Annotated in this window: 49 protein-coding genes and 1 riboswitch (2 of these 50 cut by a window edge); of the genes, 4 read left to right on the plus strand and 45 right to left on the minus strand. The window is 73.5% G+C overall.

Annotated elements, in window-relative coordinates:
• From ribA to KIN34_RS12915, 22 genes are all read right to left on the minus strand, one after another.
• A protein-coding gene (gene ribA, locus KIN34_RS12810; RefSeq protein WP_214351175.1) for a GTP cyclohydrolase II crosses the window boundary here: on the minus strand, positions 1-316 show its 5' portion. 1,049 nt of this gene lie to the left of the window's left edge; the window shows 316 of its 1,365 coding nt (coding positions 1-316); its start codon is at positions 314-316; the stop codon falls past the left edge of the window.
• Positions 313-912 (minus strand): riboflavin synthase, encoded by a 600-nt coding sequence (locus KIN34_RS12815; protein WP_214351177.1) that lies wholly within the window; start codon positions 910-912, stop codon positions 313-315. The genes ribA and KIN34_RS12815 overlap by 4 nt, the downstream gene beginning before the upstream one ends.
• Complete coding sequence (gene ribD, locus KIN34_RS12820; RefSeq protein ID WP_214352129.1) at positions 912-1,931, minus strand: bifunctional diaminohydroxyphosphoribosylaminopyrimidine deaminase/5-amino-6-(5-phosphoribosylamino)uracil reductase RibD; 1,020 nt, start codon at positions 1,929-1,931, stop codon at positions 912-914. Before ribD ends, KIN34_RS12815 begins: the two co-directional genes overlap by 1 nt.
• Before the next feature lie 112 nt (positions 1,932-2,043).
• A riboswitch (FMN riboswitch) is annotated at positions 2,044-2,187 on the minus strand.
• A gap of 83 nt (positions 2,188-2,270) precedes the next feature.
• Complete coding sequence (gene rpe / locus KIN34_RS12825) at positions 2,271-2,933, minus strand: ribulose-phosphate 3-epimerase (protein ID WP_214351180.1); 663 nt, start codon at positions 2,931-2,933, stop codon at positions 2,271-2,273.
• A 28-nt stretch (positions 2,934-2,961) separates the two neighbouring features.
• Positions 2,962-4,590, minus strand: a complete 1,629-nt coding sequence (locus KIN34_RS12830) for an RsmB/NOP family class I SAM-dependent RNA methyltransferase (RefSeq protein ID WP_372449541.1) — start codon at positions 4,588-4,590, stop codon at positions 2,962-2,964.
• Positions 4,587-5,537 carry a methionyl-tRNA formyltransferase gene (locus KIN34_RS12835; protein ID WP_214351183.1) on the minus strand — a complete coding sequence of 317 codons (951 nt, stop codon included), beginning with the start codon at positions 5,535-5,537 and terminating at the stop codon, positions 4,587-4,589. Before KIN34_RS12835 ends, KIN34_RS12830 begins: the two co-directional genes overlap by 4 nt.
• A gap of 173 nt (positions 5,538-5,710) precedes the next feature.
• Entirely contained in the window at positions 5,711-7,786 is a 2,076-nt protein-coding gene (locus KIN34_RS12840; protein WP_214351185.1) for a primosomal protein N' family DNA-binding protein, read from the minus strand.
• Between the two features lie 82 nt (positions 7,787-7,868).
• Entirely contained in the window at positions 7,869-9,068 is a 1,200-nt protein-coding gene (gene metK, locus KIN34_RS12845) for a methionine adenosyltransferase (RefSeq protein WP_214351188.1), read from the minus strand.
• A gap of 38 nt (positions 9,069-9,106) precedes the next feature.
• Positions 9,107-10,387 carry a bifunctional phosphopantothenoylcysteine decarboxylase/phosphopantothenate synthase gene (locus KIN34_RS12850; RefSeq protein WP_214351191.1) on the minus strand — a complete coding sequence of 427 codons (1,281 nt, stop codon included), beginning with the start codon at positions 10,385-10,387 and terminating at the stop codon, positions 9,107-9,109.
• 46 nt (positions 10,388-10,433) lie between these two features.
• Positions 10,434-10,697 (minus strand): DNA-directed RNA polymerase subunit omega, encoded by a 264-nt coding sequence (gene rpoZ, locus KIN34_RS12855; RefSeq protein WP_214351195.1) that lies wholly within the window; start codon positions 10,695-10,697, stop codon positions 10,434-10,436.
• Between the two features lie 73 nt (positions 10,698-10,770).
• The gene (gene gmk / locus KIN34_RS12860; RefSeq protein ID WP_214351198.1) at positions 10,771-11,337 is read right to left on the minus strand and encodes a guanylate kinase; all 567 of its coding nucleotides are present in this window, start codon (positions 11,335-11,337) and stop codon (positions 10,771-10,773) included.
• 109 nt (positions 11,338-11,446) lie between these two features.
• Complete coding sequence (gene mihF / locus KIN34_RS12865; RefSeq protein WP_214351201.1) at positions 11,447-11,758, minus strand: integration host factor, actinobacterial type; 312 nt, start codon at positions 11,756-11,758, stop codon at positions 11,447-11,449.
• A 197-nt stretch (positions 11,759-11,955) separates the two neighbouring features.
• On the minus strand, positions 11,956-12,849 hold the full coding sequence (gene pyrF, locus KIN34_RS12870) for an orotidine-5'-phosphate decarboxylase (RefSeq protein ID WP_214351204.1): 894 nt from the start codon (positions 12,847-12,849) through the stop codon (positions 11,956-11,958).
• On the minus strand, positions 12,846-16,172 hold the full coding sequence (gene carB, locus KIN34_RS12875) for a carbamoyl-phosphate synthase large subunit (protein ID WP_214351206.1): 3,327 nt from the start codon (positions 16,170-16,172) through the stop codon (positions 12,846-12,848). Before carB ends, pyrF begins: the two co-directional genes overlap by 4 nt.
• Positions 16,173-16,229: 57 nt before the next feature.
• Positions 16,230-17,408 (minus strand): glutamine-hydrolyzing carbamoyl-phosphate synthase small subunit, encoded by a 1,179-nt coding sequence (carA, locus tag KIN34_RS12880; protein ID WP_214351209.1) that lies wholly within the window; start codon positions 17,406-17,408, stop codon positions 16,230-16,232.
• Positions 17,405-17,956 carry a PH-like domain-containing protein gene (locus KIN34_RS12885; protein WP_214351212.1) on the minus strand — a complete coding sequence of 184 codons (552 nt, stop codon included), beginning with the start codon at positions 17,954-17,956 and terminating at the stop codon, positions 17,405-17,407. Before KIN34_RS12885 ends, carA begins: the two co-directional genes overlap by 4 nt.
• A gap of 20 nt (positions 17,957-17,976) precedes the next feature.
• A complete protein-coding gene (locus tag KIN34_RS12890; RefSeq protein WP_214351214.1) occupies positions 17,977-19,287 on the minus strand; it encodes a dihydroorotase in 1,311 nt (436 codons plus the stop codon).
• Entirely contained in the window at positions 19,284-20,267 is a 984-nt protein-coding gene (locus KIN34_RS12895) for an aspartate carbamoyltransferase catalytic subunit (protein WP_214351216.1), read from the minus strand. Before KIN34_RS12895 ends, KIN34_RS12890 begins: the two co-directional genes overlap by 4 nt.
• Complete coding sequence (pyrR, locus tag KIN34_RS12900) at positions 20,264-20,872, minus strand: bifunctional pyr operon transcriptional regulator/uracil phosphoribosyltransferase PyrR (protein WP_214351218.1); 609 nt, start codon at positions 20,870-20,872, stop codon at positions 20,264-20,266. The genes KIN34_RS12895 and pyrR overlap by 4 nt, the downstream gene beginning before the upstream one ends.
• 170 nt (positions 20,873-21,042) lie before the next feature.
• Positions 21,043-21,882: a putative protein N(5)-glutamine methyltransferase gene (locus KIN34_RS12905; protein ID WP_307858228.1), complete on the minus strand. Its 840-nt coding sequence runs from the start codon at positions 21,880-21,882 to the stop codon at positions 21,043-21,045.
• Positions 21,883-21,910: 28 nt separating this feature from the next.
• Positions 21,911-23,665: a S8 family serine peptidase gene (locus KIN34_RS12910; protein WP_214351220.1), complete on the minus strand. Its 1,755-nt coding sequence runs from the start codon at positions 23,663-23,665 to the stop codon at positions 21,911-21,913.
• A 188-nt stretch (positions 23,666-23,853) separates the two neighbouring features.
• Entirely contained in the window at positions 23,854-25,347 is a 1,494-nt protein-coding gene (locus tag KIN34_RS12915; protein ID WP_214351222.1) for a S8 family serine peptidase, read from the minus strand.
• A 206-nt stretch (positions 25,348-25,553) separates the two neighbouring features.
• On the opposite strand from KIN34_RS12915, the gene KIN34_RS12920 reads away from it, so the two are divergent.
• Complete coding sequence (locus tag KIN34_RS12920) at positions 25,554-27,809, plus strand: putative bifunctional diguanylate cyclase/phosphodiesterase (protein ID WP_307858229.1); 2,256 nt, start codon at positions 25,554-25,556, stop codon at positions 27,807-27,809.
• A 19-nt stretch (positions 27,810-27,828) separates the two neighbouring features.
• Here KIN34_RS12920 and KIN34_RS12925 read toward each other — a convergent pair whose 3' ends face one another.
• The 8 genes from KIN34_RS12925 to KIN34_RS12960 all read right to left on the minus strand — a co-directional run bounded on the left by KIN34_RS12925 (position 27,829) and on the right by KIN34_RS12960 (position 33,570).
• A complete protein-coding gene (locus tag KIN34_RS12925; protein WP_214351227.1) occupies positions 27,829-28,311 on the minus strand; it encodes a hypothetical protein in 483 nt (160 codons plus the stop codon).
• A gap of 167 nt (positions 28,312-28,478) precedes the next feature.
• Positions 28,479-28,895 carry a transcription antitermination factor NusB gene (gene nusB, locus KIN34_RS12930; protein ID WP_214351229.1) on the minus strand — a complete coding sequence of 139 codons (417 nt, stop codon included), beginning with the start codon at positions 28,893-28,895 and terminating at the stop codon, positions 28,479-28,481.
• 1 nt (position 28,896) lies between these two features.
• The gene (efp, locus tag KIN34_RS12935; protein WP_214351231.1) at positions 28,897-29,460 is read right to left on the minus strand and encodes an elongation factor P; all 564 of its coding nucleotides are present in this window, start codon (positions 29,458-29,460) and stop codon (positions 28,897-28,899) included.
• Between the two features lie 196 nt (positions 29,461-29,656).
• The gene (locus KIN34_RS12940) at positions 29,657-30,265 is read right to left on the minus strand and encodes a hypothetical protein (protein WP_214351233.1); all 609 of its coding nucleotides are present in this window, start codon (positions 30,263-30,265) and stop codon (positions 29,657-29,659) included.
• Between the two features lie 111 nt (positions 30,266-30,376).
• Positions 30,377-31,015 carry a hypothetical protein gene (locus KIN34_RS12945; RefSeq protein ID WP_214351235.1) on the minus strand — a complete coding sequence of 213 codons (639 nt, stop codon included), beginning with the start codon at positions 31,013-31,015 and terminating at the stop codon, positions 30,377-30,379.
• Between the two features lie 328 nt (positions 31,016-31,343).
• The gene (locus tag KIN34_RS12950; RefSeq protein WP_214351237.1) at positions 31,344-31,775 is read right to left on the minus strand and encodes a type II 3-dehydroquinate dehydratase; all 432 of its coding nucleotides are present in this window, start codon (positions 31,773-31,775) and stop codon (positions 31,344-31,346) included.
• A 77-nt stretch (positions 31,776-31,852) separates the two neighbouring features.
• Complete coding sequence (gene aroB / locus KIN34_RS12955; protein ID WP_214351240.1) at positions 31,853-32,998, minus strand: 3-dehydroquinate synthase; 1,146 nt, start codon at positions 32,996-32,998, stop codon at positions 31,853-31,855.
• A complete protein-coding gene (locus KIN34_RS12960; protein ID WP_214351244.1) occupies positions 32,995-33,570 on the minus strand; it encodes a shikimate kinase in 576 nt (191 codons plus the stop codon). The genes aroB and KIN34_RS12960 overlap by 4 nt, the downstream gene beginning before the upstream one ends.
• 120 nt (positions 33,571-33,690) lie before the next feature.
• Here KIN34_RS12960 and KIN34_RS12965 point away from each other — a divergent pair, with 120 nt between their 5' ends.
• The gene (locus tag KIN34_RS12965; protein ID WP_307858230.1) at positions 33,691-34,131 is read left to right on the plus strand and encodes a type II toxin-antitoxin system PemK/MazF family toxin; all 441 of its coding nucleotides are present in this window, start codon (positions 33,691-33,693) and stop codon (positions 34,129-34,131) included.
• A 161-nt stretch (positions 34,132-34,292) separates the two neighbouring features.
• Entirely contained in the window at positions 34,293-38,237 is a 3,945-nt protein-coding gene (locus KIN34_RS12970) for a fibronectin type III domain-containing protein (protein WP_214351247.1), read from the plus strand.
• 64 nt (positions 38,238-38,301) lie between these two features.
• Here KIN34_RS12970 and aroC read toward each other — a convergent pair whose 3' ends face one another.
• The 15 genes from aroC to KIN34_RS13045 form a co-directional block, all read right to left on the minus strand.
• Positions 38,302-39,489, minus strand: coding sequence for a chorismate synthase (gene aroC / locus KIN34_RS12975; RefSeq protein ID WP_214351250.1), 1,188 nt, complete (start codon positions 39,487-39,489; stop codon positions 38,302-38,304).
• A gap of 89 nt (positions 39,490-39,578) precedes the next feature.
• Positions 39,579-40,367 (minus strand): hypothetical protein, encoded by a 789-nt coding sequence (locus KIN34_RS12980; RefSeq protein ID WP_214351254.1) that lies wholly within the window; start codon positions 40,365-40,367, stop codon positions 39,579-39,581.
• Positions 40,368-40,369: 2 nt separating this feature from the next.
• Positions 40,370-41,131 (minus strand): PilN domain-containing protein, encoded by a 762-nt coding sequence (locus KIN34_RS12985; RefSeq protein WP_214351257.1) that lies wholly within the window; start codon positions 41,129-41,131, stop codon positions 40,370-40,372.
• Entirely contained in the window at positions 41,128-42,192 is a 1,065-nt protein-coding gene (gene pilM / locus KIN34_RS12990; protein ID WP_214351260.1) for a type IV pilus assembly protein PilM, read from the minus strand. The genes KIN34_RS12985 and pilM overlap by 4 nt, the downstream gene beginning before the upstream one ends.
• 129 nt (positions 42,193-42,321) lie before the next feature.
• Entirely contained in the window at positions 42,322-43,107 is a 786-nt protein-coding gene (locus KIN34_RS12995; RefSeq protein ID WP_214351263.1) for a prepilin peptidase, read from the minus strand.
• A 4-nt stretch (positions 43,108-43,111) separates the two neighbouring features.
• Positions 43,112-44,692 carry a hypothetical protein gene (locus KIN34_RS13000; protein WP_214351266.1) on the minus strand — a complete coding sequence of 527 codons (1,581 nt, stop codon included), beginning with the start codon at positions 44,690-44,692 and terminating at the stop codon, positions 43,112-43,114.
• A 14-nt stretch (positions 44,693-44,706) separates the two neighbouring features.
• Positions 44,707-45,384, minus strand: coding sequence for a PulJ/GspJ family protein (locus KIN34_RS13005; RefSeq protein WP_214351269.1), 678 nt, complete (start codon positions 45,382-45,384; stop codon positions 44,707-44,709).
• Positions 45,385-45,388: 4 nt separating this feature from the next.
• Positions 45,389-47,164 carry a prepilin-type N-terminal cleavage/methylation domain-containing protein gene (locus KIN34_RS13010; RefSeq protein ID WP_214351272.1) on the minus strand — a complete coding sequence of 592 codons (1,776 nt, stop codon included), beginning with the start codon at positions 47,162-47,164 and terminating at the stop codon, positions 45,389-45,391.
• A 165-nt stretch (positions 47,165-47,329) separates the two neighbouring features.
• Positions 47,330-49,219 (minus strand): hypothetical protein, encoded by a 1,890-nt coding sequence (locus tag KIN34_RS13015; RefSeq protein ID WP_214351275.1) that lies wholly within the window; start codon positions 49,217-49,219, stop codon positions 47,330-47,332.
• Positions 49,220-49,299: 80 nt separating this feature from the next.
• Positions 49,300-50,049 (minus strand): PilW family protein, encoded by a 750-nt coding sequence (locus KIN34_RS13020; protein WP_214351278.1) that lies wholly within the window; start codon positions 50,047-50,049, stop codon positions 49,300-49,302.
• On the minus strand, positions 50,046-51,143 hold the full coding sequence (locus tag KIN34_RS13025) for a type IV pilus modification PilV family protein (protein ID WP_214351281.1): 1,098 nt from the start codon (positions 51,141-51,143) through the stop codon (positions 50,046-50,048). Before KIN34_RS13025 ends, KIN34_RS13020 begins: the two co-directional genes overlap by 4 nt.
• A gap of 199 nt (positions 51,144-51,342) precedes the next feature.
• Positions 51,343-51,789, minus strand: a complete 447-nt coding sequence (locus tag KIN34_RS13030) for a type II secretion system protein (RefSeq protein WP_214351284.1) — start codon at positions 51,787-51,789, stop codon at positions 51,343-51,345.
• 236 nt (positions 51,790-52,025) lie between these two features.
• Entirely contained in the window at positions 52,026-53,249 is a 1,224-nt protein-coding gene (locus KIN34_RS13035; RefSeq protein ID WP_214351287.1) for a type II secretion system F family protein, read from the minus strand.
• Positions 53,249-55,006, minus strand: coding sequence for a PilT/PilU family type 4a pilus ATPase (locus KIN34_RS13040; RefSeq protein ID WP_307858231.1), 1,758 nt, complete (start codon positions 55,004-55,006; stop codon positions 53,249-53,251). The genes KIN34_RS13035 and KIN34_RS13040 overlap by 1 nt, the downstream gene beginning before the upstream one ends.
• Before the next feature lie 130 nt (positions 55,007-55,136).
• Positions 55,137-56,810 carry a GspE/PulE family protein gene (locus KIN34_RS13045; RefSeq protein WP_214351290.1) on the minus strand — a complete coding sequence of 558 codons (1,674 nt, stop codon included), beginning with the start codon at positions 56,808-56,810 and terminating at the stop codon, positions 55,137-55,139.
• 229 nt (positions 56,811-57,039) lie between these two features.
• Here KIN34_RS13045 and KIN34_RS13050 point away from each other — a divergent pair, with 229 nt between their 5' ends.
• Positions 57,040-57,671 carry the 5' portion of an alpha/beta fold hydrolase gene (locus KIN34_RS13050; protein WP_307858232.1) on the plus strand. It continues 52 nt past the right edge of the window, so only the first 632 of its 684 coding nucleotides appear in the window; the start codon lies at positions 57,040-57,042; its stop codon lies off the right edge, out of view.

Here is a 57,671-nt window from a genome sequence, read left to right on the forward strand (position 1 = left end):
CGGCGTCCACCGTCACCGTGTACGCCGTGCGCCGGGGGTCCTGGCTGTGCGGCACCATGAGCGGCAGGTCGAGCGCGTCGGCGCGCGCCGCGGGCATGGGCGCGCACAGGTAGCCCGAGGAGTGCCGGATCGTCCAGGCCACCCACTCGGGGGTCGCGGACTGCGCGGCCAGGATCACGTCCGCCTCGTTCTCGCGGTCCGGGGAGTCCGCCACCAGGACGGGCCGGCCCGCGCGCAGCGCGTCGAGCGCCTCCGGCACCGTGCCGAGCCGGACGAGCTCCCGCTCCGCGCCGCGCCCCGCGCCCGGGTCGCTCATCGCGGCACCGCCGTGAGCAGCCGTTCGGCGTACTTCGCGAGCACGTCCACCTCCAGGTTGACGGGCGAGCCGACGACGAGGGTGCCGAGCGTGGTGCCGGCGAGCGTCGTCGGGATCAGGGAGACGCCGAACGCCTCGTCGGACACGTGCGTGACGGTGAGCGAGACCCCGCTGACCGCGATCGAGCCCTTCTCCGCCACGTAGCGCGCGAGGGCGGGCGGGACGGCGACCTCGACCTCGTCCCACCGCTCGCCCGGACGCCGCGCCAGCACGGTGCCGACGCCGTCGACGTGGCCCTGGACGACGTGCCCGCCGTACCGTCCGCCGACGGCCAGCGCGCGCTCGAGGTTCACGGGTGCGCCGACGACGAGCGAGCCGAGGGCCGTGCGCCGCAGCGACTCCGGCATCACGTCGGCCGTGAACGTCCCGTCGCCGGGCAGGTCGCTGACCGTGAGGCAGACGCCGTCGACGGCGATGGAGTCGCCCAGGTGCGCGTCGGACGTGACGAGCGGTCCGCGCACCCGCAGCCGTGCGTCCTGGCCGCGGTCCTCGATCGCGACGACCGAGCCCAGCTCCTCGACGATCCCGGTGAACATCAGGCCTCCCGCAGGGGTGTGGCGACGACGAGCACGTCCGGCCCGAGCGGCAGCACGCTGACCGGCTCGAGCCGCACGGCGTCGGCGATCGTGGTGATGCCCAGGTCCGCGAGAGCGGCCGGGCCGGAGCCGAGCAGGACGGGCGCGACGTACGCGTGCACCTCGTCCACGAGCCCGGCGCGGAGGAACGCGGCGGCGAGCGTCGGTCCGCCCTCGACGAGCACGCGGCGCACGCCGCGCGCACGCAGGTCGTCCAGCACGCTCGCCGGGTCGTGCGTCGCCAGCGCGACCAGCTCGCCGCCGGGACCGCGCAGCCGCGCGCCCGCCGGGACCTCGCGCCGGCCGACGACGACGCGCAGCGGCTGGTGCTCGGCGAGCGAGCCGTCGGCCGTGCGGGCCGTCAGCGAGGGGTCGTCGCGCAGCGCGGTGCCCGTGCCGACGACGATCGCGTCGACCTCGGCCCGCAGCTCGTGCGCGTGCCGCCGCGCGACGTCGGAGGTGATCCACCGGCTCGAGCCGTCGGCCGCGGCGACGCGGCCGTCCAGCGAGGTGGCGGTCTTGAGCGTGACGAACGGGCGGTCGCGGCCGACGGTCGGGAGCCACGCACCGAGCACCGTGCGGCCCTCGTCGGCCAGCACGCCGGTCTCGACCACGACGCCCGCGGCCCGCAGCACGGCCGCTCCCCCGGCGGCCACCGGGTTCGGGTCCTCGACCGCGACGACGACGCGTCGCACGCCCGCCGCGAGCAGCGCCTGCGTGCACGCGCCCGTGCGGCCGGTGTGCGCGCACGGCTCGAGCGTCACCACGGCCGTCGCACCGCGCGTGTCCTGCCCGCGCTCCGCCGCGTCCGCCAGCGCCGCGACCTCGGCGTGCGGGGTGCCCGCTCCCCGGTGCCACCCCTCGCCGATCGTCGTCGCGGGGCCGTCGTCGTCCTCGTCGGGACGCAGCAGGACGCAGCCCACGCGCGGGTTCGGGTCGTGCTCGGGCCCGCGGCGCGCGAGCTCGAGGGCGCGGCGCATCGCCGCGCGCTCGTCGGCGCTGGTCACGTCCACCTCCCGGCCTCGGTCGGCTCCGGGGGTGCGCGCAGGAAGGTGCCACGCGTCAACGGCCCGCACCGCACGGTGCGCGCCGCCACGTACTTCCTCCCATCCGGACTTTCACCGTCGGTCCTGGAGTTCCACCAGGTCAACCGCGTGGCCGACGATCGCTCGTCGCCCGCACGGGTCGCGGACTGTCACCGCCGGCTCGGACTTTCACCGACCCCGGAGCACGTGTACTCGACCACGACGAACGCCGCGGTCGCTTCCGATGATGCCACAGCCGCGGCGCACCCCCGACGGGGTGCCCGCGCGTCGGGCTCAGGCCTGGATCGTCGACCCGAGGGTGCGCAGCGCGTCGATCTCGGCCGCGACGTCGTCGGCGCCGTACACCGCGGACCCCGCGACGAACACGTCCGCCCCGGCCTGCGCGACGCGCGCGATCGTCGACCGCGAGATCCCGCCGTCGACCTGCAGCCACGTGCCGGTCCCGGCCTGCGCGATGGCCTGCCGCGTCCGGCGGATCTTCGGCAGCATCCCCTCGATGAACGACTGGCCGCCGAACCCCGGCTCGACCGTCATGACGAGCACCATGTCGAGCTCCGGGAGCAGGTCGAGGAACGGCTCCACGGGCGACGCCGGGCGCAGGCCCACGCCGGCCCGCGCCCCGAGCGACCGCAGCTCGCGCGCCAGCCGCACCGGCGCCTGCGTCGCCTCGGCGTGGAACGTCACCGACGACGCCCCGGCGCGGGCGAACTCCGGCGCCCAGCGGTCGGCGTCCTCGATCATGAGGTGCACGTCCACCGGCACGGGCGAGACCTCGACGATGCGCTGCACGATCGGCAGCCCGAGCGTGAGGTTCGGCACGAAGTGGTTGTCCATCACGTCGACGTGCACCAGGTCGGCGTTCGCGATGCGCTGCAGGTCGCGCTCGAGGTTGACGAAGTCGGCGGACAGGATGCTGGGAGCGATCTTCACGGCCACCCGGTCAGCCTAGCCAGGGGCCGACGCCTCAGCCGAGGCGGCGCAGCAGCGTCAGGTGCATCGCGTCCGTGCCGTGCACGTGCGGCCAGAGCTGCAGGTCCACGCGGTCCCCGACGAGGTCGAGCGGCCCGGCCGCGACGCCGCGGGCGACCGTCCGCGCATCGACCTGCTCGACCGCGAGCCCCGCCTTCGCGGCGACCTTGATCGCGTCACCGACGACCAGCCGCGTCTCCGCCAGGTGCGGGGAGCACGTCACGTACGCGACGACGCCGCCGGGGCGCACCGCCCGCAGCGCCGAGCCCAGCAGCTCGCGCTGCAGCGCGGCGAGCCCGACGAGGTCGGCGGGCGTCCGGCGCCAGCGCGACTCCGGGCGGCGCCGCAGCGCGCCCAGCCCCGTGCACGGCGCGTCCACCATCACGCGGTCGTACGCCGCGGGCTCGTCGTCGCCCACCGTGCGTCCGTCGCCGGTGCGGACGTCCTCGACCGCGTCCGCCGGCACCGCGCGCAGCGCCTGCTCCACCAGGCGCGCGCGGTGCGGCTGCACCTCGTTCGCCACCAGCCGCGCGCCGCGCTGCGCGGCCAGCGCCGCGAGCAGGGCCGCCTTGCCGCCCGGGCCGGCGCACAGGTCGAGCCACCGCTCGTCGGGGCCCTCGAGCGGCGCGGCGGCGAGCGCGAGCGCCACCAGCTGGCTGCCCTCGTCCTGCACCCCCGCCCGGCCGGTGCGGACGGCCTCGAACGCCGCGGGGTCGCCGCCGCCCGGGACCACGGCGACGGGTGAGACCGCGCCCGGCCGCGCCTCGTCCCCCGCCGCGGCCAGCAGGTCGACGGGGTCGACGAGCCCGGGGCGCGCGACGAGCGCGACGAGCGGCGCGGCGTTGTCGGCGTCGAGGAGCGCCTCGACGTCGGCCGCCGCGCGACCGTCCCCGACCAGCGCCTCGCGCAGCGCGCGGACCACCCACTGCGGGTGGCTCTGCGTCGCCGCGAGCCGGACGACCGGGTCCTCGCCGGACGGGTCCGCGGCGTCGCCGACCCGCTCGAGCCACGTCGCGAGCTCGTCGCGGGCGACCGCCCGCAGGACCGCGTTCACGAACTGCGACGCGCCGGTGCCGACGCGCTCGCGGGCGAGCCCGACCGTCTGGGACACCGCCGCGTGCGCGGGCACCCGCATGCCGAGCAGCTGGTGGGTGCCCAGCCGCAGCAGGTCGAGCACCGGCGGGTCGATCTTCCCGACGTCGCGGCCCGCGGCCTGCTCGACGACGGCGTCGTAGCGGCCCCGCAGCCGCAGGGTGCCGTAGGCCAGCTCGGTGGCGAAGCCCGCGTCCCGGCCGCGGATCCCCCGCTCGCGCAGCAGCGGCGGCAGGACCAGGTTCGCGTACGAGTCGCCCTCGTCGACCGCCCGCAGCACGTCGAACGCGACGGCGCGGGCGGGGTCCGCCCCGCGGGCCCGCTGCGACGGCGCCTGCGCCGAGCGCTGCACGCGCCCCTGCGCGCGGGCCGCCCCGCGCTGCCGGCCCCGCTCGTCGCGGCGCTCGTCGGCGACGCGCGGGCGACCGCGGCGGTCCTCGCGGTACCCGCCCTCCTTGCGCACGCCGTCCTCGCGCGGGTCGTCCCTGCGCGCGTCGTCCCTGCGCGCGTCGTCCCGGTCCGCGCCGCTCACGCGTCCGCCCCGAGCACCAGGTCGTCCGCGAGGCGGGCGCCGCGCGCCCAGTCCGCCGCGGCCATGGGCCGCTTCCCGGGCGGGGTCACGTCCCCGAGGCGGACCGCGTGCCCGCCCGTCCCGACGAGCACGTCCCGCTTGCCGACCCGCACGCGCCCGGGCGCGAGGTCGTCGACGTCGGGTGCGGGGGTGACGGGTCCGAGGCCCAGCCGCGAGCCGTCGGGCAACGTGGTCCACGCGCCCGGTGCCGGCGTGCAGCCGCGGATGCGGCGGTCGACCACGTGCGCCGGGAAGGTCCACCGCACGCGGGCGTCCTCGACCTCGACCTTGGGCGCGTGGCTCACGCCGTCGCGGGGCTGCTCGGCGGGGCTCAGGATGCCGTCCTCGATCGCGTCGAGCGTGCGGACCAGCAGCGTCGCCCCGGCGACCGCGAGCCGGTCCAGCAGGTCGCCCGCGGTGTCGCGCGGACGGATCGTCTCGGTGAGCGTGCCGTACACGGGCCCCGTGTCGAGGCCCGCCTCGAGCCGGAACGTCGAGGCGCCCGTGACCTCGTCGCCCGCCATGATCGCGTGCTGCACCGGTGCGGCACCGCGCCAGGCCGGGAGCACCGAGAAGTGCAGGTTGACCCAGCCGTGGGTCGGCGCGGCCAGGAGCGCGGGAGGGACCAGCCCGCCGTACGCCACCACGGGCGCCGCCTCGACCTCGAGCTCGGCGACCAGCCCGGCGACCTGCGCCGCGCCGGCCTCGTCACGCAGGCTCGTCGGCGTCAGCACGGGGATGCCGGCCTCGAGCGCGCGGGCCTTCACCGGGCTCGGTGCGAGCGTGCGGCCGCGGCCCGAGCGCGCGTCGGGCCGGGTGAGGACCGCGACGACGTCGTGCCGGGAGTCGATCAGGGCGTCGAGGCTCGCCAGCGCGGGCGTGGGCGTACCGGCGAACAACAGGCGCATGGCGACGATCCTAGGCGCGCGCCGGGGCCCACCTCTTCGGGCGGCGTCCGTCGCGCGGCCCGCGCCCGACGTCGGGGTGCGCCTCGCCTGTGCCTCGCCCTGTGCCTCGCCCTGCGCCTCGACCTGTGCCTCGCCCTGTGCCTCGCGCCGTGCCTCGCCCGCGCGGTCGAACGTCAGGTCAGGTCGGTGGGGTCGAGCTGGGCGCGCACCGAGCCACCCTCGCGCCGCGCGCTGCGCACCGCCATCGAGGCCGCCACGGCGGAGGCCAGCGCGGCCGCCGCGGCGCGCGGGACGCGGACCACCGCGCGCACGTCGGGCTCGAAGGCCCCCGCGTCGTCCTGCCGGACCACCACGGGTCCCAGCACGTCCTGGCCCGGCACCTCGATGCGGGCGAGCACGGCGTCCACGGCGTCGCGCGGCCCGGTCACCGAGGCGACCCGGACCGCGGGCGGCAGCCCCAGCGCGGCCCGCTCGTCGAGCTCGCGCACCGCCAGGCCGACGGGGTCCCAGCGCACGAGCGCCTGCGACGCGCGCTGCTCCGCGTCGCCCACCAGGAGCACCACTCCCCCGTCCGGGCCCGAGCGGACGAGGGCGGCGGCCGTGAGCCAGCGGCGCAGCGCCTCCGGCAGCAGCCCGAGCGCCGAGCCCGCCGTCGCGACCGCCGCGTCGAGCAGCACCGCGGCGGCGTAGCCACCCGGTACCCACGGTTCCGCGCCGGGCGTCGCGACGACGACCGCGGGCCGGTCCCGCACCTCCGCGACCACCCCCGCCGCCGCCCGCGCCCCCGAGACCACCACGGGGACGCCGGGGAACGCGCGGCCGAGCTCCTCGGCCGTCCGCTCCGAGCCGACGCGGACCGAGCGCAGCGTCGCGCCGCCGCACTCCTCGCAGCGCCAGTCGGTCGCCATCCGGCCGCACCACCCGCACGTGGGCGTGCCGTCGCCGCGGTGGAGCCCCAGCGGCCCGTGGCAGGCCCGGCAGCGGGCAGACGCGCGGCACCGCCCGCACGCCACCGCGGGCACGTAGCCGGCGCGCGGGACCTGGACCAGCACGGGGCCGTCGGCCAGCCGGTCGCGGATCGCGCGCCACGCGGGCGTGGGCAGCCGTGCCGCCGCCGCCGGTCCCTCGCGCGCCAGCTCCACCGAGGTCAGCGCCTGCACGCGCGGGACCCGGGCGCGCAGCTGCGGCCGGTCCGCGCTCACGTCGTGCGCCCAGCCCGCCGCGACCAGCGCCTGCGCCTCCACCGTGCGGCCGTGCGCGCCGACCAGCAGCGCGGCACCCTGCAGCTCCGAGCGCAGCGCCAGCACCTCTCGCACGTGCGGGTACGGCGCGCGCGGCTCGGCGTGCAGCGAGTCCCCGTCGTCCCAGCACACCGCGAGGCCCAGGTCCCGCACCGGGGCGAGGGCGGCACCGCGGGTCCCCACGACGACGTCCGCGCGCCCGCGCGCCGCCGCGAGGAAGGCGCGGTACCGCGGGCTGGGGCCGTCCTCCGCGGTGAGCCGCACCGCACCGCCGCGCACGCCCGGCGTCCAGCGCGGGACCCCGGCGGCCTCGAGCGCGGCCAGCACGCGCTCGACGTCCCGGTGGTCCGGCACGACGACCAGCGCCCCGCGCCCGCCGAGCACGCACGCCGCCACCGCCTGCGCGACCGCATCGGTCCACCGCCGGCCCGCCGGTCCGGGCAGCGCCGTCCAGACCGCGCGCGGCGCCCCGCCGCCCGTGACGTGCTGCACGAAGGCCGGGCCACCGCGGTAGTCGGCCCACGCCGTCGCGTCGGTGCGCGGCGGTGGCACCTGCTCGTCGTCCGCCACCGGCTCGGCCTCGACCCGGGCGTGCCGTGGCGGCACCGCGAGGCGCAGCACGTCCGCCAGCGTCCCGGCCCACCGGTCGGCCACCGCGCGCGCGACGCGAGCGACCTCCGGCGTGAGCACCTGCTCCGCGGACACCACGCGCCGCAGGGGCGCCAGCGCGCCGTCGTGCTCCGCCTCGGCGACCCGCTCGAGCAGCCAGCCGTCGACGTCCTGGCCCCCGAAGCGGACCTTCACGCGTGTGCCGGGCAGCGCGTCCTCGGCGAGGGCCGCGGGCACCGCGTACTCGAAGGCGCGGTCCAGGTGCTGCGGCGGGAGGTCGATGCAGACCCGGGCGACGGGCAGCGACGCCGCGAGCTCGACGCCCGACGTCCGTGACCGGCGCCGGGCACGCGGCGCGGGCACGCCCTCGAGCGTCAGCTGCTCCGCGGTCACGTCCACGCGCTCATCTCACCACCGGGTGCCCACGTCCCGGGCCGTGTCCGGCCCCGCGACGACGCCGGGGCGCCCGTCCGGGTGACGGTCAGCGGACCGCCGCGCGCAGCGCGTCGACGCGGTCCGTGCGCTCCCACGTGAACTCCGGCAGCTCGCGGCCGAAGTGCCCGTACGCCGCCGTGCGGCGGTAGATCGGCCGCTGCAGGTCGAGCGTGCGGATGATCGCGGCGGGGCGCAGGTCGAAGACCGCGCGGATCGCGTCGGTGAGCTGCTCGTCGGACACCGTGCCGGTGCCGAACGTCTCGACGTACAGCCCGACCGGGTGGGCCTTCCCGATCGCGTAGGCGACCTGCACCTCGCACCGGCGCGCGAGCCCGGCCGCGACGACGTTCTTGGCGACCCACCGGGTCGCGTAGGCGGCCGAGCGGTCGACCTTCGACGGGTCCTTGCCCGAGAACGCACCGCCGCCGTGCCGGGCGTACCCGCCGTAGGTGTCGACGATGACCTTGCGGCCCGTGAGACCGGCGTCGCCCTGCGGGCCGCCGACGATGAACTGGCCCGTCGGGTTCACGTACAGGTCGTACGACGAGGTGTCGAGGTCGACCTCGGCGAGCACCGGCTCGATGACGTGCCGCAGGATCGCCGGGCGCAGCCCGGTCTCGAGCTGGACGTCCGGCTCGTGCTGCGTCGAGAGCACCAGCGCGTCGAGCGCGACCGGACGGTCGCCCTCGTAGCGCACCGTGACCTGGGTCTTGCCGTCGGGCCGCAGCCCCGGGACCTCGCCCGTCCGCCGCACCGCCGCCAGCCGCTCCGCGAGCCGGTGCGCCACCCAGATCGGCAGCGGCATCAGCGACGGCGTCTCGTCGGACGCGTAGCCGAACATCAGCCCCTGGTCGCCGGCACCCTGCGCGTCGAGCTCGTCGTGGTCCTCGGTGTCCTCGCGCAGCTCGAGGGACTTGTCGACCCCCATCGCGATGTCCGGCGACTGCTGGCCGATCGAGACCGACACGCCGCACGACTCGCCGTCGAAACCGATGTGGGAGGAGGTGTACCCGATCTCCCGGACCACCTGCCGCACGATCGCCGGGATCTCGACGTACGCCTCGGTCGACACCTCGCCCGCCACGTGCACGAGGCCCGTGGTGACCATGGTCTCGACCGCGACGCGCGCGCTCGGGTCCTGCTCGATGATCGCGTCGAGGATCGCGTCCGAGATCTGGTCGCAGATCTTGTCCGGGTGCCCCTCCGTCACCGACTCGGACGTGAACAGGCGCATGGCGGAGGTCATGCGCCCAGGGTAGTCGCGCGCGAGGACAGCCCCGTGCGTCAGACCAGCGGCCGGACGGCGTCCCACACGGCGTGCGCGACGTCCCGCTTGGACCCCCGGGCGGTCGCGACCGGGCGCCCCTCGGCGTCCAGGACGGTCACCTCGTTGTCCGGCGTGCCGAACCCGAGCCCCTCGCCCACCGCGTTCACGACGAGCAGGTCGGCGCCCTTGCGCAGCGCCTTCGCGCGTCCGTGCTCCAGCACCGTGCCGCGCTCGTCGCCGGTCTCCGCGGCGAAGCCGACCACGACCTGCCCGGCGCGGAGCCGGTCCCGGGCGAGCTCGGCCAGGACGTCGACGGTCTCGACGAGCTCGATGGTCGGCACCGCGCCGTCGGCGGTCTTCTTGATCTTGGCCCCGGACGGGTTCACGGGACGGAAGTCGGCGACCGCGGCGGCCATCACGACGACGTCGGCGTCCTTGGCCGCGGCGCGCACGGCGTCCCGCAGCTGCGCCGCGGTCTCGACCGGGACCAGGTCCGCGCCGGGCGGAGCGGGCACCGCGAGGTTCGCGCCGACGAGCGTCACGCGCGCGCCCCGCTCGAGCGCTGCCTCGGCGATCGCGACGCCCTGGCGGCCCGACGACCGGTTGCCCAGGAACCGCACGGGGTCGAGCGGCTCGCGCGTCCCGCCCGCGGACACCACCACGTGGCGGCCGACGAGGTCGCGCTCATCGCCCGCGTCGGAGCCCGTCGCGTCGGCGCCGGAGCCCGTCGCGTCGGCGCCGGAGCCCGTCGCGTCGGCGCCGGAGGCCGGCGCCGGCTCGACGAGAGCCAGCGCCGCGGCGGCGATCTCCTCGGGCTCGGGCAGCCGCCCCGGACCGGTGTCGGCGCCGGTGAGCCGGCCCGACGCGGGATCGAGCACGTGCACGCCCCGGGCGCGCAGGGTCGCCACGTTCGCGACGGTCGCGGGATGCTGCCACATCTCGGTGTGCATCGCCGGCGCGAGCAGCACCGGCGCCCGGGTGACCAGGAGCGTGGCGGTCAGCAGGTCGTCCGCCTGCCCGCCCGCGGCGCGCGCGAGCAGGTCCGCGGTCGCCGGTGCGACGACGACCAGGTCCGCCTGCTGGCCCACGGCCACGTGCGCGACCTGCTCGACGTCCTCGAAGACGTCGGAGGTCACGCGCTGCCCGGACAGGGCCTCCCAGGTGGGCCGCCCGACGAACTCGAGCGCGGCACGCGTCGGGACGACGCGCACCTCGTGGCCCGCCTCACGCAGCAGGCGCAGCAGCAGCACCGCCTTGTACGCGGCGATGCCGCCGGTGACCCCCAGGACGATGCGCATGCGCGTGCTCGCCGGAGCTCTCGGTCGACTGCCGGACGCCGAGGGCTCAGCCCTCGGTGGCCTCGGAGGTCAGCAGACCGCGGTCGATCTCCCGCATGGCGATCGACAGGGGCTTCTCCTGCGGACGGGTCTCGACGAGCGGGCCGACGTACTCGAGCAGGCCCTCGTTGAGCTGGGCGTAGTACGCATTGATCTGGCGCGCACGCTTGGCCGAGTACAGCACCAGGGCGTACTTCGAGTCGGCGCGCTCGAGGAGCTGGTCGATGGGCGGGTCGGTGATGCCCGTGGGGGCGGCGACGGTTCCGGACACGGAGAGACTCCCGGAGATGAGGGGTGGTGAGCTTCGGACTGCCGGCCAGTCTACCCGCGCGGCACCGGTCGGTTCACAGCGCGACGACGCCCATGACGCGCACGAGCTCGTCGGTCGCCCGGTGCACGTCGTCGTTCACGATCACGTGGTCGAACTCCGGCTCCGCGGCGAGCTCGACGCGCGCGGTCGCCAGGCGCCGCTCACGCTCCTCCGCGTCCTCGGTCCCGCGCCCGACGAGGCGGCGCACCAGCTCGTCGAACGACGGCGGGGCGAGGAAGACGAAGTGCGCGTCCGGCATCGTCTCGCGCACCTGCCGCGCACCCTGCAGGTCGATCTCCAGCAGCGCGTGCTGCCCGGCGGCGAGCCGCTGCTCGACCGGCCCGCGCGGCGTGCCGTACCGGTTCCGGCCGTGGACCACGGCCCACTCGAGCAGCTCGCCGGCCGCGACCAGCCGGTCGAACTCGTCGGAGGACACGAAGTGGTAGTGCACGCCGTCCACCTCGCCCGGCCGCGGTGCCCGCGTCGTCGCGGAGACCGAGAGCCAGACCTGGGGATAGCGCGCGCGCACGTCGGCGGACACGGTGCCCTTGCCGACGGCGGTCGGACCGGCGAGAACGGTGAGCCGGGCTGGCGTCGTCATGGCGGGGTGGAGCTCCTCGGCGGTCCGCGGTCGATCGGGTGGACGCTGCGCCGCACGAACCCCGGTCCACGTGCCCGGGGACCCGGCGACGGCGCAGCGTGACCCTATCTCAGCCGAACTGCTTGACGAGCTCTGCGACCTGGTGCGGCCCGAGCCCGCGGACGCGCCGCGTCTCCGAGATGCCGATGTCCGCCATGATCGCCCGCGCCTTCACCTTGCCGACCTTCGGCAGCGACTCGAGCAGCGAGACGACCTTGAGCTTGCCGATCGTCTCGTCCTGCTGCCCCTGGGCGATCACGTCCGAGAGCTTGGCCTGCGAGTACTTGAGGCGGTTCTTCACCTCGGCACGGGCCTGCCGGGCGGCAGCGGCCTTCTGCAGCGCTGCAGCGCGCTGTTCGGGAGTCAGCGGAGGGAGTGCCACGCGCGTCACCTTCTCATCCAGCTTCGTCGTCCAGCTTCGTCGTCCGGTGCGGACCGAACGGTCGGCCGCAGGCTTGCGGGCCGTATCAGTGAACCTAGCGACCACCCCACGCCCCGGCAACGCGGACGCGCGTTCACCTGCGCACACGTACCCGCCGACCGCGTCGGCGGGTACGTGCCGTCAGGACGGCGCCGCCGTCAGGAGAGCGCCGCGGCGGCGTCCTGCGCCGCGAGCAGCGCGGCCGCGCGCAGGGACGCGACGTCCGGCCCGGCCCGCAGCACGCCGCGCGACGACGACGCGAGCACCTGGTGCCGCGCGCTGCCGAAGACGGCCGCGAGCTCGGCAGGCCCGGCGCCCTGGGCGCCGACCCCCGGGGCGAGCAGCGGGCCGTTGACGGACGTCAGGTCGGTCCCGGTCCGCTCGGCCGCGTCACCGACGGTCGCGCCGACGACGAGGCCGACGGAGCCCAGCGGCTGCGCGCCGGCGTTGAGCGCGGCGGCCCGGGACGCCATGAGCGCCGCGACGGTCGGCCCCGCCTCGCCGTCGGCGTCGGTGCGCGCGTGCTGCACCTCGTGCCCCTCCTTGTTCGAGGTGAGGCAGAGCACGAACAGGCCGCGGCCCGACGAGAGCGCGAGGTCCACGGCGGGGTCGAGCGAGCCGAAGCCGAGGTACGGCGAGACCGTGAGCGCGTCGCCCGCGAGCGGCGAGCCGTCCCGCAGGAACGCCTCGGCGTAGGCGCTCATGGTCGAGCCGATGTCGCCGCGCTTGGCGTCCACGACGACGAGCGTGCCCGTCTCGCGGCCGGCGGCGACCACCTCCTCGAGCACGGCGACGCCGGCCGAGCCGTGCCGCTCGAAGAACGCCGCCTGCGGCTTCACCGCCGCGACCAGCCCGCCGACCGCCTCCATGACGGTCAGCGAGAACCGGCGCAGCCCCGCGGCGTCGTCGGGCAGCCCCCACGCGTCCAGCAGGCTCGCGTGGGGGTCGATGCCGACGCACAGCGGCCCGTGCGCGGCCATCGCGGCCGCGAGGCGCGCCCCGAAGGGCTCCCTCGTCGGGCCCGCGCCACCCGGCGTGCTGGTCCCGCTCACGCCGAGGCCGCCGTCCGTCGGGCGGCCGTCTCGAGCTCGTGCTCCTGCAGGCTCGTCACCGCGTACGGCCCGGCCTGGGCCGCCTCGATCGCCTGGACGGCCGCGCCGAGCTGCTGCACGGTGGTCACGAGCGCCTTGTCCGCCGCGACGCTCGCCGCCCGGATCTCGTAGCCGTCGGCGCGCGCCCCCTGACCGGACGGGGTGTTGACGATCATGTCGACCTCGCCCGCGACGATCAGGTCGACGATCGTCGGCTCACCCTGCGGACCGCGGCCGGCCGAGTTCTTGCGCACGACCGTCGAGCGGATGCCGTTGCGCCGCAGCACCGTCGAGGTGCCCTCGGTCGCGAGCACCTCGAAGCCGAGCTCGGTGAGCCGCTTCACCGGGAAGACGATCGAGCGCTTGTCCCGGTCCGCGACCGAGATGAAGACCTTGCCCGTCGTCGGCAGTCCGCCGAACGCCGCGTCCTGGGACTTGGCGAACGCCGTCGGGAAGTCGGCGTCGAAGCCCATGACCTCGCCGGTCGAGCGCATCTCCGGACCCAGCACCGTGTCGACGACGTGACCCTCGGCGGTGCGGAACCGCTTGAAGGGCAGCACGGCCTCCTTGACCGCGATCGGGGCGTCGAGGTCCAGCACCGACGCGTCGTCGGCGGGCAGCAGCCCCTCCGCGCGCAGCTGCGCGATCGACTTGCCGACCATGACGTGCGCCGCGGCCTTGGCGAGGGAGACGCCCGTGGCCTTGGACACGAACGGGACGGTGCGCGAGGCGCGGGGGTTCGCCTCGAGGACGTAGAGCACGTCGGACACCAGCGCGAACTGGATGTTGAGCAGGCCGCGCACGCCCACGCCGCGCGCGATCGCCTCGGTCGACAGGCGGATGCGCTCGAGCTCGGCGAGCGAGAGCGTCACCGGCGGGAGCACGCACGCCGAGTCGCCGGAGTGGATGCCGGCCTCCTCGATGTGCTCCATGACGCCGCCCAGGAAGAGCTCCTCGCCGTCGAACAGCGCGTCGACGTCGATCTCGATCGCGTCGTCGAGGAACCGGTCGATCAGCAGCGGGGACAGCGTGCCCGCCTTGCCGCCGTCCGCGGCGTTCTCCAGCGCGCGCTCGACGTACTCGGTGAGCTGGGCCTCGTCGTAGACGATCTCCATGCCGCGGCCGCCCAGGACGTACGACGGGCGCACCAGGACCGGGAACCCGATCCGGCGCGCGGTGTCGCGGGCGCCCGCCAGCGTCGTCGCGGTGCCGAAAGCCGGGGCGGGCAGCCCCGCCGCCTCGAGCACCTTGCCGAACTCGCCGCGGTCCTCCGCGGCGTCGATCGCCGCCGGCGAGGTGCCCAGGATCGGCAGCCCGGCGTCCTGCAGCCGCTGCGCGAGCGCGAGCGGCGTCTGGCCGCCGAGCGTGACGATCACGCCGGCGACCGGACCAGCCGCGAGCTCGGCGGCGTAGACCTCGAGCACGTCCTCGAACGTGAGCGGCTCGAAGTACAGGCGGTCGGACGTGTCGTAGTCCGTCGACACCGTCTCGGGGTTGCAGTTGACCATCACGGTCTCGTACTCGCCCTTGAGCGTCAGCGCGGCGTGCACGCACGAGTAGTCGAACTCGATGCCCTGGCCGATGCGGTTGGGGCCCGAGCCGAGGATGAGGATGGCCGGACGCTCGCGCGGGGCCACCTCGGTCTCCTCGTCGTACGACGAGTAGTGGTACGGGGTGAGGGCCGCGAACTCGGCCGCGCAGGTGTCGACCGTCTTGTAGACCGGACGCAGGCCGATCGCGTGCCGCGCCCCGCGCACCGCGTCCTCCGTCGTGCCGCGCAGCTGGGCGATCTGCGCGTCCGACAGGCCGTGCCGCTTGGCGTGCGCGAGCACGTCGCGCGTGAGCGCCGGTGCGGTGCGGGTCGCCTCCGCGACCTCGTTGATCAGCACGACCTGGTCGAGGAACCACGGGTCGATCCCCGTGCGCTCGTACACCGTCTCGATGCCGACGCCGGCGCGCAGGACCTGCTGGACGTCGATCAGCCGGCCCTCGGTGGGCCGGGCGATCGACTCGACGAGCGCGTCGAGCGCGTCGCCCGAGGCGGCCTCGCCCGCCCAGTGGAAGACCGAGCCCTTCTTGTCGATCGACCGCATCGCCTTGCCGAGCGCCTCGGTGAAGTTGCGGCCCAGCGCCATCGCCTCGCCCACCGACTTCATGGTGGTGGTGAGCGTCGGGTCGGCGGCCGGGAACTTCTCGAACGCGAACCGCGGCACCTTCACGACGACGTAGTCGAGCGTCGGCTCGAAGCTCGCGGGCGTCGAGCCCGTGATGTCGTTGGGGATCTCGTCGAGCGTGTAGCCCACCGCGAGCTTCGCGGCGATCTTCGCGATCGGGAAGCCCGTCGCCTTCGAGGCGAGGGCCGACGAGCGGGACACGCGCGGGTTCATCTCGATCACCACGACGCGGCCCGTGGTCGGCTCGACCGCGAACTGGATGTTGCAGCCGCCCGTGTCGACGCCGACCTCGCGGATCACCGCGATGCCGATGTCCCGCAGCTTCTGGTACTCGCGGTCCGTGAGCGTCAGGGCCGGGGCGACCGTGACCGAGTCGCCGGTGTGGACGCCGACGGCGTCGACGTTCTCGATCGAGCAGACCACCACGACGTTGTCGTGCTTGTCCCGCATGAGCTCGAGCTCGTACTCCTTCCAGCCGAGGATCGACTCCTCGAGGAGCACCTCGGTGGTCGGCGAGTAGTGCAGGCCCTGGCCGACGATGCGGCGCAGGTCGGCCTCGTCGTACGCGATGCCCGAGCCCAGGCCGCCCATGGTGAACGACGGCCGCACGACCACCGGGTAGCCCAGGTCCTCGACCGCGGCGAGCGCGTCGTCGATCGTGTGCACGATCGCGGAGCGCGCCGACTCCCCGCCGCAGACCTCCACGACCTGCTTGAACTGCTCGCGGTCCTCACCCTTCTGGATCGCGGGGATGTTCGCGCCGATCAGCTCGACGTCGTACTGCTCGAGGACGCCGGCCTCGTCGAGCGCGATCGCGGCGTTGAGCGCGGTCTGCCCGCCCAGCGTCGGCAGGATCGCGTCAGGGCGCTCCTTGGCGATGATCGAGGTCAGCACCTCGGTCGTGATCGGCTCGACGTAGGTGGCGTCGGCGAACTCCGGGTCGGTCATGATCGTGGCCGGGTTGGAGTTCACGAGGACGACCCGCAGGCCCTCCTCCTTGAGCACGCGGCACGCCTGCGTGCCGGAGTAGTCGAACTCGCAGGCCTGGCCGATGACGATCGGCCCGGAGCCGATGACCAGGACGCTGGAGATGTCGGTACGGCGAGGCATCAGGCGGCGCCCTTCTGGTCGGTCATGAGGTCGAGGAAGCGGTCGAACTCGGAGGGCCTACGCATCGTGAGCCGCCTTCGAGTCGGTCATGAGGTCGAGGAAGCGGTCGAACAGGTAGGCGGCGTCGTGCGGGCCGGCCGCGGCCTCCGGGTGGTACTGCACCGAGAAGGCGGGCAGGTCGAGCGCCTCGAGGCCCTCGACGACGTCGTCGTTCAGGTCGACGTGGCTCACCACGACGCGGCCGTAGCGACCGCCGTCGTACGGGGCGGTGGACTCGCCCTCGAGCGGTGCGTCCACCGCGAAGCCGTGGTTGTGCGCGGTGATCTCGACCTTGCCGGTCTTGCGGTCGATCACCGGCTGGTTCACCCCGCGGTGCCCGTAGCCCAGCTTGTAGGTGCCGTAGCCGAGCGCACGGCCCAGGAGCTGGTTGCCGTAGCAGATGCCGAAGAACGGGATCCGGCGGTCCAGCACGGCGCGCAGCAGCTCGATCTCGTGCGTCGCGGCCGACGGGTCGCCCGGGCCGTTGGAGAAGAAGACGCCGTCCGGCTCGGTCGCGAGCACGTCCTCGATGGTCGCCGACGACGGCAGCACGTGGACCCGCACGCCGCGCTGCGCCAGGCGCTGCGGGGTCATGGCCTTGATGCCGAGGTCGATCGCGGCGACGACCGCGCGCGGCCGGTCCAGCGGCGCACCGGACTCGTCGAGCGCGTCGACCACGTAGGGCTCGCTCGTCGTGACCTCGCCCGCCAGGTCGGCCCCGGCCATCGCGGGCGCGGCCAGCACCTCCTCCACGAGCTCGGAGTCGGTGCGGTCCCCCAGCGCGTCGCCGGAGAAGATCCCGGCGCGCATGACGCCGCGCTCGCGCAGGTGCCGCGTCAGGGCCCGGGTGTCCAGGCCCGCGATGCCGACGACGCCCTGCGCCGTCAGCTCGTCGTCCAGCGTGCGCGCCGAGCGCCAGTTCGAGGGCATGCGTGCGGGGTCCCGCACGACGTAGCCGGCGACCCAGATGCGGCCGGACTCGGGGTCCTCGTCGTTGACGCCCGTGTTGCCGATGTGCGGCGCGGTCATCACGACGATCTGGCGGTGGTAGCTCGGGTCCGTGAGCGTCTCCTGGTAGCCGGTCATGCCGGTGTTGAAGACGATCTCGCCGAGCGTCGTGCCGGTGGCGCCGTAGGCCTGCCCGGCGAAGCTCCGACCGTCCTCGAGGACGAGCCGGGCGGGTGCGGTGTCGGTCATGGCTTCTCCTGTGTGCCGCGCGGGGCGGCGGTCTGCGACGAAGAGGGGCTGGTGAGGGCGGCGACCGCGGCCACGAGGGCGTCGCGGTCGGCCGCGTGGCGGGGCAGGAGCCCGGTGTCGAGGGCGGCCTCGGGCGCGTGCTCGTCGGACGGGTGCGGCGCGGGCGGGGCCCACCTCAGGAGGACCAGGCCGTCGCGGCCCACGACCTTGCCCGCGATGGCGGGCGCGGCCTCGGCGCCGCGGAGCGCCGCGGCCGGCACGAACAGGTCCCGCGCGCCCGTGCGGCGCACGACGACGCCGCTCGCGTGCACGCTCACCGTGGCCGGGCTGCGGACGCCCAGGTCGTGCGCCACCACCCGGTCGAGCCAGTCGCCCGCGCTCGTGGTCGAGACGTACACGGCCTCGACGGGCCCGACGAGCGCCGGACCCGGGTCCGCCGGCACGTCCGGCACCGTGGGCACGGCGGCCTCGGTCCGTCGTCGTCGGGCCTCCCAGCCCCGGCGCATGCCCCACCACGCGAGCAGCAGGACGGCCAGCAGGGCCAGCACCGTCACTCCCTGTCGGGCGGTCACCGGGTGACCACCACGTCCTCGTCGCACGACTGACCGCCGAGCACGGTCGCGCGTCCCCGCAGGAACGTCGCCACCACGCAGCCGGACAGCTCGCGGCCCCGGAACGGCGAGTTGACCGACTTGGTCGCCTGCTCCTCCGGGGTGATCACGCGGCGCACGTCGGGGTCGACGAGCGTGAGGTTGGCAGGCTCGCCCACGGCGATCGGCCGCCCGTGCTCCTCGACCCGGCCGATCCGCGCGGGCGCGGTCGACAGCACGCGGGCCACGTCGGCCCAGGTCATCCGGCCGGTGTCGACCATGGTCTCCTGCACCACGGACAGCGCGGTCTCCAGGCCCGTCATGCCGAAGGCGGCCGCGGCCCACTCGCAGTCCTTATCCTCGCGCGGGTGCGGCGCGTGGTCGGTCGCGACGATGTCGATCGTGCCGTCGGCCAGGCCCGCGCGCACCGCCTCGACGTCGCGCTGCGTGCGCAGCGGCGGGTTGACCTTGAACCGGGGGTCGTAGCCGCGCGCGAGCTCGTCGGTGAGGATCAGGTGGTGCGGCGTCACCTCGGCCGTGACGTCGATCCCCCGCGACTTGGCCCAGCGCACGATCTCCACCGAGCCGGCGGTCGACAGGTGGCAGACGTGGAGGCGGGAGCCGACGTGCTCGGCGAGCAGCACGTCACGCGCGATGATCGCCTCCTCGGCGACCGCGGGCCAGCCCGCCAGACCCAGCTCCGCCGAGACGACGCCCTCGTGCATCTGGGCGCCCTCCGTCAGCCGCGGCTCCTGCGCGTGCTGCGCGATCACCCCGTCGAACGCCTTGACGTACTCGAGCGCACGGCGCATGACGACCGGGTCGTGGACGCACTTGCCGTCGTCGGAGAACACCCGGACGCGCGCCGCGGACTCCGCCATCGCGCCGAGCTCGGCGAGCCGGTCGCCCTCGAGGCCGACCGTCACCGCGCCGACCGGGTAGACGTCCGCCCAGCCGGCCTGCTTGCCGAGCCGCCAGACCTGCTCGACCACGCCGGCCGTGTCCTGCGTCGGCGTCGTGTTGGCCATCGCGTGCACCGCGGTGAAGCCGCCCATGGCCGCGGCCCGCGTGCCGGACGCGATGGTCTCGGCGTCCTCGCGGCCCGGCTCGCGCAGGTGGGTGTGCAGGTCGACGAGGCCAGGCAGCAGCACCAGCCCGCGGCCGTCGACCACGATCGCGTCGTCGGCCTCGAGGTCCTCGCCGATCGCGGCGATCACGCCGCCCGACAGCAGGACGTCCGTGGGCTCCTCGCCCAGGGGCGAGACCTCACGCAGCAGGTAGGTGGTCACCGGTCGCTCCTCGTCGTCGTCTCCCCTGCCATCAGCAGGTACAGCACGGCCATCCGCACGGCGACGCCGTTGGCGACCTGCTCCACGATCACCGCGCGGTCGCTGTCCGCCGCGTCGGCGGAGATCTCCAGGCCGCGGTTCATCGGGCCGGGGTGCAGCACGATCGCGTGCTCCGGCAGCGCCGCGATGCGCGCGGCGTCCAGCCCGTAGCCGCGCGAGTACTCGAGCGGGCTCGGGAAGAACCCGCCGCCCGCGCTCGACATCCGCTCCCGCTGCACGCGCAGCATCATGATCGCGTCGGGCCGGCCGTCGCCGATCACGTCGTCCAGCCGGTAGCTCACGTCCGCGGGCCAGGCCTCGACCCCGACCGGCACGAGCGTCGGCGGGGCGACGAGCGTCACCCGTGCGCCCAGGGTGTGCAGGAGGTCCACGTTGGACCGCGCCACGCGGCTGTGCAGCACGTCGCCGACGATCGCGACGTGCAGGCCCGCGAGGTCCCGGCCCGTCGCGTCGGCGCGCCCGCGGTCGCCGACCAGGTGCCGGCGCAGCGTGAACGCGTCCAGCAGCGCCTGCGTCGGGTGCTGGTGCGTGCCGTCGCCGGCGTTGACGACGGCGCCGCTGGTCCAGCCCGCGGTCGCGAGCGTGTGCGGCGCGCCGCTGGCCTGGTGCCGGATGACGACCGCGTCGGCGCCCATCGCCTGCAGCGTGAGCGCCGTGTCCTTGAGCGACTCGCCCTTGGAGACGCTGGACCCCTTGGCCGAGAAGTTGATGACGTCGGCGGACAGCCGCTTGGCGGCCGTCTCGAAGCTGATGCGCGTGCGCGTGGAGTCCTCGAAGAACAGGTTGACGACCGTGCGGCCGCGCAGGGTCGGGAGCTTCTTGATCTCCCGCTCCTGCGTGGCGGCCATCTGCGCGGCCGTGTCGAGGATCCGGACGGCCTCCTCGTGCGTCAGGTCCGCGGCGGACAGCAGGTGCTTCACGCGTCCCCCTCCCCGGCGCCGGCCACCGGCGCCTCGATGAGGACCGCGTCGCGGCCGTCGCCCTCCGCCAGCAGCACGCGCACCCGCTCGGTCTGCGACGTCGGCAGGTTCTTGCCCACGTAGTCGGCGCGGATCGGCAGCTCGCGGTGGCCGCGGTCGACCAGCGCCGCGAGCTGGACCGCCCGGGGCCGGCCGAGGTCGGAGATCGCGTCCAGCGCGGCGCGGATGGTCCGGCCGGAGAACAGCACGTCGTCGACGAGCACGACGACCTTGCCGTCGACCGTGCCGGGCACGTCGGTGGTCCCGATCGCGCGCGTGGGGTGGTGGTGCAGGTCGTCGCGGTACATCGTGATGTCGAGGCTGCCGACCAGGGCTCGCGGGTCGAGGCCGCCCTCGACCTCGGCGATCCTCGCGGCGAGCCGGTGCGCCAGCGGGACGCCGCGGGTCGGGATGCCCAGCAGCACCAGGTCCTGGCCGCCCTTGTTGCGCTCGAGGATCTCGTGCGCGATGCGCGTCAGTGCGCGGGCGATCTCTGCCTCGCCGAGCACGACCCGGGCGCCGGAGGCCTCTCCTGACGCGGGCGTGCGGGAACTCGGTGAACTCATCCGGTGTCTCCTTCCCCGCCTCACAGGACGGGAGTTAAAGGAAGCTCTGCGGTCGGCCCACCCTACCCCCGGCACCGCGGGCCGCACGGCCGACGACCGGCCCTCGGGACCGGTTCGCGGCGCGACGTCGGTCACACCGGCTAGTCGCACTCGTTGGTCGCACTCGTCGGTCACGCCGGTCCGAGCGCGTCGCGGTGAGCCACCACCGCGGTCCCGTCCACCTCGTCGTCGTGGTCGGTGCGGCAGACCATGCCCGCGCGCGTCAGGATCTCGACCGTGCGCGGCGCCTGGCGCACGCTCGTCTCGAGCACCAGCGACCCGCCGGGCGCCAGCCACGGTCCGATCTCCGCGGCGATCCGCCGGTGCAGGTCGAGCCCGTCGGGTCCGCCGTCGAGCGCGACGAGCGCCTCGTGGTCCCGGGCCTCGGGCGGCATCGTCGCGATCGCGTCGGACGGCACGTACGGCGCGTTGGCCACGACGAGGTCGACCCTGCCCGCCAGACCGCGCGGGAGCGCGCCGAAGAGGTCGCCCTCGTGCACCCGGTCCGCGGGCAGGTTGCGGCGGGCGCACGCCACCGCGTCCGGGTCCACGTCCGCCGCGTGCACCTCGAGGTCCGGGCGCCGCGCGAGCAGGACCGCCCCGACCGCGCCCGTCCCGCAGCACAGGTCGAGGACGACGGTCGCGTCCCCGTCCCGGCCGCGCGGCGTGCTCGCGAGCAGCGCGTCGGCCGCGTCGACGAGCACGAGCGAGCGGCGACGCGGCACGAACACGCGCGGCGCGACCGCGACGCGGACGCCGCCGAGCTCCGCCCACCCGACGACCAGCTCGAGCGGCTCGCCCGCGCAGCGGCGCGCCACCAGGGCCTCGAGCCCGGCGGTGCCGAGCCCGGTGTCCGTGGCGTGCGCCAGCAGCAGCGCCGCCTCCTCCTCCGCGAAGACGCAGCCCGCGGCGCGCAGACGGGCGGTGACCCGGCGCTCGAGCGCCGGGTCACCGCCCGTCGGAGGTGTCACGCGGGGTGGACGTCGGTCGGGACCGAGGTCACCGGGCCTTCACGCCGGCGGAGTACGTGGCCTTGGCCCAGTACGAGCCGGTGCTGACCGGGGTCACGCGGACCTTGAGCCACTTGCCCCGGTCCGCGGCCGTGACCTTGTAGGACTGCGACGTCGCACCCTTGATCGCCACGCCGTTGCGGTACCACTGGAACTTCTTCTTGGTGACCTTGCCGACGAAGCCCTTGGCGACGGTGCCCTTGACGACCTTGCCCGCCGCCGGCGTGCCGACGACCTTGGCCTGGCCCAGCGGGACGAGCGCCTTCGAGATGTCGAGGTAGCCGCGCCCGCACAGGCTCGTGGAGCAGTTGTACGACGAGCCCGAGTACCGCGGGAACGGGGAGACGATCTTCTGCACGGCCTGCTCGAGCGCCGCACCCTTGACGCCGAGCGACGCGATGAGCGCCGCCGCGCCGGCGACGGCGGGCGCCGCCTGGCTGGTCCCGGCCATGCCGCCCCAGGTCGCCTTACCGGGCGACGTGGTCCCCGCGTTGATCGTCGACCAGACGTAGCCCGACAGCGACGTGCCCGAGCCCGAGCCGCCGGGGGCCGACAGGTCGACCGCGGAGCCCTTGTTCGAGTAGGAGGAGCGCTTGCCGTTGCGGTCGATCGCGCCGACGTTGATGACGCCGGCGCAGTTGCCGGGCGCGGAGAGCGTGGCGGTCTTGTTGTAGTTGCCCGCGGCGGTGATGACGACGGCGCCGCGCTTGCGGGCGTTCGTGATCGCGGTCTGCAGCGACCGCGGGCAGGTCACATCGGCCTGCGTCTGGATGGAGAGGTTGATGACCTTGGCGGGCGTCGCGTTCCTCGACGTCCCGGACACGGCGCCGCCCGAGGCCCAGGTGATCCCCGCGGCGATGTCGCCGAACGTGCCGCCACCCTTGCCGAGCACGCGGACGGGCTGGATCTTGGCGTTGGGCGCGACTCCCGCCATGCCCGTGGTCCCGCGCGCCGCGGCGACGATCCCGGCGACGTGGGTGCCGTGCCAGGTGCTGCCGCCCTGGTAGCCGGCGAGGTCCCCGTTGTCGAGCGGGTTCGCGTCCCGGCCGTTGCCGTCGCGGGCCGACGCCGCGGACGAGATCATGTCGTAGCCCGCCACGACGTTCGGGTTCAGGTCGAAGTGCTTCGTGATGCCGGTGTCGACCACGGCGACCACGACGCCGCCGCCCTGCGTGCGGGGCCACATGTTGAGCGCGTGCGCGGACCAGCCGCCCTTGGGGATCGCGACGTTGCTCACCGAGCCGTTGCGGTAGTCCCAGACGTTCCACTGGTACTTCTTGAAGTACTGATCCTTCGGCGTGACCGGGCCCGACTGCGCCGTGGTCGCGATGTAGTTCGGCTCCGCCCACTCGACCGCCGGGTTCGCGGCCACCGCCGCGGCCGCCTTGGCCGCCGTCGCCACGGAGACCGGCTCCGCGAAGTCGACGGCCGCGGTGTCCGCGGCGTCGACCGGCGTCGTCGTCGTCCCGATCGCGACGCCCGAGGCCACGCCGGCCGCGGCCGAGAGACCCTTCGCCGACGCCGTCGGCGAGTAGCCGTCGCGCATCTTGTAGATGACGCCGGCGGCGAGCTGCTGCGTCGCGGGCTCGCTGGTCGGCTGCGGCACCGGCTGGATGCCGACCGCGTCGTCGTCCGCGGCCTGCGCGGGTGCCACCAGCGCGGAGGTGATCAGCCCCATCGCCAGGCCGGTGCACAGCGTCAGCGCTGCGCCCCGGCGCACGGTCCGTCCGGTCGGTGTCGTCACGTCGTCCCCTTGCGTCGTCGTCTGTCGTCGTGAAAGTCGGCCGCAGCAACCGTCGCGCGGCGCTAGGAAGATAACGGACACGTCCGACGAACGACGACTCCAGGACGCCCGTTCACCCGGACGCGGGCCCGCCGGGACGCCTGGTCGGCGTCGCGACGGGCCCGCGTCGCGGGACGGCGCGCGGTGGTTCAGGCCTTCCCGAGGTCCAGGACGCCCTCGCCGCACAGCGCCTTGGTGCAGTTGTTCCCCGGGTAGAACGAGTACGTCGGGAACCCGCGGACGGACGCGAGCAGCTTCTTCTCGAGCGCGACGCCCTTGAGGCCCGTGGACGCCAGCAGGGCAGCCGCCCCGGCGACGCCCGGCGTCGCCTGGCTGGTCCCCATCATGAGGCCGTACCCCGCCGCCTTCGGCGTCTTGAGCCCGGTGTTCACCGTCGACTTCACCAGCAGGTACGGCCCGTAGTACGGGTCCTCGCCGCCGGGCGTCGCGATGTCCACGACGGCACCGAAGTTGGAGTACGACGCGCGCTGGCCGTACTGGTCGAGCGACGCGACCGTGATGACGCCGTTGCAGCTCGCGGGGACGTAGTTCCCCGCGTTCTCGTTGTCGTTGCCCGCGGCCACGACGACCACGGAGCCGCGCGCGCGGGCGCCGTTGATCGCCTTCTGCAGGTTGGGGAACTCGCTGCACCTCCCCGCGCCACCGAGCGAGAGATTGATGACGGCCGCCTTCGTCTTGTTCTTCGGCACCCCGGAGACCGTCCCACCGGACGCCCAGGTGATGCCCGCCGCGATGTCCGCGAGGGACCCGCCGCCGGCGCCGAGGACACGCACGTGCTGGATGCGGACACCGGGCGCGTTGCCGACGACCGTCTTGCCGTCCGCCAGCGCGCCGACGATGCCGGCGACGTGGGTGCCGTGCCAGGAGCTCGGCACCAGGTCGCCCGAGAGGTCGTAGCCCCAGTCCCCCTGGTCCTGCGGGTTGACGTCGCGGCCGTTGCCGTCCCGCGCCACCGCCTTCGACGAGATCATGTCGTAGCCCGCGACGGTGTGGGCGTCGAGCTGCGGGTGGTTGGTGCGGCCCGTGTCCAGCACGGCGACGACCGTCGAGGCCTTGCCCTTGGTCTTCTTCCAGAACACCGGCGCGTGCGTGCTGTAGCCACCCACGGGCAGGGCGACCGAGCCCGATCCCGTCGGCGAGGGCCGGCTGTTCTTGAAGTCCCAGATGTTGAACTGGCGCCCGGCGCGGAAGTCGGGGTCGGTCGGGTTGACCGGCGGGTTCGACTCGATGGTCAGCAGCAGGTTCGGTGCCGCCCACGCGACGCCCGGCAGCGCGGCGACGGCGTCGGCAGCCTCCTGAGCGCGCGCGGCGCTCACCGGCTGCTCGAACTCGACGACGCCCGCCTGGGTGGCGTCCTGGGGCCGCACGGACGCCACGTCCACCCCGACGACGTCACGCGCCGCGGCGAGGCCCACCGACGCCGCGGAGACCTTCGCGGAGCCCTCGAGCTCGAAGAGCACACCGGCCGCGCGCTGCGGCGCCGGAGCGGTGCGCGGGATCTTGGCCGACGGCGTGCTCGGCGTCGCGGCACCAGCCGCGGGCACCAGCGCCGCACCGATCAGCGCGGCGACCATGCCCGCGCCCACGACGGCGCCGACCGCGCGCCGATTCCTTGTCCTCATGGACGTCCCCCTCGTTCGACCTCGTCACCGGCCTGCCCGGCGCGTAGGCGGCCCGCCGGAGCGGACACCCGAGCCTAGAATCCGACATCTCGGACAATCCAGGTCTTCTGCGGGTGACTTCCGACGGGCAGGCGTCGCACATCATCACTCGAATGCCGCGTCAGGTCCCTCACCCCGTCGGTCGATGAGACCGTGTGCTCGGGACCGTGCCCACGTGGGTCTGCGCCGTCCAGCTGCTGGCAGCCGGACTGGTCGCGGGCCTGCTCGTGCTGCAGTGGCTGTGGTGGCGCACGGACCAGCGGCCCCGCGGCGCGGTGTGGGCCCTGTTCTGGTCGGCCGACATCGGCGCCATGCTGCTGGTCGGCGGGATCGCCGGCTTCCTCGAGCCGGGTCTCGCCCAGCAGGTGCTCGGGTTCGCGCACGCGCAGCTGGTCGGCGGGTTCCTGCTGCTCGCGCTGCCGGCCACCCGCTGCTTCGGCCACGGACCGCGCGTGCGGTGGTGGCTGGTGGGCGCCGCGACCCCGCTCGTCGTCGGCGCGGCCGCCTGGTTCGCCCTGCAGCTGCGGCTCGGCGAGACGCGCACCGACCTCGTCGTCGGCTCGTCCCTCCTGCTGTCGACGCTCGTCGTCGTGCTGTACGTCGTGGTCACCGTCGGCCGGCGGTCCGTGACGCTGTGGGGCGTGCTCCTGGTGCTCGCCGCCGCCGAGTCGGTGTGCATGCTCGTCGTGAGCGGCTTCATGCCGGACCGGGACATCAGCGCGCTGCTCGCGGCGCTGTGGGCGGTGCCGATCGCGTTCGGGCTCGCCGCGCTCGCGCTCGTCCGGATCCGCCAGGAGCAGGAGCGCGCGCGACGCCAGCACCGCATGCGGGACGCGATCGCGCGGCTGGGCAACGCGGCGTGGTTCTCCCGGGACGCCGACGCGCTCCTGCTCAAGGCCCGCGACGAGGCCCGCACCGTGCTCGACGACCAGACCCTCGAGGCGTCGCTGCGACCGATCGCGCACGGACGGTTCGTCTGCGAGCTGTACAGCACCGCCACCCACGACGCCCAGGCCCGGACGCTGCTCGTCGACCTCGCCCAGATCGTGTCGAGCGCCGCCGAGCGGTACGCCCTCACCCAGCGCCTCGAGCGCACCGCGTTCACGGACGCCCTCACCGGGCTGCCCAACCGGCGCGCGGTCGAGCGGCACCTGCACGACGAGCTCGAGCGGGCCAACGTCGAGCGCACGCGCGTCTCCCTGGTCTACTGCGACCTCGACGGCTTCAAGCGGTTCAACGACGTGCACGGGCACGCGGGCGGCGACGACGTGCTGTGCCGGGTCGCCGCCTACCTGCGGACGGTCGCCCCGGGCGAGGAGACGTTCGTCGGCCGACTGGGCGGCGACGAGTTCGTCGTCGTGGTCTCCCGCTCGCCGCTGGAGCCCGAGCTCGTCTCGCTCGCCCGGGCGGTGCGCGACGGGTTCGTCGACCGCAGCGTCGGCAGCCGGCCCGCCCGGCTCTCGGTGGGCATCGCGACCTGGCAGCCCGGTGACGTCGTGGACGTCGAGGCCCTGGTCCGGCACGCCGACACGGCGATGCTCGAGGCCAAGCGGTCCCGCACCGGGTTCCGGGTGTTCGACCGCGCGCTGCGGCGGGCGGTCGAGGCCGACCGGATCCAGCGCTCCGCCCTCGAGGCCGCGGTCGCCGACGGCCTCTTCATGGCCCACTACCAGCCGGTCGTGGACGCCCGGACGCTCGAGGTCCTGCAGGTCGAGGCCCTCGCGCGGTGGGACCACCACGGCCAGCTGATCCTGCCCGTGGAGTGGCTCGACCTCGCCGAGGAGACCGGCCTGATCGCCCCGATCAGCCTGTCGGTCCTGAACCAGGCCCGGCGCGCCCTCGACCGGTTCCAGATGCCGGTCGCCGTCAACGTCGCCGCGCGCCAGCTCGCCGAGCCGGACGCGCTCGAGCAGATCGAGACCGCCTGGGGCAGCAGCTACTGGGAGCACCTGACCCTCGAGATCACCGAGAGCGCGCTGGTCCAGACGTCGTCGGCCATCCCCGTGCTGTCCGAGCTGCGCGCCCGTGGCGCCCGGATCGCCGTGGACGACTTCGGCACGGGGTACTCCTCGCTCGCCCGCCTGGCGCGGCTGCCCGTGGACGTGCTCAAGATCGACCGCTCGTTCGTCCGCGAGGTCGGCACCGAGCGGGGGGCGTCGGTGATCCGCGCGATCGTGGAGCTCGCGTCGGCGCACGGGCTCGACGTCGTGGCGGAGGGCGTGGAGCGCGCGAACGACCTCGCCGCGCTCGTCGACCTGGGCGTCCGACGGGTCCAGGGCAACCTCCTGGGCCGCGCGATGCCCACCATCCCGGTGCGAGGTCCGCGCCCCGGCTCCCAGTGGGAGGACACGCGGCCGCTGCGCGTCGTGCCCAGTCCCCGGTCGGAGAACGACGAGCCCCACCGCCTCCCCCAGCACGCCTGAGCAGGCGTGGCGGCGGTCCTCAGCCGGCGACCCGCACCACCGCGTCCGCGGCGACGCCGCCGTCGCGCATCACGAGGAGTCGCGCCTGCCCGGGGGACGCGTCGTCCGGCACCACCGCGCTCACCGTGAAGCTCCCGCCGTCCTCGATCCGCCCTTCCGCCACCGTGGCGTCGGGACGCCCGGACTGCCGCCACACGAAGGCGATCTCCCGCGGGCCGGTCACCTGCCCGTTGCGCGAGCAGAACGCGCTCCCGGTGTCGTCGCACTGGGCGAAGCCGTACCCGACCAGGGCGACCGCCTCGCCGCGATCGACCTCCTCCAGCGCGCTGACCCCGGGGTCGTCGGGTGTCGCCTCCTGCGCAGAGCGGACCTCGAGCGTCTGCCCCACGCAGGCCGAGGCGACCGACACGCAGCCCGTCGCCACGGTGAGCCCGCCGATCACCGCTGCGAGGGCGACCGCCGCGGCCGCCCCGGCCCACCACCGCCCGTGTCCTCGCGCCATGCCGTCTCCCCCTCGCGCTTCGCCTGCGCCAGGTCTACCGGACCGGCGGCCGGTCCGGGCGTCGACGAGGTCTCGGTCGGGTCACGTTCGGCCTGGTCAGGTCACGGTTCGACGACGACGGCCTGCGTCCACCGCACGGTGGACGCAGGCCGTCGGGGCGGGCCGGGTCAGGCGAGCAGCATCGGCTTGAGCTCGACGACGCGGCCCAGCAGGCCGTTGACGAACCCGGGCGACTCGTCGGTGGACAGCGCCTTCGCGAGATCCACGGCCTCCGAGACGGCCACCGCGTCGGGCACGTCGTCGTTGAACAGGATCTCCCAGGTGCCGAGCCGCAGGATCGCGCGGTCGACCGCGGGCATCCGGTCGATGGTCCAGCCGTGCGAGTGCGACGCGAGGATCTCGTCGATCCGCGCACGCTGCGCCACCACGCCCTCGACGAGGTCGACGGCGTACTGCGGGAGCGCCGCCTCGGTGCCGGGCTCGGCGATGCGCTGCGCGAGCAGCGTCACCGGCTCCAGGCCGCGCTGGTCGGCCTCGAACAGGACGTCGAGCGCCCGCTTGCGGGCCTTGGAGCGAGCACCCACGTCAGTCGTTCACGCGGCCCAGGTAGGAGCCGTCGCGCGTGTCGACCTTGACCTTGGTGTCCGCCTCGAGGAACAGCGGGACCTGGATCTCGTAGCCCGTCTCGAGCGTCGCGGGCTTGGTTCCGGCGCTCGAGCGGTCGCCCTGCAGACCCGGCTCGGTGTAGGTGACCATCAGCACCACCGACGGGGGCAGCTCGACGTACAGCGGGACACCGTCGTTGGTCGCGACGAGCGCGTTCTGCGACTCGAGCATGAAGTTCGCCGCGTCGCCGACCGTGGCGGCGGGGACGTTGATCTGGTCGTACGTGTCCGTGTCCATGAACACGAAGTCGTCGCCGTCCTTGTACAGGTACTGCATCTCGCGCTTGTCGACGTTCGCCGTCTCCACCTTGATGCCGGCGTTGAACGTCTTGTCGACGACCTTGCCGCTCAGCACGTTCTTGAGCTTGGTGCGCACGAACGCGCCGCCCTTGCCCGGCTTGACGTGCTGGAACTCGATGACGGTCCACAGCTGGCCGTCGATGCGCAGCACGGTGCCGTTCTTCAGGTCGTTGGTGGTCGCCACGATTCGTCGCTTCCTGTCGAGGATGGGGTTCCGGGGCGGGCCGGACGACACCCGCCAGGAACCGCTCGCGACGACGACACGTCGACAGCTCCCGGCTCGCGTGCGTCAGTCCGGCCGCAGGCCGTCGACCATCCTAGCGCGCGAGCCTCGCTGGGCCTCGCGGGCCTCGTCGCGTCTCCCCGAGCCGCGCGGCGGCTCAGGTGATCAGCAGGCGCCCGACCACGCCGATCGCGACGGCCCACACGAGCGACGCGAGCGTCCCGATCACGAACCGCTCCGAGACGCCCGGGTTCTCGCGCAGCTCCGGGTAGCGACCCAGCCCCTTGACCGCGACCACGATCGCGACGCCCTCCACCTGCCCGAGCAGCACGCACCCCGTGACCGCGAGCCGTTCGAGGATCCCGATCCAGGTCCCGCCGCGCAGCACGGCCTTCGCGCGCGGGCCGTCGGGCCCGTCCGACGAGCCGGCGACGCTGAGCACCGGCGGGGCGGGGTCCGCGGACTGCGGGTCGCCGGCGCCCGCGGGCGCTGCGGGCGCTGTCGGCACGGCCGTCGTGGCCGTCGGGCCCGCAGCGCCGGCCGCGACCGACGGCTTCCCCGCCGACGTCGGCGCCGGAGACGCAGCGCCGGCGGCGCTCGGGCTGGTCGCGCTCGGGTCGAGCGCGGGAGGGGCGGCGGTGCTCGTCGTCCCGGCGTCGCCGGACCGGGAGGCCAGACGCAGGACCCCGGCGACCACGAGCCAGCCGAGGCCCGCCGAGACCGCCAGCGCCAGCACCACCACGAGCACGTCCAGGACGTCGTCCACCCGGTCACCTCCCGCCGCGGCGGCACACCCGCCGCACGCGACCCAAGCACATCCGCCGGGCGCGCGCACGTGTCCGCGCGGGACCGGCGCCGCGCTCGTCGGACCTCCGGCTCAGCCCGCCGCGAGCCCCAGGAGCCACGCCGCCGCACGGCGGGCGGCGAGCTCCTCCTGCCAGAGCGCCGTGCGCAGTCGTTGGCTGATCGCCTGCTGCGAGACCCCCATCTGCGCCGCGACGTCCTCCTGGCGCGCGTCGGGCCCGGCCTGCTCGATCGCGTCGATCGCCGCCCAGCCGGCCGCCGACCGTCGCGCCGCCGTCGCTGCCGCGAGGGTGAGCACCGCCTCGGCGTCGAGGCCGGCGTCGTGGTGCGCGCCGCGCACGGCCAGCGGCACGACGCGCTGCCGGCTCTTGGCGGCCTCGACGGCGTCCCGCGCGAGCACGAAGCCCGGCCCCGACGCGGCCCGCGAGCTCTCCGGCAGCGGCTCGTCGACCGGCCCGCACCCGATCCCCACGCTCCAGCCGCCCCACCGCAGCACCGTCAGCGCGACGTCCACGACGAGCCCGGCGTCGTCGAGGACGCCCTGCACCTCGTCCCCCACGGTCCGCTCGAACCCCAGCACCACCCCGTCGCGCGACGATCCAGAGGAGCTGGCGATGATTCCTGGCCATTCACTCTGGGTGACGCGCAGGAGCTCCGGGACGCGGTCGGTGTCGCGGCGGCTGCCCCGCTGGTCGATGGTCAGGATGAACATGGGACCAGTGTCCAACCTTGTTCGGTCGAGGACAAGCCCTAGAACTTGTGGACACAGCATGCGCGCCTGGGAGCGGGTGACGCCCTCGTCGTGCGCCTGCCGCACGGTGAGCACCCCGGCGACCGCCGCCCGGGGAACCCACCCGTCCTCCACCACACCCGCGCCGCATGCCTGGCTGCCGCTGGCCGGCCGTCCCGGCCCTGCACAAGGACGCTCCTCGTCTCCGAGGATCTGGCGACGAATCGTGACCGGACTCTCTGGCTGGATGGGGCGGCTGCGACGCTGGGGTCAGGTCAGGTCAGGTCAGGTCAGGTCAGGTCAGGTCAGGTCAGGTCAGGGAGGAGAGAGCCAGTCGGTAGCTGGTCAGGCCGAAGCCGGCGACGGTGCCCGTCGCCACGGGACCGACCACCGAGTGGTGCCGGAACGTCTCGCGCGCGTACGGGTTGGTCAGGTGCACCTCGACCAGGCGCAGCCCGGCACCGGTCACCTGCGCCGCCGCGTCCCGCAGCGCGTAGGAGTAGTGCGTGAACGCCGCGGGGTTGAGCACCACGTCGCAGCGGGTGTCGACGGCCTCGTGCAGCCAGCCGACGAGCTCGCCCTCGTGGTCGGTCTGGCGGACGTCGACCTCGAGGCCCAGCTCGGCCGCCCAGCCCTGCACGGCCGCGGCGAGGTCCGCGAACGTCTCGGAGCCGTAGACCTCCGGCTCACGCGTGCCGAGCCGGGACAGGTTGGGGCCGTTGAGCACCAGCGCACGCGTCATGGGCGTCAGCGTAGGGGACGACGCGGCCGCGGCCCCGGCACCGTGAGCGCCGTCTCGTCGTACCCGGGACGGCGCGGCTACAGCGCGACGGCCGACGAGGCCGTGGCGCCCTCCGCGACCTCGGCATAGGCCGCGACGAGCAGCGTCGGGTCCGGGCCCTCGAGCCGCGCCGTGCGGCCGACGTCCTCGAGCACCACGAAGCGCAGCACGTCGCCGCGGGTCTTCTTGTCCCGGCGCATCGCGGTCAGCAGCCGCTCCCATCGGTCGCCCCGGTACGTCGTCGGCAGGCCCAGGGAGGTGAGGATCGAGCGGTGCCGCGCGACGACCTCGTCGGACAGGCGTCCCGCCAGGCGCGCGAGCTCGGCCGCGAAGACCATGCCGACGGACACCGCGGCGCCGTGCCGCCACTGGTAGCGCTCGACGTGCTCGATCGCGTGACCGAAGGTGTGGCCGTAGTTGAGGATCTCGCGCAGGCCGGCCTCCTTGAGGTCCTCCCCCACGACCTTCGCCTTGACGACCACCGCACGCTCGACGAGCTCGAGCAGCACGTCGGAGCGCGCGGCCGCCGCCGGGTCCTTGAGCAGGTCGACGTTCGCCTCGACCAGCTCGAGGATCCGCGGGTCCGCGATGAAGCCGGCCTTGACGATCTCCGCGAGGCCGGCGACGAAGTCGAACGGCGCCATGGACTCGAGCGAGGCCAGGTCGCACAGCACGCCCGCCGGCGGGTGGAACGCGCCGACGAGGTTCTTGCCCTCGGCCGTGTTGATGCCGGTCTTGCCGCCCACGGCCGCGTCGACCATCGCGAGCACGGTCGTCGGGACCTGGACCACCTGGATGCCGCGCAGCCAGGTCGCCGCGACGAACCCGCCCAGGTCCGTGGTCGCGCCGCCGCCGACCGCGACGACCGCGTCCGTGCGCGTGAAGTCCGCCTGGCCCAGCACGCCCCAGCAGAACGCGGCGACCTGCGCCGTCTTGGCCTCCTCGGCGTCCGGCACCTCGGCGCCGAACGCGTCGTAGCCCGCCGCGCGCAGGTCCTCGAGGATCGTGTCCGCGGTGGTCGCCAGGGCCGCGGGGTGCACGACGAGCACGCGGCGCACGTTGGTGCCGAGGAGACCGGGCAGCTCGCCCAGCAGGTGCCGGCCGATCACCACGTCGTACGGGCGCTCCCCGCTGACGGTCACCCTGCGGGACTCGTTCGGCTGCTGGTCCAGGTGATCGGTCATGACTGCTCCTCCCGGCCCGTGGCGCGCGCCCGGCGCACCTCCGCGAGCTCGTTCTCGATCGACTCCGCCACGTCGGCCGGCCGCAGCCCGTCCGTGAGCACCCGGACCGTCGCGACCGCCTCGTAGACCGGGCGTCGCGCCTCCATGAGGGCCTGCCACTGCGCGCGCGGGTTGCCCAGCAGCAGCGGCCGCGACTGGTTCAGACCCACCCGCGGCGCCGCGTGCGCGAGCGTGACGTCCAGGAACACGACGGCACCGCCGCCCTCCGCGTAGCGCGCCAGCACCGCCTGCGTGCCCTCGTCGAGCACCGCACCGCCGCCGAGCGCCAGCACGCCGTCGTGCTCGTCGACCGCCCGCGCGACCGCTGCCCGCTCGAGCGCGCGGAACGCCGGCTCGCCGTCGTCGACGAAGATCTCGCTGATCGGCTTGCCCGCCGTGGCCTCGACGTCGCTGTCGGTGTCCCGCAGCCGCAGCTGCCAGCGCTCTGCGAGAGCCGCACCCACCGTGGACTTGCCCGAGCCGGGCGGTCCGACGAGCACGATCCGGGGGCCGGGGATGTCGGAGAAGGGCACGCGGGGAGCGTAGTCCAGCGCGCGCGGGCACGACGGCACGGTTCAGGCGCGGTGCACGGGGCCGTCGTGCACCTGCCCCGACGCTCCCGCCCCGACGCTCCCGCCCACTACGCTCCCGCCGTGGAGCAGCTCACGTCGTTCGTGCCCGTCCCCGCGCTCGTCGTCGCGGCCGGCGTCCTGACCCTCGTGCTGGTCGCGGCGCGGCTCCTCGGTGGCCCGCGCCCTCGCCGGGGCGAGATCTGGTTCGCGATGGTGCCGTTCAAGGACGGCCGCGCGGCGAAGGACCGGCCCGTGCTCGTCCTCGGGCGGGACGGACGCAAGGTCGTCGTGGCGCGGTTCACGTCGCAGGACCGCGACCGCCGGCGCGACCACGTCCGCGTCCCCGACGGCATCCCGGGGCTGAGCAGGACCAGCTGGATCGAGCTGCGCCCGCGGTCGCTGCGTCGTCGCGCCTTCCGGCGCCGCGCCGGTGACCCCGGCGCCGGGCTCGTCCGGTGGTTCGACGACCAGGTGGCCGCGTCCTCCCGGACGTCACCCCGGCAGGACCGGGCTGGCCGCTGACCCGTTCTGCCCGCGGGACCGCGCGAGGCTCGCAGTCCTCGCCGTCGCGAACCGACGGGCAGACGAGTGAATCGCGGACTGACCGGGGCAATCGGCTCACCCCAGGACCGACTCGTGCCGATATGGCGTCGATCCGTGTGACGACCATGCCTGGAGGCATCGTGATCCTGCGCAGAACGGCCGCTGCCCTGGTGACAGCAGCACTCGTCGTGGTGGGGGGCTCGGCTGCCGTCATCGCCCCGGCCACGGCGGCGACCACCGTCCTGCTGGCTGCACCCGTGAACCTCGCGACGCGCGTGGTGAACGACGACACGCAGTACACGTGGGACGGGGTGGACGGCGCGACCGGCTACACGATCGAGGTGGCCACCGACGACCAGTTCGCGACGTCCAACATCGTCGCGACGCGGACGACGACGGCCCGCACGTGGATCCCCGAGCGCATGCTGGGCTCGACCGACGGACGCACCCTCTACTGGCGCGTCGCCGCGCACTCGTCGGGCACCACCGCCGCCTCCCGCGGTGACTTCTCCGAGCCCGCGCTCGTCGACGTCGAGGCGGCTCGCACCCCGACGCTGCTGTCCCCCTCGCCGGGCGCGGTGGTCGACTACCCCGCACCGGTGTCGTTCCGCTGGTCGCCGGTCGAGGGAGCGGTCTCCTACACGCTCACCTACTCCTCCAGCCCGGACTGGGCAGCTGGGGTGACCACGACCGTCGCGGGGGTCACCGGGACGGCCCACACCCCGACGGCGCCCCTCGCGCGGACGTCCGCCGCGGCACCCGTGCAGTGGTACTGGAAGGTCCAGGCGGTCTTCGCCAACCCCTCGAGCGCGACGTCCACCACCTACCCCGTGACCGGGCCCGCGCAGGCCGAGGCCGGGACGTTCTCGGTCCGCTGGACGGCGGCCGCGTCGGCCCCGAGCCTGCTGGCGCCCGTGGGTACGGACATGGTCCAGAGCGACCTGAAGTTCACCTGGACCACCGTGCCCGGCGCGGCGACCTACAAGATCGAGATCGGGCAGTCCGTCGACAACGCGACGGGCGCGGTCACGACGCTGATCGACACGGGCCAGACCACGAGCACGAGCTACGTGCCGCTGAAGCAGCTCGTCGACGGCAACTACTTCTGGCAGGTCACCGCCTACGACCCCGCGGGGAAGCCCGGCCAGCGGTCCACGGCGGCCGAGTTCCGCAAGGCGTGGGGCGCGCAGAGCGCGTCGACCACGTCGGCCAGCGGCTTCGCGAAGACCTATCCCTTCCCCACGTTCGGCAGCACCGACATCGCTCAGGCGACCGCCGTGCCGCTGGACCGGATCATGCTCACGTGGGACCCGGTGGCCCGCGCCACCCTCTACGAGGTGGTCGCGACGCCGATCAACGAGCGTGCCGGTGACCCGGACGCTCCTGCCGACACGCGCAAGGCGCTGACGTGCCGGACGGCGTCCACCTCGGCGACCGTCGTGGCGCGCGTCGACGAGGGCGCGAACACGGGCTCGATGCTCGAGGGCGACCAGGTGTGCCTGTGGAACGGCTCGAGGAACCAGCGCATGGACGCGGGCGGTCTCTACGAGTGGAAGGTCCGCGCGATCGACTACTCCGGCAGCGCGACCACGGCGATCCAGGCGACGACGCCTGCCGGTTCGCAGGAGTCGCAGTGGTCGGACGTGGACGACGGCGACCTCAGCCGCAAGCGCTACTTCCGGGTCCTGCCGACGAGCGAGCCGACCACGACGACGACGGTCGTGAACGAGGCGAGCTGGACGACGCAGAGCACGAGCGCCGTCGGCAAGCCCGCCCCCGTCATGGAGTGGGCACCCGTCCTCGGCGCGAACGCGTACGAGGTCGCGGTGTACTCCGACCAGGACTGCACGGCGCACGTGAGCACGCAGTACACGATGCAGACCCGCCTCCTCGTGAACGGCGTGTTCGACGACGAGACGTCGGGCGCGTACTGCTGGCGGGTGCGCGGCATCAGCATGAACGAGGCGTTCACGCAGATCACGCTCGTCGTCGGGTCCGTCTTCAGCGAGAAGCACTTCTGGCAGAAGAGCAGCACGCCGGTCGACTTCGTGGGGGTCGACCGCGTGACGACGGCACCGGACGGCTCGATCGTGTTCGCGTGGCGGCCGCAGGCCCTGTCCGCGCCGGCCGACGGCGGCAGCCGCGGGTACGCGGTGACGATCCTCGACTCCTCCCTTAACTCCAAGGGCACGGTCAAGGTCGAGTACCCGTGGTACGTCGCCAAGACGCCGGACGCGCAGCAGAAGCCGCTCGCGCCGGGCACCTACTACTTCAAGGTCGCCGCGCTCGACGCGCTGGGCAACGCCGGCAACTACACCGAGAACGTCGGCTTCGAGGTCGCCGGTCCCCGGCCGACCCACCTGGACCAGACCGTCGACGGCACGACCGCGACGCTCACGTGGACGGGGACGACAGCTGCCGCGAAGTACGGCGTCAAGGTCCGTCCGGTCGGGGCGGCGTGGCCGACCACCACCACGCAGGTGACCCAGGCGGCCGCCACCGTCCGCGACCTCGACGACGGCGCCTACGAGTGGCTGGTCTTCTCCTACGACGACAGCGGGTACACCTCGCTCGAGGCGACGACCGGCGCGTTCTCGGTCGCGGCGCCCGTCCCCGCGCTCACGACGCCCACCGGCACGGTGCTGACCAGCGACGACCGCGTCCTCGACTGGGAGCCGGTGCCGGGCGCGTCCCGCTACCTGGTCCAGTACAGCGCTGCGGCGGGGTCCCTCGACTCGGCCGCCGCGGCCGAGACGATGGCGACGTCGTACGCGATCCCGACGACCCTCGCCTACGGCACGACCTACTACTGGCAGGTCACCGCGGTGCCCGAGAAGGCTTCGACGAGCTCCACGCGCGTCAAGCTCGGCCGGTCGTCGGTCTCGGCGTTCAGCGTGGTCAACCCGCCGGCGACCGTGTCCCTCTCGAAGGTCACCGCGACGGGCACGGAGGTGACCGCGACGTGGACCACGCCGACGGGCGCCGCTCGGGGCTCGGCGGACGCGCCCGCCTACCGGCTCGCGTACCGGGCGTCCAACGGCACGGGGGCGACGAGCGAGTGGACCGTCCTCGAGATCGAGTCGGGGGCCGTGTCGCGGACGCTGACAGGTCTCGACGTGAGCACGACCTACGAGTTCCAGCTGCAGGCGTACAACGCGGAGGGCAGCAGCGCCTGGTCGACCTCGAAGTCCGTGAGCACGCCGGGGGCACCCACGGCCGCGGTCACGGCGCTGACGGCGTCGCCCACCGTCGACTCGCTGAAGGTCAGCTGGCGCGCGCCGAGCTCGTCGGCCACGGGCGGCTCGCCGATCACGGGGTACGCCGTCGCGTACCGGAAGGGTGCGGGCGCCTGGGTCGAGGTCCCGGCGAACCGCACCAGCACCGCGACCACGGCGACGCTCACGGGCCTCACGAGCAAGTCGAGCTACACGGTGAGCGTGGCACCGCTCAACGCCGTCGGCGAGGGTCCGGCCGCGACGCTCAGCGCGGTCACGCTCGGGCTCCCCTCGGCCCCGAAGAGCGTCAAGGTGGTCCGTGGCGACCGGTCCGCCGCGGTCACGTGGACGGCGCCTTCCGCCAACGGGGGCTCGGCGATCACGGGCTACACGGTCGAGCGCCGGGTCCAGGACCCGAAGACGAAGGCATGGAGCGGCTGGTCGGCTGCCGCGTCGACGTCCGCTTCGACGCTGACGACGAACCTTGGCGGCCTGACGAACGGGGTGGCCTACCAGGTGCGGGTCGCCGCGCGCTCCCAGGTCGGCACGGGCGCCTTCACCGCTCCCGTGACCTTCAAGCCCGCGGGCCGCCCGTCGGCGCCGACGGCAGTCAAGGCCACGGCGACCGCGGGCAAGATCACGCTCCGCTGGACCAAGTCCGTCGCCAACGGGTCGACCATCGCGTCCTACCAGGTCAAGTACTCGCTCAACGGCAGCACGTGGTACACGATGCCCAAGGTCGCGGCGACGTCGACGAGCACCGTGCTCAAGCCAACCAAGAGGGGCAAGACGTACTCGTTCAAGGTCACGGCCCTCAGCAACGTCGGCGCCTCGCCGGCCTCGACGGTCGTCAAGGTCGTCGCGAAGTAGGCACCGCCACCCGACGCACGAGAGGCCGGTCCCGTCGGGGACCGGCCTCTCGTGCGTCTCCGTGCTACCGCAGCAGCTCGGGCACGGCGTCCAGGTAGGCCTCGAGGTTGCGCCGGACCTCCGCGACGGAGTCTCCGCCGGTCTTCTCGAGCAGCGCGTCGGCCAGGACCAGGGCCACCATCGCCTCGGCGACGACTGCGGCGGGGGGCACGGCGCACACGTCGGACCGCTGGTGCTGCGCCTTGGCGGCGTCTCCGGTGCTGGTGTCGATCGTCGCGAGCGCACGCGGCACGGTGGAGATCGGCTTCATCGCCGCGCGCACGCGGAGGATCTCGCCGTTCGTCATCCCGCCCTCGAGACCGCCGGCGCGGTTGGACCGCCGCCGCACGCGGCCGTCGACCCGGTCGATCTCGTCGTGCGCCTGCGAACCACGGCGGGCGGCCGTACGGAACCCGTCGCCCACCTCGACGCCCTTGATCGCCTGCACGCCCATCAGAGCAGCGGCCAGGCGGGCGTCCAGCCGACGGTCGGCGTGCACGTACGAGCCGAGCCCGGACGGCACGCCGTAGGCCAGGACCTCCACGACCCCGCCGAGGGTGTCGCCGTCCTTGTGGCACTCGTCGATCTCCGCGACCATCGCCGCGGAGGCGTCGGCGTCGAAGCACCGCACGGGGTCGGCGTCCAGCGCCGCGACGTCGTCGGGCGACGGCAGCTCCGCGTCGTCGGGGACGGCGACCGGTCCGATCGAGACGACGTGCGACACCAGCCGGATCCCGGCCGCCTGCTCGAGGAGCCGCGCCGCGACCGTGCCGAGCGCGACCCGCGTCGCGGTCTCGCGCGCCGAGGCGCGCTCGAGGACGGGTCGGGCGTCGTCGAACCCGTACTTGCGCATCCCGACGAGGTCGGCGTGCCCCGGCCGCGGCCGGGTCAGCGGCGCGTTGCGGGCTCGCTGCAGCACGGATGCGTCCGCCACGGGGTCGGAGGCCATGACCTCGACCCACTTGGGCCACTCGGTGTTCGCGACCTCGATCGCGACCGGCCCGCCCTGCGTCAGGCCGTGGCGCACGCCGCCCAGCAGGCGCACCTCGTCCTGCTCGAACTTCATCCGCGCACCGCGGCCGTAGCCGAGCCTCCGACGAGCGAGCGCCTCCTGGACGTCGGTCGTCGTGACCGCCACGCCGGCGGGCATCCCTTCGAGGACCCCGACCAGCGCCGGACCGTGCGACTCACCCGCCGTCAACCACCGCAGCATGCCGCGATCCTCCCATGACACGGTGGGCGCCCTCGGTGCGAGTCCACACCGCGGGCGCCCACCGTCGTCGTGGCGTCGTCGTCGACCCGTCAGGCCCCCGTGACCGGGAGCAGGGGGTTCTTGCCGTCGTTCGACGGAAGCCGGCCCGGCTCGTCCGTGGGCTCGTCGTCACCCCGGTCGACGTCGTTCGGGAGCGTGTAGATGTAGCCGGTGATGGCCAGCTCCTGGTCGCCCTCCTCGGTGGCGGGCTTGCCGCTGGAGCCGTCGCTCGCCTTCTGCGAGGTGCCCGTCAGACCGGACACCAGGAACACCCGCGGGTTCCTCTTGTGGACGTCGTCGAGGAAGGCCATCGTGTCCTCGTACGTGCCGATGACCGTGACGGAGACCGGGATCGCCGTCAGTCCGAGCGGCACCTTCGGGCCCTCGTCCTCGTCCTCCTCCGCCGCGCTGCCGGACTCGTCCTCCGACTCGCTCTCGGACTCGTCCTCCGCCGACGGCTCGGGCTCCGGCTCTGCGACCTCCGCGAGCAGGAACTCCTCGGGCGTGCCGGCGGTGACCGCGGTGATCGTCACGTCGCGGCGGACGGCGATGGCGTCGAGGCCGTCGAGGTAGCTCTCGAGATCGGCCGTGCTCGGGATCTGCTTCTCGCGCTCCGCGAGCTCCGCCTTGTAGTCCTCGAGCTTGCCGAAGTCCGACTTCAGCTTGGTGAGCTTGAGGCCGAGGACCTGGTTGAAGGACTCCGCCGCCTCGGTCTCCGCGCGCGTCTCCGAGGCCTTGGACAGGTTCGGCGACACGAGGAGGAACCACGCGGCGACCGCGAGCAGGACCGCGACGAACGCCGTCCCGCCGATCCAGGTGCGCTTCTTGCTGGCGCCCATGCTCAGTCCTCCGTGCTCTCGTCGTCGGCCGACTCGTCCGCGGCCGCTGCGTCGGCGTCCTCCGGCTCGTAGTCGTGGGTGAGCGCCTGCTCGGAGACCTGGACGGTCGACGAGAACGCGTAGTAGTCGCCGTTCTCCTCGTCCCCGGTCACCGCAGCGGAGGCGAGCCACGCGTCCTGGAAGCCCGGCACGGAGTTGAGCGCCTTGAGCCACTCCGCCGTGTCGGGGACGGTCACCGACCGGCCCGTGAAGGCGATCTGGCCCAGGCTCGGGCCCTGGAGCGGGTCCGTCGGCTCCGGCGCGCCCGACATGGGCGTCGCGTAGGCCACGGTGAAGTTGTCGATGCTCGCGCCCTCCGGCAGGACCGCCGCGATCGCGTCGATGTACTCCGACCAGTTCACGTCGGTCGCCATCGCCATGGGGAGCGCCTTCTCGTTCGCCTCGAGCGCGCCGAGCACCAGCGGCACCTCGGCGTACTTGGGATCGGCGAGCTGCCCCTGGATCCGGGTGGTCTCCGCCTGGGCGGTCTCGAGATCCGACTCGGCGGTGCTCACCTCGAACAGCGAGAAGACCCAGGCGAGCGCGCACAGCGCGACGGTGCCGAGCAGGACGAGGGCGAGCAGACGCTTGGTCCGCCGCAGGCCGCGCGCAGCGCGCACCTCGGGCGGGAGCAGGTTCACCTGCGGCAGGCTCGTGCCGACGATCGACGGTCCCGCGCCCTTGGTCTTGGTCTTGGTGCGGGGACGCTCCAGCAGCGCGCTCATGCGGCAACTCCGTAAGCAAGTCCGACGGGGAGGGCCACGCACGACTCGCGGCCCGTGAGCTGGTCACGCCGAGCGGACTTGCCCGTCCGGAGGCCCGCGAGCGGGTCTCCGAGCGTGACGGGGAGTCGGCTCGCGCTCGACAGGTACTGCCCCAGCCCCGGCAGGTGCGACCCGCCACCGGTCAGGACGACGACGTCGACGCCCGCGCCGGGGTTGTTGCCCGTGTAGTAGACGAACGTGTTGCGGACGGACTCGACCAGCCCGCGCACGACGTGGGAGATCGCCTCCGCCGCGTCCTGACGGTCGGCCGGCACCGCGTAGCCGATGCCGATCTCCCGCTTCAGCGCCTCGGCCTCGGGGCCGGAGATGCTGCGCGCGGTGGCGAGGGCGTTGGTGACGTGCTGCCCGCCCGAGGGCAGCGACCGGACCAGGCGGGGCACGCCGCGCGACGCGATCACGACGGTCGTGATGGTCGCGCCGATGTCGACGAACGCGGCGGTCGCGTTCGCGAGGTCGCCGCGGGCGAGAGCCCGCAGGAGCGCGAACGCGTTCAGGTCGACCATCTGGGGGTGCAGGCCCGCGGCCTCGACGGCCAGCACGTTCGCCGTGACCGTGTCGCGCTGCGCCGCGACGAGCAGTCCACGCGCCTGCCGACCCTGCGAGGTGTCCAGCTCGGCCGTCGGGTAGAAGTCGAGCAGGGCGTCGTCCGTCGCCATCGGCAGCATCTCGCCGACCTGGTACGGGAGCGACTCCTTGATCTGGGCGAGCGGCATCCAGGGCAGGTCGAGCTCACGGACGAGCACGCGCTGGTTCCCGACGCCCAGGACGACGTCCTTCGACTCGAACTTCGCCTGGGACCACAGCTGACGCAGGGCGGTCGCGACGCTCTCGGGCTGGATGACCTCGCCGTCCCGGACCGACCCGAGCGGGACGGGGACCTCGCCGTAGCGCACCAGGGTCGGGGGGTTCTTGCCGTTGGGTCCTCCGGCACCGAACTCGAGCTCGGCCGCGCGAACCGCGGACGAGCCGATGTCGAGGCCGATGACACGTGTGTTGGCCACGGGTGTCCCTTCGTGCGGAGCCGGACGTTCGGATTCACCTGTCGTATCGGGAGCGATCCATCCCGACTTGAGGGGAACCGACGAAGCCGTCGCTCCTGGCCCGGGCGGCGCGATCGGCCGCCCCGCAGGTCACAGGCCGCCGAGGTACCAGGACCAGAGCTGCTCGCCCGCGACGATCCCGAACAGGGCGCCGAGCAGCATCCAGGGCCCGAAGGGGATGCCCTGCTTGCGGCCCGCACGACCGGCGACCATGAGGCCGATCGCGTAGACGCCGCCGAAGAGGAAGGCGCCGAACCAGCCCAGCACCAGCGACCCCCAGCCGAACCAGCCGAGGTAGAGACCGAGGACGCCCGCCAGCTTCACGTCACCGAAGCCCATCCCGGCGGGGTACACCAGGACCGTCAGGAAGTAGACGGCGTACATCGCCGCTCCCCCGATCACCGCGCGCACCAGCGCACCCCAGTCGGCGGCACCGCCCGGGTCGGCGCTCGCCAGGGCGAGCAGCACCAGCGCCACGGGGTAGGACGGGAGCACGATCGCGTTGGGCAGCTTGTGGGTGTCGATGTCGATGAGCGTCAGGGCGACCGCCACCGCCACCAGGTACAGCAGCGCCGGCAGCACCCAGGACGGTCCGGCCCACCAGGCGGTCAGGCCGAACAGCACGCCCGTGACGAGCTCGACCGCGGGGTACCGCGGCGAGATCGGCTCGCCGCAGTCCCGGCACCGCCCGCGGAGCACGAGCCAGGACAGCACGGGCACGTTGTCCCGGCCCCGGATCAGGTGACCGCAGCGGGGGCAGGCCGACGGCGGCCGCACCACGGACTCGCCGCGCGGGACGCGCCAGACCACGACGTTGAGGAACGAGCCGATCGCCAGGCCGAGGAGACCGACGAGGACGACGAGTGCTGCGGTCATGCGCTCAGGGGGTTCCGATCTCGCGCTTGTAGACCACGTCCACGCGGTAGCCCGCCGTCGTCGTGTCCGCCGACGGCAGGTCGACCCCCGGGATCCCGATCGGCACGTAGTTGACGGTCAGCGCGTTGCGCAGGTTGACGGTGCCACCGTAGAGCTGTCCCGACAGGTTCGTGCTGTTGTTGGTGTCGATCGTGCACGGCGTGTACAGGAAGAGCGTGATCGGCGAGACCGCGAGGCTGCCGGAGTCGCCCTTGATGTTGCCGATGCCGCCCGAGCACTCCGCGACCCCGTTCGCGTTGGCGTCCGGCACGATGATCCACAGCTTGTGCTCGTTGCCGTCCTTCGACGTCACCGAGAAGTTGCCGGTGGAGTAGAAGTCCTTCGCGAAGATCACGAGGTCGGCCCGGAGCTGCAGGTTCACGCCGTTCTGGAAGGTCGTCTGGTTGCAGAAGCGCGTGTCGAACAACGTGGGCACCGCCGGGCCGAGCAGCGGCCCGTTGAGGTCGTAGCTCGCCCCGGCCACCGTGCACTGGAGCTGGGTCCCGCCCGTCGTCGCCCGGGAGGCGGCCCACGACGGCGCGCTGTTCGCGGCCGCGTTGGTGCGCACCCACTGCTGGTAGGCCGCCGCGCGGTCGCCCGACGTGACGAACCCCGTCCAGTCCTGCGGCCGGTACAGCACCTCGGGAAGCCCCTTCGGGACGTAGACCGGGATCTGCGAGGTCGCCAGGCCCGTCCGCCTCACGCCACCGACCTGGATCGAGCTGGGACCACCCCAGGTCGTCAACGACCCGGTCAGCATGATGTCCTTGCCGATCTTCACGCCCGAGTTCATCGCGGCGTTCGCGGTCGCGTACAGCGAGCCGCCGATGCTCGCGAGCCCGGCGCTCTGCGCCTGCGAGATCTCGACGTAGTTCTTGCTCCACAGGTCCCCGGTCACCCGGCAGGCGCCGGACATCCGCACGCCGCCGTTCGCCACGATCAGGCTGCCGTCGATCTTGACACCCGAGTTGCAGTTGACGTCACCCGAGTCGACCCACACGTCGGCCTTCTCGTCCGGCAGCGTCGTCGTCACGGTGAACGCGTTCGTGGTCATGATGCTGTTGGCGGCGAAGATGGCCGAGCCACGACCGGAGACGACGCTGGGGGTCAGGACGATCTTGGACTGCATCGTCCGCGAGCGGCCGCTCTCGTCCTCGGCGGTGGAGGTCACGACGGCGGTCACCGGCGCACCGGTCACGGTGCCCGAGGCGCACGTGAGCTTGTTGCCGTCCTTGTCGTAGTAGGCGATCGTCGCGCTCGCGTCGATCTGCGAGGGCGCCGCGCCGGCGTCCACGGTGCCGCTCGCCGGGTACCGGCAGGGCGTCGTCGTCTCCAGCTGGAGGTACACGTCGTCGATCAGCCCCTCGGCCGCGTGCACCTCGCTCGAGCGCGCGCGGTCCACGCCGGAGGCGCGCGACGCCGCGATGACGTTCGCCACGACGACCGCCGCGAGCATCGCGCCGATGAGCGCGACCGCGACGGCGGCGACGAGCACGCTCCCGCGCTCGTCTCCCGCTGCGGCCAGCCGGCCTCGAATCGCTCGCATGAGAATCCTCCTGGTCAGGGCGCCGGGACGGGGCTGCACGTGTCAGCCGGGTAGCCGTAGATCGTGTTGCGCCCCGTGAGCGTCGACGTCACCGTCGCGGGCCGGGAGCCCTCGCTCTGCTCGGGGTCCTTGACGCGCAGCGTCACGCGGATCGTCTGCGCGTTGGACGAGCTCTCGGCCTGGTTCGGCTCGACGAAGAACGGCGGCCAGGTCGAGGGGTCGTCCTCGTCGAAGGCCGCGCTCGGCCGGACGACGTCGTGCGCGACCACGCGCCACGCCTCCACACCGCCCGTCGCCTGCCAGCTGGGCTTCCACGACCGGTACTCGAGCTGGCCGAAGTCGCTGCCCGACGGGAAGACGACCCGCCACTGCACGCACTGGAAGACGCCGTCCGTCTGCGTGTAGACCCGCAGCGAGTAGTACCGGTCCGCGCCCGACTCGCTCGACGACTCCTGCTCGGGGTCCGAGATCACGTTGCCGGACCGCACCTGCCGGTCGATCTGCATGAGGCCGATCCGCGCCTGGTCCGCCGCCTCGGTCCGCGCGAGGTTGTCCTTCGTCTGCCGGGACATCTGCAGCATGATCCCGAACACGATCGCCAGCAGCCCCGTGAAGATCGACATCACGACGATGAGCTCCACGAGCGTGAACCCGCGCTCCTCGGACGCCTGCGCGGCCCGGATCCGCCGCATCGCCTCACGCACTGGGCGCCGCCTTGTAGCCGGCCGCCGCGCGCGCGCCGCCGAGCGTCGTCGCGACCACGAACGAGTGCACGCCGCTCGGGCCCTCCATGCGGTAGCGCACCGAGATCGTGACCAGCCCGGTCTCCGACGAGAGCGAGCACCCCTCCCCCGCGCAGCCTGCGTCGGCCGCCGTGACGAGGGTCGAGGCGGGCGTCACCAGGACGCTGCCCGACGCGGTCACGGTGTAGCCGCCCCCGGTCCAGCTCACCGAGCCGGTGATCTTGGACGACGACGTGCCTGTGCCGAGCGTGAGCGTCGAGTACGACGAGCCGTTCCAGTACCGGATCGAGCCCGTCCGGGTCGTGACCGGCGTCGCTGCCGGCTGCGACGCACCTCGCTCCACCCGGGTGCTGTCGGTGTAGTTGTTCACGACGATGAGGCCGCTGCTGGCGGCGCCACCCGTCCAGGAGCCACCGCCCAGGGTCACCGTGCCGAGCGACCGTGAGACACCCGCGGCCACGCACCCGGCCCCGGTCAGGCTCGTGCACCCGGTCGCCGTGGTCCCCGCTGTCTTCGTGAAGCGACCCCCGAAGGTCGTCGTGCTCGCGGAGCTCCCGACCGTCGCCACCGCGAAGGTCCCGCTGCGGACGGACGCGGTCACGCTCGTCGGGGCGTTGGTCCGCGCGGTCGTCGACGCGCAGGGCTCGCCGTTGGCGATCCCGGTGGCGCACGACGTGACGGTCGAGGCCCGCACCGTCGCCTGGTCGCCACCGCCCGGCTGCAGGAGCATCGTGAGGTCGCCCTGCCCGAGGCTGAGCGACGATGCCACGCCGGTCGACGTCACGGGCGCCGGGTCCGCGGGAGCGGCACCGACGGAGCCCAGGTCGTTGGAGGCCTCGAGCGACGAGCTCGAGGCGCCGGTCGACTCGGCCGCCGCGGGGTCCGACGCGGCCGTGAGCGTGCCGCCGGAGTGCAGCACCGTCGCCTCCGCCGTCGACGACTGCTGCGCCGCGATGCCGACGCCCGTCTGGGCGACGCGCAGGGACGCGACGGTCGCGCTCGTGCCGGGCAGGATGGGGGTGGTCGCGTCGACGACGGGGTCACCGGCGGCGCCGCCGGCGGCGGCCGTCACCGTGATCTCCGGTCCCGTCCCGCCGGCACTCGCGGAGAAGAGCGCCTGGCACGCGCCGAGGAACGGCTGGTTGTCGGGGTCGCCGCAGCCGCCCTGGGGCGCGTACGCCGCGGAGCGCAGGACGACGAACCGGTCCTCGGAGCTCTGGTTCGCGCGCCAGGTGGTGATGACCGTGAGGGAGAGGACGGCGGTGCCGTCGGCGGGCCGCGAGACGTACGACCGCGACGTGAACACGATCCCGGGCGCTTCCGGGTTCCGCGTCCGGGTGAGGTTGCTCCCGCCGGCGCCGGAGAGCGGAGCCATGGTCGTCGCCTGGTCGGAGCTCGTCACCAGGGCCTCGTCGATCCCGTCGTCGCCCACCGCGGGCCGCAGGCGCGTGCCGTCGACGTTCGGGTCGCCGCCGGCCGCGCCGACGAACCCGGTGCGCAGACCCTTGTTGAGGGTGTTCCAGGGCAGCGCGCGCAGCTGCTCCATCACCTGGTTGGTCACGGCCGTGCCGAGCGTCCGCTGGCGGGTCTGCGCGGTCGAGACCAGCGCCGACGTCTGCACCGCGGCTAGGCCGAGCAGGACGCCGCCGATGATCATCATGGCGACGAGCAGCTCCATCAAGGTGAAGCCGGACTCGTCGCCCGTGCGAGGACGATCGTCGATCCGCACCAAGCCTCCCAACCCGATGAACGCGCTCCCACGGCCGGTCCGGCGTGGTCCGTCGACCATCTCATCGGCGCGCGGCGGCCCCACCCTGAGGGCGCGGCGCGCGTCGCTTGCGCCCGTCTCGGCTCGCGAGACGGGCGAAAGCGACGGCGGGGTCCGAATCCGACGTCAGGAGCGGATCCCGTTGGGTGTGTTCACCTCACCGGAGTAGCGCAGCGTGTACTTCGCGTTCGCCCACTTCGGGAAGTACGGCGGCGTGGCGAACTGCAGCCGGTTGTCGTAGCGGTACAGCTTGGTGTAGCCGTTGCTCCCCTGCCCGACGATGCCGCGCCAGCGCTGGGCGATGGAGCCGTTCACCAGCAGCGTGCCGGCACTGCCCCCGACGCTGTACTTCTGCACGTAGAAGGAGTGCAGCAGGGTCTGGATCGAGCCGGCGATCTGGATGCCGTCCGAGGGCACGTTGACGCTGGAGCCCGGCTCCTTGTAGCGGCGCGGCCAGCCGCTCACCTCGCCGACGCTCTCGAGCTGGTCCTTCCACTCGAACGTCGAGGTGCTCCGGGTCCGGCAGGTGCCGTCGGCGTAGTAGCGCGTGCAGACGCCCTGCGTCCGCATCGTGCCCTGCCGCGGGTGGAACACCTCGACCGAGTTCGTGGCGACGAGCCCGAGCAGGTCGGTGCCGGTGACCGTGCCGCCTGCGAGCACCAGGTCGCCGGTGACGACGATCGACTGCGCCGACGCGAGCGTGACCCGCCCGTTGAGGACGCCCTCGGCGTAGAGGTTGCCCTGCCCGCACTGCTTCGTGAGCTCGAGCATGTTCTCGTCGGCCGTGTACGTCGAGCTGGACGTCGGGTGCGTGGCGAGCGTGGCGCTGAACGTCCCGACGGGGAGCGTCTGACCCGACGGTCCGCCGAGCTCGCCTCCGTAGCACTGCCGGTTGGCCGTGCCCGAGTGGTCCACGTAGATCACCATGTCGGTCGGTACCGCGACCGTCGCCCCGGAGGTGCTGTTGAGCGCCGCGAGCGTGCCGCAGCTCGGCGCGGAGCCGCCCGGTACCCCGTCCGCGACGGGCGCGCGTCCCCCGTTGACGCTCGTCTTGTTCCAGACCGTCATGGTCCCGTTGGCCTTGAACACGACGCGCGTGGACCCGAAGTAGTGGCAGCCCGGCGTGGTCGCGAAGATGCCCGAGTTGTCGGGCAGGTAGAGGGGGTCGTGGTACTTCGGCTGGATGCCGCTGAAGTCGGCGACGCTCCCGGACCGCAGGCAGCGCGACTCCCAGGTGCTCGACGCGGCCGTCGCCGTCGCGCACCGGGGGTCGGCGGTCCACACCTGCTTCTGGAACTCGGGCTTTCTCCCGCTGCCCATGCTCCCGTAGATCGTGTCGTTGGTGAAGACCTCGCCGTCCAGGACGTCGCCGCCGATGAAGGTGATCTCGGTGCAGCCCGCGCCGGAGCGGCTCGGGGACGAGTGCCAGTAGGAGGCGCTGCGGCTGCCGTCCCGCCCGCAGGCGACCCTGGTCGTACCGCCGTCGCCGTACGCCTGGACGTTGTTGGGGTCCGCCGACTCGAAGTCGGTGTAGTAGACGTAGTCGGTCGACCCGCCCTTCCCGACCGTCGTGTCGATCGTGCGGAACACGCCGTTCGCCCGCCCCGTGACGACGAGCCGGTAGGTCCCCTGCGTGCGCCGCGAGCTGTCCACCTCGTAGTGGAAGTGCGGCGCGCGCTCCTTGGTCTCCCCCGGCTCGACCGGGAGCCACCCGGCGGACGTCGAGGTGTTCCACCCGCACGAGTTGCTGCCCGCCGCCATCGGGCCGCGCCACGCCAGGTTGGTGCAGTCCGGCGTGTACCCGTACGCGTCCATCTGGTTGATCCTGCTGATGAAGTCGTCGACGCCCGACTGCGCGGCCGCCATCGCCGCGCTGTAGTCCTGGTCGTAGCGGGCGAACCGCTGGCTGCTCACGGTGTACGCCAGCCCCGTCATCGCGAGCGCGCCGAGGATGAGCATGGTGCCCACGACGACCACGAGGATCGAGCCCGTCTCGTCGTCCGCGGGTCGGCGCATGCCGCAGATCCGGCGCGGCGCCTGCTCGGGACGACGGGGCTGCTCCGGCCGCTGCGCGGCAGGCCTCGGGCCGACCGGTCTCATTCGTCCTCCCCTGGGCGGAGCACAGCCTGCGAGTTCGGCAGCAGGATGCGCTGGATGTAGGTCGTCGCCCCGGTCGAGCGGGCGTCGTCGGCGCGGACCCGCAGGGTCAGCTCGATCGAGAGCACCTGGTCGATCTGCGCCGACGTGAGGCTGCCCCCCGCGCCGGTGGACATGAGGTCGCCCTCGTTGTCGTAGTACGCGAAGAGCGGCGCGGGACCGTCGGTCCGTACCCCCTCCACGAGGGTCGCGGTGGTCATGCGCGACCGGCACGCGGCGCTCGCCCCGGCGGCCAGCGCGTCGCAGTAGGTGTAGCCGTTCGTGCCCGGCGTCGACGAGTCGGGCCGCTGGACCCGCTCGACGAGGCGTGCCGTGCCGGGTCCGGTCGGCTGGACGACGTACGTCACCTGACGCGGGCCGACGACGTTGCCCGCGTTGTCGAGGTTCGCGTAGAACTTCATCGACGTGGACGACGCGCTCACGAAGGCGTCGATGTCCGAGCAGGTCGCGGTGACGCAGCTGATCAGCTGGCTGGGCTTGACGACCGTGCGGACCACCTTGGTCAGTCGCTCGGACGCCGTCCGCGCGACGTCGACCTGGTCCTGCCGGGCTACGCTCTCCGCGTTGACCCGCTGGTACCCGATGGCGAGCGTGGTCACCGCGGCCATGAGGATCGTGAAGATCGTCATGCCGATGAGCAGCTCGGCCAGCGAGGTGCCGCGCTCGTCCCGGTGGAGGCGTCCGATCATGGCGTCGGCACCACCACGTCGATCGTCGGCAGCCCGGGGCCGCCCGGCGACACCGTCGCGTAGCCCCCCGCCGGAGCCGTCGTGCCGAAGAACGCGCCGTACTGCGTGGGCCAGAGGCCGTCCAGCCGGACGATCGCGTCGTCGGCCACGAGCAGCCGGGCGCCGGAGGCGCCCGCGTACTCGGCGGCGACGAGGGTGTACGGCTGCCCGTCGACGACGCTGTCCGCGACCAGGTCGCCCGCGGCGTCGACGAACCGGAGGCGCAACGACATGGCCGCGTCGTACGCGAAGCTCGCGTTGTTGTTGAGCTTCCCGCGCTCGACGAGGCCGACGGGCTGCACCGGCTCGGGGTTGCCGGCCACGTCCACGTACCCGGCGTCGGACAGCCGGGCCGAGTACATCGTCCCCGAGGCCCCGGGGTTCACCTGGACGACCGCGCACCCGGAGGCATCGGTAATCCCGACCCGCGACTCGGTCGTCGAGAACACGACGACCGTCCGGCCCGGGTTGGGCAGCCCGCGCGACGTCGTCACCTTGACCGCCACGAACCCGGTGGTGCCGAGCACCTTGTCGTCCTTGCGCGGCGCGAGCGCCGCGACCGTGGTGACCGGGGCGACGGTGCCCATGCCGTCCCAGGTCACGCGGACCGCGACGCGGAGCGTCGGGTAGTTGACGAGCGATCCGCCCTCGCACGCGGAGTCGCCGTGCCCGGTGAGGTTCCACGCGCTCGTGCGGCGCACCGTGTACGCCGTGCCGTCCACGGTGAGCGGCTGGCCGGCGGCCTGCCCCGCGAGCGGGTGCGGGTTGGTGACCGTGCCCTCGTCGGCCACCTCGACCGGAGCGCCGGAGTCCCGGGAGAACTCCTCGCGCACGATGTCGAGCTCGCGCGCCGCGAGGTTGGCGGCGGCGATGCGGCTGCGGTTCGACTCGCTCATCGACTGGCTCTGCAGGACGATCCCGACGACGACCATCGAGAGGATGCCGAGCACGAGCATCGCGACCGTCAGCTCGATCATCGAGAAGCCGTCGTCGCCGGACGCGCGCCTCGGGCCCGCGTGCGCGAGGCCGCGGTTGCGCAGCCCACGAGCGTTCATGGTGAACCTTCCTCCGGGCCGCCTGCCCGGCGACCGCTGCCCCATCGAACCGCACGTGGGAACGCGTGGGAATAGGCAGAAAGGGTGATATCAAGGCCCCATCCGCAGCGATCCGGACATTGCACGGATATCGGACGTCGGAACGCCGAGAAAAGGACGGGAGCCGAAGCTCCCGCCCTTTCTCGGTGATCAGTTCAGATCAGCAGGTGCCCTCTTCGAGGCCGCCCTTGGCGGAGTACTTGAAGCCGTCGACGGCCTTGTCGCCCTTGTCGTTGACGACAGCGACGCACCAGTCGTCGGAGGTGCCGAGGTCGGTCGACCCGTCGAGCTCGACGTTGTTCGAGACCTTGCCCAGGTCACCGCTGCCCGATGCGACTCCAGCGCCGGACAGGACGTAGCGGCCGGTCGAGTCCTCGACCGTCAGCGTCGCGTCGTCGGCGTTGTCGACGTAGTACGTGGCGACCTCCTTGCCGATGGTCGACACGTCCGCCTTGGCCGCCGAGTCCTCGGCCTTCTTGCGCTGGTTGAGGAACACCGGGATCGCGATGGCCGCGAGGATGCCGATGATGATCATGACGACGAGGAGCTCGATCAGGGTGAAGCCCTGGTCCTTCTCCTCCATGGACTTGCGGATGCGAGCGATCATGCTGAGCTCCTGAAGTCGAAATGGTTGCTGACGATGTCCAACTCAGTCCGGTCCGAGGACCGGTTCAGTACGTGCATCTCCAACATCGTCCGCAGGGGCTGCCGACTTGAGCAGTCGCGCGCAGAACCGCGACATTCACCCGAACGGACCAGCACGGCAGAAACGCCGGCAAACAATGGCGAAAGGGGTGCCTCCGGCCTGCGCCGGTGACACCCCTCTCGCGGACAGCCGAGCTCTCACTCGATGAGGTTGAAGATCCCGAAGATCGGCATGTACATCGCGATGACCATCGAGCCGATGATCGCGCCGATGACGACGATCATGATGGGCTCGATGAGGCTCGTGAGCTGCTCGGTGGTCGACTCGACCTCGTCGTCGTAGAAGTCGGCGACCTTGCCGAGCATGGTGTCGAGCGCGCCGGTGTCCTCGCCGACCGCCATCATCTGCACGACCATGGGCGGGAAGACGGAGTGGTGCGCGAGCGGCCCCGCGAGCGACTCGCCGCGGCGCACCGACTCCTGCACGTCCTTGGCGGCCCACTCGATCACCATGTTGCCGCTCGTCTCGCCGACCACCTCGAGCGCCTGGAGCAACGGGACGCCGGAGTGGATCATCGTGCCGAAGTTGCGGGTGAAGCGCGCGACCGCGATCTTGCGGAACAGGTTGCCGAAGACGGGGAGCTTGAGCTTGATCGGGTCGATCTTCTCCCGCACCGCGCGGCTGTTCTTGTTGCGCCCCCACCAGACCGAGAACGCCACGAGCGCGATCACGAGCGGGATGATGGTGATCTTCATCCCCTGCGACAGGTACATGAGGATCTTGGTCGGCAGGGGGAGCTCGCCGCCGAGCGTCGTGAACATGCCGGCGAACACGGGCACGATGAACAGGAGCATGCCGATGGTCGCGAGGATCGCGACCACGAAGACCACGACGGGGTAGGTCATCGCGGACTTGATCTTGTTCCGCAGCTTGACCTCGGCCTCGAAGTTGTCGGCGACGGACACGAGGGCCTTGTCCAGGAAGCCGCCCACCTCGCCGGCCTTGACCATGTTGATCATGAGCGGCGGGAAGATGTGCTCGTGCTTCGCGAGGGCCACGGACAGCGCGGTGCCGACCTCGACGTCGTTGCGGACCTGGCCGATGATCCTCGCGAGCACCTTGCTCTCGGTCTGCTCGGCGAGGATCGACAGCGCGCGCAGGAGCGACAGGCCCGAGTCGATCATCGTGGCCATCTGGCGCGACATGACCGCGAGGTCCTTGAGCGAGACGCGCTCGCCACCGATGTTGATCTCGCGGTTCAGCCCGGAGGAGTTCACCTCGCTGATCGAGACCGCCGCGAGCCCCATGTCCCGCAGCCGGTTCGCGACCGCCGCCTGGTTGGGTGCCTCCACGCGGCCCTTGACGAGCTTGCCCGCCTTGTCGCGGACGGCGTACTCGAAGGTCTTGGCCTCGGTCGACATCACATCACCTGCCCGTGGTTCATGGGCGCCCCGGTCAGGACCGGGTCGGCCAGGTTCGTCGCGCCCTGCGTCGCACCGGAGAACCGACCGGTGAGCCGGTTGTAGTCCTCGGCGTGGTGGCACTTCTCGAGGCCGACCTCGTAGGAGATCTTGCCCTCCTTGACGAGCTCGGCGAGGTGCTGGTCCATGGTGTGCATGCCCTGCTTGGCGCCCGCCTGCATCGCCGAGTAGATCTGGTGGGTCTTGCCCTCGCGGATCAGGTTGCGGATGGCGGGCGTCGCGACCAGGACCTCGGTCGCCACCGCGCGGCCGGGCGAGTCCGCCCGCTTGCACAGCGTCTGGCACACCACGCCCTGGATCGCGCCCGCGAGCTGGGTGCGCACCTGCTCCTGCTGGTGCGACGGGAAGACGTCGATCACGCGGTCGATCGTCTGGGCGGCGTCCTGCGTGTGCAGGGTCGCGAAGACGAGGTGCCCCGTCTCCGCCGCGGTCAGCGCGACCGAGATCGTCTCCAGGTCACGCATCTCCCCGACCAGGATGATGTCCGGGTCCTGGCGCAGCACGTGCTTGAGCGCGTTGGCGAACGACAGCGTGTCGGCACCGACCTCGCGCTGGTTGACCAGCGACTTCTTGTGCCGGTGCAGGAACTCGATCGGGTCCTCGACCGTCATGATGTGGTCCTCGCGCGTGCGGTTCGCGAGGTCGACGATCGCCGCCAGCGTGGTCGACTTGCCCGAGCCGGTCGGCCCCGTCACGAGGACCAGGCCGCGCGGCAGCCCCGAGAAGTTCGCGACCACCGCGGGGACCCCGAGCTCCTCGAGCGGCTTGATCTCGTAGGGGATCACGCGGAACGCGGCGCCGACCGACTCGCGCTGCTGGTACAGGTTGACGCGGAACCGCGCGAGCCCACGGACCGCGTGCGAGAAGTCGAGCTCGAGGTTCGCCTCGAAGGTCTCCCGCTGCTTCTGGGTGAGGATCGCGTAGAGCGTGCGCCGCAGCGGCTCGGGGCTCATCGGCCCGAAGCCCTCGAGCGGCTTGAGCGAGCCGGAGACACGGATCATCGGCGGGGCGCCCGTCGTGAAGTGCACGTCCGACGCGCCCAGCTCGACCATGCGGGTCAGCACCTCGTCGATGTCGACGTCGCCGTCCTGCGCGTCCTGCGCCATGCCGATGCGTCCCGCGGCACGGTCGCGCCGCGTCGTGGACGGAGCGGGCGCCCCGGCAGGTCGCGCACCCTGGCCGCCGGCGGGCTGGCCCGGGACCGGCGGCATCACGGCGGTCTGCTGCGCCGGCTGGGGCGCGGGCTGGAACGTCCCGGGCGCCGGTGCGGGCGCAGCCGGAGCGGTGGACTGCGAGGGCACCGGCGTGAACACCGTGCCGCCGCCGGGGCCGCCCGGCGAGAAGGTCGCACCCGCGGCGGGGGTCCGCGCGGGAACGGATGCGGCAGCGGCGGGCGCAGCGGGTGCGGGCACGCCGGGAGCGGGTGCACCGCCGCCGGGCGTGAAGCTCGTCGCGCCGACGGGCACGTAGGTGGGGTGGGCGACGCTGCCGGCCGCCGGCGTCTGCGGCCCGCGGTACTGCTCCCGAGCAGCGGCCACCGACATCGGGGCCTCGGGGGCGTTGCTCGTCGACTGGGACGGGATGGGCGAGAACACCGGCTGGGGTGACGCACCCGAGACTCCCGCCTGCGGCCCCGCCGGCCGGTACGGCGGCAGCGGGCGCGTGGGCTCGCCCAGCGGCTGGTAGTGCTCGCTCACGTGGTTCTCCCTCCGGGGGTGGCTCGACGTGCGACGCGGTGCGTCTGCCGACCGGCCCTGCCCGATTCATCGGCGGTCGTCCCGCTCGACTTGAGCGGACGGTTGCGGGCGGTTCGACCCGACTCGCAGGTCAGGCGACCACGCGGAGGATCTCCTCGATCGAGGTCTGGCCAAGGGCCACCTTGTGCCAGCCGTCGTCGCGGAGCGACGTCATGCCCTGGCGCACGGCCGTGGCCGCGATGTCGGCGGAGGACGAGTGGGCGACCGCGTGCCGTTCGATGTCCTCGGTGACGCGCATGACCTCGTGCAGGGCGAGCCGGCCCTTGTACCCGGTCCTCGAGCACGCCGTGCAGCCCCCGGGTCGGAAGATCTCCGGCAGCGGCTCCCCCGGCACCCACGGGAAGCGCGCGGCTTCCATCTCCTCGGGCGTCGGCTGGTACGGCACCTTGCACTTCGGGCAGAGCCGACGAGCCAGTCGCTGGGCGACCACGCAGTCGAGCGCGGACCCGACGAGGAAGGGCTCGATGCCCATCTCGGTCAGTCGGGTGACCGCGGACGGCGCGTCGTTCGTGTGGAGCGTCGAGAGCACCAGGTGGCCGGTCAGGGCGGCCTCGATCGCGATCTGCGCGGTCTCGTGGTCGCGGATCTCACCGAGCAGGACCACGTCCGGGTCGGAGCGCAGGATCGAGCGCAGCGCCGCGGCGAACGTCAGGCCCGCCTTCGGGTTGACCTGGACCTGGTTGATGCCGGCGAGCCGGTACTCGACCGGGTCCTCGACGGTGATGACGTTGATGTCCGGCTTGGACACCGCGTTGAGCGTCGCGTACAGCGTGGTCGACTTCCCCGAACCCGTCGGCCCGGTCACGAGGATCATGCCGTACGGCTTGGTGTACGACTCCTGGTACGTCTGGTAGTTGTGCTCCAGGAAGCTCAGGTCCCGCAGGTCCAGGCTCGCCGTGGAGTTGTCGAGGATGCGCATGACGATCTTCTCGCCCCACACCGTCGGCAGCGTCGCGACGCGGAGGTCGATCTTGCGACCGTTGTGCACCACCGACATGCGGCCGTCCTGCGGCTTGCGCTTCTCGGCGATGTCGATGTCGCTCATGATCTTCACGCGGGACACGACGCCGCCGGTGATGTTCTTGGGCGAGCGCTGCGTCTCGTGCAGCACGCCGTCGATGCGGTAGCGGACGCGCAGGTCGTGCTCGGTCGGCTCGATGTGGATGTCGGACGCGCGGTCCGTGATCGCCTGGGTCACCAGCAGGTTCACGTAGCGGACGATCGGCGCGTCGTCGTCGACGAAGTCGCCCATCCGCGACAGGTCGGCCTCCGGCTCCGGCTGCGCGTCCTCGAACGCCGAGGACAGGTTCTCCATCTCGCCGTCGGCACGGACGAACCGGTCGATCGCACGCACCAGGACGTCGTAGGACGAGATGACCGGCAGGACCTGCAGGCCGGACACGGTCCGGACGTCGTCGACCGCCATGACGTTGCCGGGGTCGGCGGTGGCGAGCACGAGGACGCCGTTCTCGATCGCGATCGGGAGCACGGTGTACCGACGGCACAGGGCCCCGGGCACCATCGCGACGGCAGCGCGGTCCACCGGGTGCTCGTCGAGGTCGACGAACTGCATGCCGACCTGCGTCGCCAGCGCCTGCACGAGCTGGTTCTCCGTGAGCATCCCGAGCTCGACCAGCGTGCGGCCCAGCGAGGTGCCCGAGACGACCTGCTCGTCGATCGCAGCGAGCAGCTGCGCCTCGGTCACGATTCCCTCGCCGAGAAGGATCTCGCCCAGCTGCTTCACAGCACCTCCAGGTGTCACGTCGACCGTCATCGACCTATCGGCACCCCGGGGCGCTCGGCTTAGGGATTGGCACGAGTCGTGGGTCGGTCCCCCGCGGCACCTGCGCAGGTCCTGTGCGGATGGCGACTTCACCCTCGATGACCCGGGCAACCGCACGTATGCTCCCGGGAGCCGACTGCGTCGACCCCCGGAGCCCACGATCCCTGACACCGCCCGCCCCATCGTGCTCGTGCACGGCACGCGCACGTCGTCGGCCATCTGGGACCCGCAGGTCACGGCGCTCGCACGGCACGGTCACCCGACCGTCGCCCTCGACCTGCCGGGGCACGGGACCCGGTCCGACGAGCGGTTCACGCTCGAGGGCGCGCTCGCCGCGATCGACGAGGCCGTCGCGCGCTGCGCGGTCCCTCCCCTGCTCGTCGGGCTCTCGCTGGGCGGGTACGTCAGCCTCGCGTACGCCGGCCGCCACTCCGACCGGGTCGCGGGCGTGGTCCTCGCCGGCTGCTCGACGCAGACCCGCGGCCCGGTGCTGCGTGGGTACAGCCGGGCGTCGACCTGGGTCACGCGGGTCCTCGGGACCGGGCGCGGCACCTGGCACGTGGTCACCGACATGCTGCACGCGCTCGCCGGGTACTCGCCGCTGGCGGACCTGCGCCGCCTGCACCACCTGCCGGTCTGGCTGGTCAACGGCCGGGCGGACCCGCTGCGCCTCGAGGAGCGCCGCTACCTGCGCGCCCGCCCGGGCACGACGCTGACGGTCGTGCCCCGCGCGGGCCACGACGTGAACACCCACGCCCCCGCAGCGTTCAACCGCGTGCTGCTCACGGCGCTGCACGAGCTCGCCACCGCGCCGGCCGCGGT

Origin of the sequence: Cellulomonas fulva, assembly GCF_018531375.1 — a bacterium.
Lineage (GTDB): Bacteria > Actinomycetota > Actinomycetes > Actinomycetales > Cellulomonadaceae > Cellulomonas > Cellulomonas fulva.

Excerpts from the sequence above, each read along its gene's own strand:
- aroB (WP_214351240.1), bottom strand. The coding sequence starts at position 32,998 with ATGACCGATCACCTGGACCAGCAGCCGAACGAGTCCCGCAGGGTGACC.
- KIN34_RS13015 (WP_214351275.1), bottom strand. The coding sequence starts at position 49,219 with ATGCGCCGACCCGCGGACGACGAGACGGGCTCGATCCTCGTGGTCGTC.
- KIN34_RS12985 (WP_214351257.1), bottom strand. The coding sequence starts at position 41,131 with ATGAGCGCGCTGCTGGAGCGTCCCCGCACCAAGACCAAGACCAAGGGC.
- KIN34_RS12850 (WP_214351191.1), bottom strand. The coding sequence starts at position 10,387 with ATGCGCATCGTCCTGGGGGTCACCGGCGGCATCGCCGCGTACAAGGCG.
- KIN34_RS12950 (WP_214351237.1), bottom strand. The coding sequence starts at position 31,775 with ATGACGCGTGCGCTGGTGCTCAACGGCCCCAACCTGTCCCGGCTCGGC.
- metK (WP_214351188.1), bottom strand. The coding sequence starts at position 9,068 with ATGACCTCCGCCATGCGCCTGTTCACGTCCGAGTCGGTGACGGAGGGG.
- KIN34_RS13025 (WP_214351281.1), bottom strand. The coding sequence starts at position 51,143 with ATGAACGCTCGTGGGCTGCGCAACCGCGGCCTCGCGCACGCGGGCCCG.
- carB (WP_214351206.1), bottom strand. The coding sequence starts at position 16,172 with ATGCCTCGCCGTACCGACATCTCCAGCGTCCTGGTCATCGGCTCCGGG.
- KIN34_RS13020 (WP_214351278.1), bottom strand. The coding sequence starts at position 50,049 with ATGATCGGACGCCTCCACCGGGACGAGCGCGGCACCTCGCTGGCCGAG.
- carA (WP_214351209.1), bottom strand. The coding sequence starts at position 17,408 with ATGACCGACACCGCACCCGCCCGGCTCGTCCTCGAGGACGGTCGGAGC.
- KIN34_RS13000 (WP_214351266.1), bottom strand. The coding sequence starts at position 44,692 with ATGCGAGCGATTCGAGGCCGGCTGGCCGCAGCGGGAGACGAGCGCGGG.
- aroC (WP_214351250.1), bottom strand. The coding sequence starts at position 39,489 with ATGCTGCGGTGGTTGACGGCGGGTGAGTCGCACGGTCCGGCGCTGGTC.
- KIN34_RS12835 (WP_214351183.1), bottom strand. The coding sequence starts at position 5,537 with ATGCGCCTGTTGTTCGCCGGTACGCCCACGCCCGCGCTGGCGAGCCTC.
- KIN34_RS13030 (WP_214351284.1), bottom strand. The coding sequence starts at position 51,789 with ATGATCGCTCGCATCCGCAAGTCCATGGAGGAGAAGGACCAGGGCTTC.
- KIN34_RS12980 (WP_214351254.1), bottom strand. The coding sequence starts at position 40,367 with ATGGGCGCCAGCAAGAAGCGCACCTGGATCGGCGGGACGGCGTTCGTC.
- gmk (WP_214351198.1), bottom strand. The coding sequence starts at position 11,337 with ATGACGACGCCAGCCCGGCTCACCGTTCTCGCCGGTCCGACCGCCGTC.
- KIN34_RS12915 (WP_214351222.1), bottom strand. The coding sequence starts at position 25,347 with ATGAGGACAAGGAATCGGCGCGCGGTCGGCGCCGTCGTGGGCGCGGGC.
- ribD (WP_214352129.1), bottom strand. The coding sequence starts at position 1,931 with ATGCGCCGCGCCCTCGAGCTCGCGCGCCGCGGGCCCGAGCACGACCCG.
- pyrR (WP_214351218.1), bottom strand. The coding sequence starts at position 20,872 with ATGAGTTCACCGAGTTCCCGCACGCCCGCGTCAGGAGAGGCCTCCGGC.
- KIN34_RS12815 (WP_214351177.1), bottom strand. The coding sequence starts at position 912 with ATGTTCACCGGGATCGTCGAGGAGCTGGGCTCGGTCGTCGCGATCGAG.
- KIN34_RS12945 (WP_214351235.1), bottom strand. The coding sequence starts at position 31,015 with ATGTTCATCCTGACCATCGACCAGCGGGGCAGCCGCCGCGACACCGAC.
- KIN34_RS12995 (WP_214351263.1), bottom strand. The coding sequence starts at position 43,107 with ATGACCGCAGCACTCGTCGTCCTCGTCGGTCTCCTCGGCCTGGCGATC.
- KIN34_RS13035 (WP_214351287.1), bottom strand. The coding sequence starts at position 53,249 with ATGTCGACCGAGGCCAAGACCTTCGAGTACGCCGTCCGCGACAAGGCG.
- KIN34_RS13005 (WP_214351269.1), bottom strand. The coding sequence starts at position 45,384 with ATGCGGCGGATCCGGGCCGCGCAGGCGTCCGAGGAGCGCGGGTTCACG.
- KIN34_RS12925 (WP_214351227.1), bottom strand. The coding sequence starts at position 28,311 with ATGGCGCGAGGACACGGGCGGTGGTGGGCCGGGGCGGCCGCGGCGGTC.